The organism is Oceanimonas aquatica, assembly GCF_030732065.1.
GTDB lineage: Bacteria > Pseudomonadota > Gammaproteobacteria > Enterobacterales > Aeromonadaceae > Oceanimonas.
Genome location: NZ_JAVBHX010000005.1, coordinates 1 through 55,280, shown reverse-complemented (window position 1 = coordinate 55,280; position 55,280 = coordinate 1). Strand labels below are relative to the sequence as shown.

53 protein-coding genes and 3 tRNA genes are annotated in these 55,280 nt (G+C 60.7%); 30 read left to right on the top strand and 26 right to left on the bottom strand.

Annotated elements, in window-relative coordinates; all coding sequences use genetic code 11:
• Positions 1-97: 97 nt before the first annotated feature.
• The 3 genes from Q9290_RS08550 to Q9290_RS08540 form a co-directional block, all read right to left on the bottom strand.
• Positions 98-1,477 (bottom strand): DEAD/DEAH box helicase, encoded by a 1,380-nt coding sequence (locus tag Q9290_RS08550; protein ID WP_306079225.1) that lies wholly within the window; start codon positions 1,475-1,477, stop codon positions 98-100.
• A gap of 197 nt (positions 1,478-1,674) precedes the next feature.
• On the bottom strand, positions 1,675-2,394 hold the full coding sequence (locus Q9290_RS08545) for a glycerophosphoryl diester phosphodiesterase (RefSeq protein ID WP_306079224.1): 720 nt from the start codon (positions 2,392-2,394) through the stop codon (positions 1,675-1,677).
• 1 nt (position 2,395) lies between these two features.
• Complete coding sequence (locus Q9290_RS08540) at positions 2,396-2,728, bottom strand: DMT family transporter (protein WP_306079223.1); 333 nt, start codon at positions 2,726-2,728, stop codon at positions 2,396-2,398.
• Between the two features lie 151 nt (positions 2,729-2,879).
• Between Q9290_RS08540 and Q9290_RS08535 the strand changes: the two genes are divergently transcribed.
• Positions 2,880-4,241 carry a GGDEF domain-containing protein gene (locus Q9290_RS08535; protein ID WP_306079222.1) on the top strand — a complete coding sequence of 454 codons (1,362 nt, stop codon included), beginning with the start codon at positions 2,880-2,882 and terminating at the stop codon, positions 4,239-4,241.
• A 2-nt stretch (positions 4,242-4,243) separates the two neighbouring features.
• Here the strand turns inward: Q9290_RS08535 and Q9290_RS08530 are convergent, their stop codons facing one another.
• Positions 4,244-5,146 carry a ChaN family lipoprotein gene (locus tag Q9290_RS08530; RefSeq protein ID WP_306079221.1) on the bottom strand — a complete coding sequence of 301 codons (903 nt, stop codon included), beginning with the start codon at positions 5,144-5,146 and terminating at the stop codon, positions 4,244-4,246.
• 87 nt (positions 5,147-5,233) lie between these two features.
• Here Q9290_RS08530 and Q9290_RS08525 point away from each other — a divergent pair, with 87 nt between their 5' ends.
• Together Q9290_RS08525 and Q9290_RS08520 are read left to right on the top strand one after the other, a co-directional pair.
• Entirely contained in the window at positions 5,234-6,379 is a 1,146-nt protein-coding gene (locus Q9290_RS08525) for a 3-phenylpropionate MFS transporter (RefSeq protein ID WP_306079220.1), read from the top strand.
• Complete coding sequence (locus Q9290_RS08520; RefSeq protein WP_306079219.1) at positions 6,376-9,843, top strand: hybrid sensor histidine kinase/response regulator; 3,468 nt, start codon at positions 6,376-6,378, stop codon at positions 9,841-9,843. The genes Q9290_RS08525 and Q9290_RS08520 overlap by 4 nt, the downstream gene beginning before the upstream one ends.
• Positions 9,844-9,879: 36 nt before the next feature.
• On the opposite strand, the gene Q9290_RS08515 is transcribed toward Q9290_RS08520, so the two are convergent.
• Positions 9,880-10,518, bottom strand: a complete 639-nt coding sequence (locus Q9290_RS08515) for a response regulator transcription factor (protein WP_306079218.1) — start codon at positions 10,516-10,518, stop codon at positions 9,880-9,882.
• Positions 10,519-10,650: 132 nt separating this feature from the next.
• Between Q9290_RS08515 and Q9290_RS08510 the strand changes: the two genes are divergently transcribed.
• The 4 genes from Q9290_RS08510 (at position 10,651) to Q9290_RS08495 (ending at position 14,201) form a co-directional block, all read left to right on the top strand.
• Positions 10,651-11,970, top strand: a complete 1,320-nt coding sequence (locus Q9290_RS08510; protein ID WP_306079217.1) for an MFS transporter — start codon at positions 10,651-10,653, stop codon at positions 11,968-11,970.
• A gap of 14 nt (positions 11,971-11,984) precedes the next feature.
• Positions 11,985-12,686, top strand: coding sequence for a DUF3108 domain-containing protein (locus Q9290_RS08505; protein ID WP_306079216.1), 702 nt, complete (start codon positions 11,985-11,987; stop codon positions 12,684-12,686).
• Positions 12,687-12,697: 11 nt separating this feature from the next.
• Complete coding sequence (locus Q9290_RS08500) at positions 12,698-13,324, top strand: energy-coupling factor ABC transporter permease (protein ID WP_306079215.1); 627 nt, start codon at positions 12,698-12,700, stop codon at positions 13,322-13,324.
• A 142-nt stretch (positions 13,325-13,466) separates the two neighbouring features.
• Positions 13,467-14,201, top strand: coding sequence for a DsbA family protein (locus Q9290_RS08495; RefSeq protein ID WP_306079214.1), 735 nt, complete (start codon positions 13,467-13,469; stop codon positions 14,199-14,201).
• 234 nt (positions 14,202-14,435) lie between these two features.
• Here Q9290_RS08495 and ycaO read toward each other — a convergent pair whose 3' ends face one another.
• The 3 genes from ycaO to Q9290_RS08480 form a co-directional block, all read right to left on the bottom strand.
• The gene (ycaO, locus tag Q9290_RS08490; RefSeq protein WP_371930909.1) at positions 14,436-16,190 is read right to left on the bottom strand and encodes a 30S ribosomal protein S12 methylthiotransferase accessory factor YcaO; all 1,755 of its coding nucleotides are present in this window, start codon (positions 16,188-16,190) and stop codon (positions 14,436-14,438) included.
• Positions 16,191-16,310: 120 nt separating this feature from the next.
• Positions 16,311-17,414, bottom strand: a complete 1,104-nt coding sequence (gene asd, locus Q9290_RS08485; protein WP_306079421.1) for an aspartate-semialdehyde dehydrogenase — start codon at positions 17,412-17,414, stop codon at positions 16,311-16,313.
• A 158-nt stretch (positions 17,415-17,572) separates the two neighbouring features.
• Entirely contained in the window at positions 17,573-18,484 is a 912-nt protein-coding gene (locus Q9290_RS08480; protein WP_306079213.1) for a LysO family transporter, read from the bottom strand.
• A gap of 369 nt (positions 18,485-18,853) precedes the next feature.
• Between Q9290_RS08480 and Q9290_RS08475 the strand changes: the two genes are divergently transcribed.
• Genes Q9290_RS08475 through Q9290_RS08460 form a run of 4 tightly spaced genes read left to right on the top strand, consistent with a single transcriptional unit; the run spans position 18,854 to position 21,913 of the window.
• Positions 18,854-19,621 (top strand): ABC transporter ATP-binding protein, encoded by a 768-nt coding sequence (locus Q9290_RS08475; protein WP_306079212.1) that lies wholly within the window; start codon positions 18,854-18,856, stop codon positions 19,619-19,621.
• Between the two features lie 30 nt (positions 19,622-19,651).
• Positions 19,652-20,428, top strand: coding sequence for an ABC transporter substrate-binding protein (locus tag Q9290_RS08470; RefSeq protein WP_306079211.1), 777 nt, complete (start codon positions 19,652-19,654; stop codon positions 20,426-20,428).
• A 48-nt stretch (positions 20,429-20,476) separates the two neighbouring features.
• Positions 20,477-21,217, top strand: coding sequence for an ABC transporter permease (locus Q9290_RS08465; protein ID WP_306079210.1), 741 nt, complete (start codon positions 20,477-20,479; stop codon positions 21,215-21,217).
• Between the two features lie 3 nt (positions 21,218-21,220).
• Positions 21,221-21,913, top strand: a complete 693-nt coding sequence (locus Q9290_RS08460; RefSeq protein ID WP_306079209.1) for an ABC transporter permease — start codon at positions 21,221-21,223, stop codon at positions 21,911-21,913.
• A gap of 172 nt (positions 21,914-22,085) precedes the next feature.
• On the opposite strand, the gene xthA is transcribed toward Q9290_RS08460, so the two are convergent.
• Both xthA and Q9290_RS08450 read right to left on the bottom strand, forming a co-directional pair.
• Positions 22,086-22,895 (bottom strand): exodeoxyribonuclease III, encoded by an 810-nt coding sequence (gene xthA, locus Q9290_RS08455; protein WP_306079208.1) that lies wholly within the window; start codon positions 22,893-22,895, stop codon positions 22,086-22,088.
• A gap of 47 nt (positions 22,896-22,942) precedes the next feature.
• On the bottom strand, positions 22,943-23,707 hold the full coding sequence (locus Q9290_RS08450) for an SDR family oxidoreductase (RefSeq protein ID WP_306079207.1): 765 nt from the start codon (positions 23,705-23,707) through the stop codon (positions 22,943-22,945).
• 168 nt (positions 23,708-23,875) lie between these two features.
• Between Q9290_RS08450 and Q9290_RS08445 the strand changes: the two genes are divergently transcribed.
• Positions 23,876-24,895 (top strand): efflux RND transporter periplasmic adaptor subunit, encoded by a 1,020-nt coding sequence (locus Q9290_RS08445; RefSeq protein ID WP_306079206.1) that lies wholly within the window; start codon positions 23,876-23,878, stop codon positions 24,893-24,895.
• On the top strand, positions 24,882-27,971 hold the full coding sequence (locus Q9290_RS08440) for an efflux RND transporter permease subunit (protein WP_306079205.1): 3,090 nt from the start codon (positions 24,882-24,884) through the stop codon (positions 27,969-27,971). Before Q9290_RS08445 ends, Q9290_RS08440 begins: the two co-directional genes overlap by 14 nt.
• Before the next feature lie 3 nt (positions 27,972-27,974).
• On the opposite strand, the gene Q9290_RS08435 is transcribed toward Q9290_RS08440, so the two are convergent.
• The 3 genes from Q9290_RS08435 to Q9290_RS08425 all read right to left on the bottom strand — a co-directional run bounded on the left by Q9290_RS08435 (position 27,975) and on the right by Q9290_RS08425 (position 28,831).
• Positions 27,975-28,487: a DUF6515 family protein gene (locus Q9290_RS08435; RefSeq protein ID WP_306079204.1), complete on the bottom strand. Its 513-nt coding sequence runs from the start codon at positions 28,485-28,487 to the stop codon at positions 27,975-27,977.
• 120 nt (positions 28,488-28,607) lie between these two features.
• Positions 28,608-28,692: transfer RNA gene (locus tag Q9290_RS08430), tRNA-Tyr, on the bottom strand.
• A gap of 54 nt (positions 28,693-28,746) precedes the next feature.
• Positions 28,747-28,831, bottom strand: a tRNA-Tyr gene (locus Q9290_RS08425).
• A 130-nt stretch (positions 28,832-28,961) separates the two neighbouring features.
• Here Q9290_RS08425 and Q9290_RS08420 point away from each other — a divergent pair.
• Positions 28,962-29,441: a VC2046/SO_2500 family protein gene (locus tag Q9290_RS08420; protein ID WP_306079203.1), complete on the top strand. Its 480-nt coding sequence runs from the start codon at positions 28,962-28,964 to the stop codon at positions 29,439-29,441.
• A 49-nt stretch (positions 29,442-29,490) separates the two neighbouring features.
• Here the strand turns inward: Q9290_RS08420 and Q9290_RS08415 are convergent, their stop codons facing one another.
• The 9 genes from Q9290_RS08415 to Q9290_RS08375 all read right to left on the bottom strand — a co-directional run bounded on the left by Q9290_RS08415 (position 29,491) and on the right by Q9290_RS08375 (position 36,607).
• Positions 29,491-30,570 carry a ketoacyl-ACP synthase III gene (locus Q9290_RS08415; protein WP_306079202.1) on the bottom strand — a complete coding sequence of 360 codons (1,080 nt, stop codon included), beginning with the start codon at positions 30,568-30,570 and terminating at the stop codon, positions 29,491-29,493.
• Between the two features lie 97 nt (positions 30,571-30,667).
• Positions 30,668-31,045 carry a thiol-disulfide oxidoreductase DCC family protein gene (locus Q9290_RS08410; protein ID WP_306079201.1) on the bottom strand — a complete coding sequence of 126 codons (378 nt, stop codon included), beginning with the start codon at positions 31,043-31,045 and terminating at the stop codon, positions 30,668-30,670.
• 53 nt (positions 31,046-31,098) lie between these two features.
• Positions 31,099-32,574, bottom strand: a complete 1,476-nt coding sequence (locus Q9290_RS08405) for a carboxypeptidase M32 (RefSeq protein ID WP_306079200.1) — start codon at positions 32,572-32,574, stop codon at positions 31,099-31,101.
• A 23-nt stretch (positions 32,575-32,597) separates the two neighbouring features.
• Positions 32,598-33,179, bottom strand: a complete 582-nt coding sequence (gene smrA, locus Q9290_RS08400) for a DNA endonuclease SmrA (protein ID WP_306079199.1) — start codon at positions 33,177-33,179, stop codon at positions 32,598-32,600.
• 114 nt (positions 33,180-33,293) lie between these two features.
• The gene (locus tag Q9290_RS08395; RefSeq protein ID WP_306079198.1) at positions 33,294-33,446 is read right to left on the bottom strand and encodes a DUF3149 domain-containing protein; all 153 of its coding nucleotides are present in this window, start codon (positions 33,444-33,446) and stop codon (positions 33,294-33,296) included.
• A gap of 70 nt (positions 33,447-33,516) precedes the next feature.
• Positions 33,517-34,368, bottom strand: a complete 852-nt coding sequence (locus Q9290_RS08390; protein ID WP_306079197.1) for a TraB/GumN family protein — start codon at positions 34,366-34,368, stop codon at positions 33,517-33,519.
• A gap of 59 nt (positions 34,369-34,427) precedes the next feature.
• Positions 34,428-35,258, bottom strand: a complete 831-nt coding sequence (locus Q9290_RS08385; protein WP_306079196.1) for an SDR family oxidoreductase — start codon at positions 35,256-35,258, stop codon at positions 34,428-34,430.
• A gap of 63 nt (positions 35,259-35,321) precedes the next feature.
• Positions 35,322-35,396: transfer RNA gene (locus tag Q9290_RS08380), tRNA-Arg, on the bottom strand.
• A 77-nt stretch (positions 35,397-35,473) separates the two neighbouring features.
• Entirely contained in the window at positions 35,474-36,607 is a 1,134-nt protein-coding gene (locus Q9290_RS08375; RefSeq protein WP_306079195.1) for a flagellar assembly protein T N-terminal domain-containing protein, read from the bottom strand.
• A gap of 175 nt (positions 36,608-36,782) precedes the next feature.
• Here Q9290_RS08375 and Q9290_RS08370 point away from each other — a divergent pair, with 175 nt between their 5' ends.
• Positions 36,783-37,511, top strand: a complete 729-nt coding sequence (locus Q9290_RS08370) for a FlgO family outer membrane protein (RefSeq protein ID WP_306079193.1) — start codon at positions 36,783-36,785, stop codon at positions 37,509-37,511.
• Positions 37,501-37,902 carry an LPP20 family lipoprotein gene (locus Q9290_RS08365; protein WP_306079192.1) on the top strand — a complete coding sequence of 134 codons (402 nt, stop codon included), beginning with the start codon at positions 37,501-37,503 and terminating at the stop codon, positions 37,900-37,902. Before Q9290_RS08370 ends, Q9290_RS08365 begins: the two co-directional genes overlap by 11 nt.
• A gap of 14 nt (positions 37,903-37,916) precedes the next feature.
• Here Q9290_RS08365 and flgN read toward each other — a convergent pair whose 3' ends face one another.
• The 3 genes from flgN to flgA form a co-directional block, all read right to left on the bottom strand.
• Entirely contained in the window at positions 37,917-38,330 is a 414-nt protein-coding gene (flgN, locus tag Q9290_RS08360) for a flagellar export chaperone FlgN (RefSeq protein WP_306079191.1), read from the bottom strand.
• Complete coding sequence (gene flgM / locus Q9290_RS08355) at positions 38,330-38,653, bottom strand: flagellar biosynthesis anti-sigma factor FlgM (protein WP_306079190.1); 324 nt, start codon at positions 38,651-38,653, stop codon at positions 38,330-38,332. The genes flgN and flgM overlap by 1 nt, the downstream gene beginning before the upstream one ends.
• A 67-nt stretch (positions 38,654-38,720) precedes the next feature.
• A complete protein-coding gene (flgA, locus tag Q9290_RS08350) occupies positions 38,721-39,443 on the bottom strand; it encodes a flagellar basal body P-ring formation chaperone FlgA (RefSeq protein WP_306079189.1) in 723 nt (240 codons plus the stop codon).
• Between the two features lie 169 nt (positions 39,444-39,612).
• On the opposite strand from flgA, the gene Q9290_RS08345 reads away from it, so the two are divergent.
• The 13 genes from Q9290_RS08345 to flgL all read left to right on the top strand — a co-directional run bounded on the left by Q9290_RS08345 (position 39,613) and on the right by flgL (position 51,972).
• Positions 39,613-40,524, top strand: coding sequence for a chemotaxis protein CheV (locus tag Q9290_RS08345; RefSeq protein WP_306079188.1), 912 nt, complete (start codon positions 39,613-39,615; stop codon positions 40,522-40,524).
• A 20-nt stretch (positions 40,525-40,544) separates the two neighbouring features.
• Positions 40,545-41,366, top strand: coding sequence for a CheR family methyltransferase (locus Q9290_RS08340; protein ID WP_306079187.1), 822 nt, complete (start codon positions 40,545-40,547; stop codon positions 41,364-41,366).
• A gap of 63 nt (positions 41,367-41,429) precedes the next feature.
• Complete coding sequence (gene flgB / locus Q9290_RS08335; protein ID WP_306079186.1) at positions 41,430-41,831, top strand: flagellar basal body rod protein FlgB; 402 nt, start codon at positions 41,430-41,432, stop codon at positions 41,829-41,831.
• Positions 41,828-42,247 (top strand): flagellar basal body rod protein FlgC, encoded by a 420-nt coding sequence (gene flgC, locus Q9290_RS08330; RefSeq protein WP_306079185.1) that lies wholly within the window; start codon positions 41,828-41,830, stop codon positions 42,245-42,247. Before flgB ends, flgC begins: the two co-directional genes overlap by 4 nt.
• 6 nt (positions 42,248-42,253) lie before the next feature.
• Complete coding sequence (locus Q9290_RS08325) at positions 42,254-42,952, top strand: flagellar hook assembly protein FlgD (protein ID WP_306079184.1); 699 nt, start codon at positions 42,254-42,256, stop codon at positions 42,950-42,952.
• Positions 42,953-42,961: 9 nt separating this feature from the next.
• Complete coding sequence (flgE, locus tag Q9290_RS08320; RefSeq protein WP_306079183.1) at positions 42,962-44,263, top strand: flagellar hook protein FlgE; 1,302 nt, start codon at positions 42,962-42,964, stop codon at positions 44,261-44,263.
• Between the two features lie 164 nt (positions 44,264-44,427).
• Positions 44,428-45,174, top strand: coding sequence for a flagellar basal-body rod protein FlgF (flgF, locus tag Q9290_RS08315; protein WP_306079182.1), 747 nt, complete (start codon positions 44,428-44,430; stop codon positions 45,172-45,174).
• A gap of 11 nt (positions 45,175-45,185) precedes the next feature.
• Positions 45,186-45,974: a flagellar basal-body rod protein FlgG gene (gene flgG, locus Q9290_RS08310; RefSeq protein ID WP_306079181.1), complete on the top strand. Its 789-nt coding sequence runs from the start codon at positions 45,186-45,188 to the stop codon at positions 45,972-45,974.
• Positions 45,975-45,986: 12 nt separating this feature from the next.
• Complete coding sequence (gene flgH / locus Q9290_RS08305; RefSeq protein ID WP_306079180.1) at positions 45,987-46,661, top strand: flagellar basal body L-ring protein FlgH; 675 nt, start codon at positions 45,987-45,989, stop codon at positions 46,659-46,661.
• Between the two features lie 10 nt (positions 46,662-46,671).
• On the top strand, positions 46,672-47,763 hold the full coding sequence (locus Q9290_RS08300) for a flagellar basal body P-ring protein FlgI (protein ID WP_306079179.1): 1,092 nt from the start codon (positions 46,672-46,674) through the stop codon (positions 47,761-47,763).
• A gap of 27 nt (positions 47,764-47,790) precedes the next feature.
• Positions 47,791-48,762, top strand: coding sequence for a flagellar assembly peptidoglycan hydrolase FlgJ (gene flgJ / locus Q9290_RS08295; RefSeq protein WP_306079178.1), 972 nt, complete (start codon positions 47,791-47,793; stop codon positions 48,760-48,762).
• 9 nt (positions 48,763-48,771) lie between these two features.
• Positions 48,772-50,733 carry a flagellar hook-associated protein FlgK gene (gene flgK, locus Q9290_RS08290; RefSeq protein ID WP_306079177.1) on the top strand — a complete coding sequence of 654 codons (1,962 nt, stop codon included), beginning with the start codon at positions 48,772-48,774 and terminating at the stop codon, positions 50,731-50,733.
• Positions 50,734-50,742: 9 nt separating this feature from the next.
• Positions 50,743-51,972 carry a flagellar hook-associated protein FlgL gene (flgL, locus tag Q9290_RS08285; RefSeq protein ID WP_306079176.1) on the top strand — a complete coding sequence of 410 codons (1,230 nt, stop codon included), beginning with the start codon at positions 50,743-50,745 and terminating at the stop codon, positions 51,970-51,972.
• Between the two features lie 60 nt (positions 51,973-52,032).
• On the opposite strand, the gene Q9290_RS08280 is transcribed toward flgL, so the two are convergent.
• A complete protein-coding gene (locus tag Q9290_RS08280; protein WP_306079175.1) occupies positions 52,033-54,294 on the bottom strand; it encodes an arginine/lysine/ornithine decarboxylase in 2,262 nt (753 codons plus the stop codon).
• A 185-nt stretch (positions 54,295-54,479) separates the two neighbouring features.
• On the opposite strand from Q9290_RS08280, the gene Q9290_RS08275 reads away from it, so the two are divergent.
• Positions 54,480-55,079 (top strand): transglycosylase SLT domain-containing protein, encoded by a 600-nt coding sequence (locus Q9290_RS08275; protein WP_306079174.1) that lies wholly within the window; start codon positions 54,480-54,482, stop codon positions 55,077-55,079.
• Positions 55,080-55,280 lie beyond the last annotated feature (201 nt).

Sequence of the window (55,280 nt, the reverse complement as noted above, 5' to 3'; positions counted from 1 at the left end):
GCGAATGCACCGTGTGGATGGGACCCGGGCTGTGCCGAATATCTTTCAGGAGAAGGAAGACTCAATAAAAACCCCGGGGCCAGCCCGGGGTTCATTGTCAGCTGCTGTGTTCGGCCTGAGGCCGTGACCGGCGACGCGGTGCGCCGGTGCGCTGGCCGTCGCCATTGCCGCTGCGGTTGCCGGAACGTTGGCCGCCGGAACGCTGAGCGTTGCCACCACTGCGGTTGCCGCCGGTACGCTGACCAGAGCGCTGACCACCAGAACGCTGCTGGCCGCCACCATTGCGGCCCCGGTTACCACCGCGAGGCTCAAGAGGAGTCTTGGGCGCGTTGGGATCGGGTTCAAAGCCGGGCACCTGTTCGAGTTCGGCAGTCTGCTTGATGAGCTTTTCAATGGCCTTCAGCAGCGGTTTTTCCTCGGCGCTGACCAGCGACAGCGCTTCGCCGTCACTGCCGGCCCGGCCGGTACGGCCAATGCGGTGCACATAGTCTTCCGCCACGTGAGGCAGCTCGTAGTTGACCACATGGGGCAGCTCGCTGATGTCGATGCCACGGGCGGCAATGTCGGTGGCCACCAGCACGCGAATGCCGCCGTTCTTGAACTCGCTCAGGGCCTTGGTACGGGCACCCTGACTCTTGTTGCCGTGAATGGCCATGGCGGGCAGGCCGTCCTTGCCGAGTTGTTCGGCCAGGCGGTTGGCACCGTGCTTGGTGCGGGTAAACACCAGTACCTGACGCCAGTTGTGATGGCCGATATGGTAGCTGAGCAGGGCGCGCTTGCGACCCTTGTCCACTTCAAAGAAGCGCTGGGCAATGGTTTCGGCGGTGGCATTGCGGCGGGCCACTTCAATGTGTTCGGGCTGGTGCAGCAGGTCTTCCGCCAGGGTCTTGATTTCATCGGAGAAGGTGGCGGAAAACAGCAGGTTCTGGCGCTGTTTCGGCAGCAGCGCCAGCACGCGGCGAATGTCGCGAATAAAGCCCATGTCGAGCATGCGGTCGGCTTCGTCGAGCACCAGCATTTCAACCCGGGAGAGGTCAATAGAGCGCTGGGATACGTGATCCAGCAATCGACCCGGGGTGGCCACCACCACGTCGACCTTGCGGCCCAGGGCCTTCATTTGCGGGTTGATGCTGACGCCGCCGAACATCACCAGGGTACGCAGGCCGGTGTGTTTGGCATAGGCGCGCAGGTTTTCTTCCACCTGAGCGGCCAGCTCACGGGTGGGAGTAAGCACAAGGGCACGCACCGGCGCCCGGCCGTTGGCCAGGGGGCGGGCCTTGGTTTCACTCAGGCGCTGCAGCATGGGTAGGCCAAAGCCGGCGGTTTTGCCGGTGCCGGTCTGGGCGCCGGCGAGCAGATCACCACCTTTCAGTACCAGCGGAATGGCTTGCTGCTGAATGGGGGTCGGCTCCGTATAGCCACATTCGTTAATGGCTTGAACGAGGTTCTCGTTCAGGCCGAGGGAAGCAAATGACATGAGACTCCGAACTAACAAGGTCCTGGCGGACGATTGAGGGATTGCCGGTGGGCAAAGTAGCGGCATGATAACAGAAAAGCGGCAAAAGCCATAAAAAGCGCCAGACATTAGTCACTCCGGGTCTGACCCGAAGTCTGTGGCGGGGGCACTTTTGTCTGCAGAAAGATGCCGGCGCGGGGGCCGGCATGACGATTGGCTCAGGGCCGGCGTTGATACCCGCGCGGATCGTCGGTAAAAATCATGTCTACGCTCCACTGGGCCAGAGTGTGCATGCGGGCCACATCGTTAACCGTGTAGCAATGCAGCAAAAAGCCGGCGGCCTTGACGGCCTCGGTCTGGCGTTCGGTGAGGTAACGCTGGTTGCAGTGCAGGGCTACGCAGCCGAGTTGCAGCAAACGGGTGTGCCAGTCGTGAGGCAGGCGCTCCACCAGCAGGCCACGGGCAATGGTGGGGGGGAGCTGTTGCAGGTGCGCCAGGCAGGCCGGCTCAAAGCTCGAAAACAGCAGGTTTTCCGGTGGCAGGTTCTGTTGCGCAACCACCTCGCTCACTCGCCGGCTCAGGCGTGTTGGGTCATCGCCTGAATGAACCTTCAGCTCAATGTTCACGCTCATGCTCAGGGCATGAGCCAGGCCCAGGTAGTCCGCCAGCCGGGGAATTGACTCGCCGGCAAAGGCGGCATCAAACCAGCCGCCGGCGTCGAGCCGGGCCAGCTCGGGCCATTCCAGTTCACGCACGCGGCCCCGGCCATTGGTGCAGCGGTTGACGGTGGCATCGTGGATCACCACCACTTCATCGTCACGGCTGAGCTGTACGTCGATTTCCACCCAGGTCAGGCCCAGAGCGTGAGCGGCACGGAGCCCGGCATGAGTGTTCTCCGGGGCCAGTGCCGCCACGCCACGGTGTCCGCACAGCTTCATGTTAATGTCCGCCACTGTTGGACCAGAGCTGGATGACCGCCACGCCGGCAATGATCAGGCCCATGCCCAGCAGGGCCGGAAAGTCCGGGACTTGGCGGTAAAACAGCACCGCCAGCAGGGTCACCAGCACGATGCCGGCGCCGGACCAGATGGCGTAGGCCACCCCCACCGGCACGGTTTTCACCACCAGTCCCAGCAGCCAGAAGGCCAGACCGTAACCGGCCACCACCAGCAGGGATGGCCCCGGGCGCGTAAAGCCGGCGGAGGCCTTGAGGGCCGTGGTGGCCACCACTTCGGCGGCAATGGCCAGGGTCAGCAGCAGGTATGCGTTCATGGGGCTTTCCGTTGTGCAAAAAGGTCAATGTGCCCGAATTCTTATCGAATCAAAAGCGAAGAGCACCAGTTGGCTTCGACTTTGGTCGTTCTGGGGTTGAAAACCGTGTTGCGGTACAATTTATAAAAAAATCCTAAAGTAGTTTCTCCTTATGATTAATCCTCTCGAGTACGGCCAGTCCCAGTGGCAGCAAATTCTGCACGATTACGATGCGTCCCTGAGAAGCCGCATGGGCGAGCTGGTGCAGGCTCACAGCCGGGGACTGGCGGAAAATTTTTATCAGCAAATGATGGACCTGCCCGAGGCACGCCGCTTTCTGGAACATGAGCAGGTGAACCGCCAGCTGATGGCGTCCATGACCCGCTGGCTGGAGCAGGTGTTTTCGGTGCATGAAGTCACCCAGATCCCGGCGGCGGTGGAGCGTCAGTTCGAGGTGGGCAGAGTGCATGCGCGCATCAATCTGCCCATCAACCTGGTGTCGGCCGGAGCCCGGCTGCACAAGAAATGCCTGCTGGAGCATGTCACCCAGCGCTGGCCGGTGCCCGCCGACTGGCTGAAGGCGGCCACCTATCTGGTGGAAGTGATCGATCTGTCCCTGGAGCTGATGAGCCTGGCCTTTGTGTCCAAGTCCGAGCGCAAGAGCCGGGCGGCGGAAGCCTACCGGCTGCACAACCTGGGCATGAATCTGTCGGTGGAGCGGGAGCGGCAACGGGCCTCGTTGCTCGACTGGAGCCAGGAGCTGGTGTTTGCCCTGCACCAGCACGAGACGCCACCCACGGCCCTGCGTCATGCGGAATTTGGCCTCTGGTTTCATCATCAGGCGGTGTCTGTGTTTGAGGGGGCGCCGGAGCTGGAGCAAATCGAACATATGCTGCGCAACATCGATCTGCAGTTGTTGCCGGCCTTGTGGGAGGCCCGTGAGCACAGAACCGCCATGGCCGAGAGCATGGCCGCCCTGCAGCGGGAGCTGCGCGCCCTGTCTTACCTGCTGGCCACCCTGTTCGATCGTTTTATCGAGCTGGAGCACGGCCGCGATACCCTGACCCGGCTGCTGGACCGGCGCTTTTTGCCGGCGGTGCTGAACCGTGAGGTCAGGCTGGCCATGCGCGGTGGCGGCGAGTTTTCGGTCATTTTATTTGATGTGGACTGGTTCAAGCAGGTCAACGACAACCACGGACACGAGGGCGGTGACATGGTGCTGCAGCAGGTCGCCAGCCTGGTGGCGGGCTCGGTGCGCAGCAGCGATTTCTGTTTTCGTTATGGCGGCGAGGAGCTGCTGGTGGTGTTGGTGGAAGCCGGCGCCGACAACGCCCTGGCGGTGGCGGAAAAAGTGCGCGACAAGCTGATGAACAGCGAATTGTCGCTGCCGGACGGCAAACGCACTCAAGTGACCCTCAGCGGCGGGGTGGCCACCTTTGACGGCCATCCCGACTACGACCAGCTGATCAAGCGGGCCGACCGGGCCCTGTACCGGGCCAAGGCCGAGGGCCGCAACCGCTGCCTGCCGGGCTGAGCTCAGCAGTCGGGGGCGCTTGCGGAAATGGCGGGCAGGGGCTCGCCGGGCAGCCGGGAAGCGGGCAGGGCCTGCACGCGAAGCGACCAGATGGGCGCCGGTGGCGCCGCCTCGTCGGGCAGCACCGGGTAGATCAGCGCAATATTGAGCTTTGGGTTGCGCCGGGCCAGACGCTGGACCGTGCCCAGGCCGTCACTGATATGAAAGCGGCCCACGGTCAGCATCACCCGGTAGCCGGGATGGCGCGCCAGATAGCGCTGAATGCTTTCGGCCATGGTGTCGTCCCAGCTGGTCTGGGCGGCAAACTGGTTGTCGGTGGGAGCCTGGCCGTGAAAGCGGGTGGCCATAAAGCGGGCCTTGTAGGCATCGTCTTCAAGGGTCAGGCGTTCGGCCACCCAGCCCCGGTGGCTGTCCGGCAGCCGGCTGAGGTAATCCGGCCCTTCACGACCAATGCAGCGCACTATGGCCCGGGGCGCATTGGCGGCGAGCACATCAATGCCGGCGGCCTTGGCCAGCTCCACCAGCGGGCGATAGTCGCTGCGATACCCCGGCCAGGCATTGGCCTGCTCGATAAAGGCGTCTTCGCCCAGCTTGCCCGCCAGATAGGCGTTCAGCTCCGTCTGGCGATCGCGGCTGAACTGCTCCATGGCCAGTGCCATCGGTCGGGGCCGGGCCAGCAGCGCCGCCAGCAGCTCGGCCTGAAAGCGGTGCACGCCGGAATGGCCATGCAGCTCGCCCACCATGATCACATCGGCCTCGGCCAGACGGGGAATGGCCTCGGTCAGCGGCACCGGCTGACCGCCGGCATCGAGCAGCCGGTAGTCAAACAGGGTGCGGGGGGCGTCGGCCCGGGCCTGGCAGCCGGTGAGCACCAGAGCGAACAGCAGGGTTGTCAGCAAGCGCATGGTCACCTCGGTTGGCGTAAGGGATAACGGCAATTTGCCACCAAAGTGATTATCATAGCCGGCATTGCTTTTCATTCGAAACGGATCATGGCGCCCGCATACTGGCTTTCACTGTTTTTTGCCCTGTATTACTTCGGTTACGGCACCTTTCTGCCCTACTGGGCGCTGTGGCTGGGCCACGCCGGCGCCACGGCGGGGCTGATTGGTCTGCTGCTGGGGCTGGGCATGGCGGTGCGCTGTGTGGGCATTCTCGGGGTGATGAGCCGGGTGCGGGCGGCTCGCCACCTGCTGCCGGTGATGCAGGGGCTGAGCCTGCTCAGCCTGCTGGGGTTTGCCGCCTTTTACGGCTGGCAGTCGCATTCCGGCCTGCTGGTGCTGACGGTGCTGGTGAACCTGCTGTATCCGGCGCTGATCCCCCTGAGCGAGGCCATGGCCAGCCGTTATATCGTGCAAATTCAGCTGGATTACGGCAAAACCCGGCTGTGGGGCTCGGCGGCCTTTATCGTTGCCAACCTGGTGGTGGGCTCGCTTAACGAGCGGCTGGGCAGCCAGTGGATATTGCACAGCCTGGTGATGTCGCTGGGGCTGATGTTGCTGCTGACCCTGACTCAGCCCCGGCCGTTGCCGGCGGAGCAGCCGGCCAGCCGCGCCGGCGAGGGCATCGGGCGAGTGCTGCGCCGGCCCGGGGTGGGGCGGTTTTTGCTGATCACCGCCCTGTTGCAGGGCAGTCACGCTTTTTACTATGGCTTTAGCGCCCTGTACTGGCAACAGCAGGGCTACAGCACCAGTGTGATCGGTTACCTGTGGGGGCTGGGGGTACTGGCGGAGATCCTGGTGTTTGCCGGTGATCGCCGCTGGCTCAGCCATCTGGGCGCGCGGCCGCTGCTGCTGGCGGGCCTGGTCTGTGCTCTGTGCCGCTGGCTGATGCTGGGGGCCACCACCGAGCTGATGTGGCTGGTGCTGGCGCAACTGCTGCATGCAGGCAGTTTCGGGCTCAGTCACCTGGGGGCGGTGCGCTTTATCAGCCGGGAGTTGGACGAGGCCGCGGTTTTTGGCGCTCAGGCCTTGTATGCGTCCATTTCCCTCGGCATGGTGTCGGGAATACTGCTGATGGTGTCGGGCCAGCTCTTTGAGGGGCTGGGCGGGCATACTTTCTGGTTAATGGCGGCGCTGGTGCTGCCGGTGGCCTGGCTGCTGGCCGGGCCCTCGTTCAAGGAGCAAAAACGGACATGATGCAGGGCTGGACCGTTATCAACATTGCGCTGGCCTACCTGGGCGTACTGTTCCTGCTGGCCTGGCTGGGCGACCGGCCGCGCATGGGTAACCGCATTCGTCGGTTCAGGCCCATGCTCTACAGCCTGTCGCTGGCGGTGTACTGCACCTCCTGGAGCTTTTTCGGCACCGTGGGCCAGGCCAGTACCGACGGCTGGACCTTCTTTACCATCTATCTTGGCCCCATCATCATGTTTACCCTGGGGGGGCGCTTTATCGCCCGCCTGATCAACGTGGCCAAGCGTGAGCACATTACCTCCATTGCCGACTTTATCGCCGCCCGCTACGGCAAGTCCCAGCGGCTGGCGGTGTTTATCACCCTGATCGCCATTGTGGGCGTGCTGCCCTATATCGCCCTGCAGCTCAAGGCCATTGTCATGGGCCTGAACCTGATGGCGCCGGAGGTGGTGGCCGGCGCCGGCCGGGACGCCGGCGAAGTGGCGCTGATGGTCACCCTGCTGTTCACCCTGTTTATTCTGCTGTTTGGCACCCGTCATATCGACGCCACCGAGCATCAGCGCGGAGTCATGGTGGCCATTGCCGCCGAGTCGGTAGTCAAGCTGGTGGCCTTTATAGTGGTGGGTGGCTTTGCGCTCTGGCTGGTGCTGGCCTTTCCCAACCAGCAACGGGTAATGATCACCGAGGACTTTATCGCCTCGTTAAGCGTGGTCAGTGGCGGCCATCTGCTCGACATTGGCGTGTATACCCTGCTGTCGATGAGCGCCATTATCTGTCTGCCGCGCCAGTTTCATGTGGCGGTGGTGGAGCATCATGGCCAGGTGGATCTGCGCTGGGCCCGGCGCATTTTCCCTGTGTATCTGCTGCTGTTCGGGTTGCTGGTGCTGCCGCTGTCATTGGCGGGGCAGCAGTGGCTGTCGGCGGGTACCTCACCCGACACCTATGTCATCAGCCTGCCCCTGGACCTGGGGCACCCCAACCTGGCCATGCTGGCCTTTATCGGTGGCGCCTCGGCGGCCACCGGCATGATGATCATCTCTACCATCGCCCTGGCGATCATGATCAGCAACGATCTGGTGCTGCCCATGATATTGCGCCGGCGCCAGCTGCAGGGGGCCGGTTTTGAGGACGTGGCCCAGCTGCTGCTGAATGTGCGCCGCACCGCCATTATCGTGATCATGGCCACCGCCTGGCTGGTGTTTCTGTGGCTGGGCGACATCAGCAGCCTGTCGCGCATCGGTTATCTCAGTTTTGCCGCCATCGCCCAGTTCGCCCCGCCGCTGGTGCTGGGGCTGCTGTGGCGCGGCGGCAACCGGCGCGGTGCCTACTGGGGCCTGAGCCTGGGCATGCTGATGTGGCTGCTGAATCTGATGGCGGAAACCGGGCTGTTTGCCGGCGACGCCAGCACCAACGTGGTGCTCTGGCTGCTGACGCCGCCGGCCATGGGCTGGCTGGCGGACATGAGCCCGGTCACCTGGGGCATTCTGCTCAGCCTGCTGTGCAACCTGGCGGGGTACCTGGTGGGCTCCTGGCTGTCGGTGCCCTCGGTGAGCGAGCGGTTTCAGGCCGCCGCCTTTGTGGGGCGCCATCACAAGGACGACGACGACGTCTACCGGGCCAAGGTGACGGTGCGGGATCTGGAGCAGCTGGCGTCGCGCTTTGTGGGCGAGGCCAGGGTCAAGCGTGCCTTTGCCCGCTACGCCGGCGAGCAGGGCACCCTGGAAGGCAGCATGCAGGCACCGGCCAGCCTCATTCGCCACACCGAGCGGGTGCTGGCCGGGGTGTTTGGCACCTCGTCGGCCCGGCTGGTGCTGGCCTCGGCGGTACAGGGCCGCTCCATGGAGCTGGAAGAGCTGGCCACCATCGTTGACGAAGCCGGCGACGTATTCCGCTTTAACCGCGGCCTGTTGCAGGGCGCCATTGAGCACATCAGCCTGGGCATTTCGGTGGTGGACAAGGAGCTCAGGCTGGTGGCCTGGAACCGGCGTTACCTGGAACTGTTCCAGTATCCGCCGGGGCTGATCCGGGTGGGCCGGCCCATTGCCGACATTATTCGCCACAACGCCCGACAGGGGCTGTGCGGCCCCGGCAACGTGGACAAGCACGTGTCGCGACGGGTGGCCTTTATGACGGCGGGCAGCCGCCATGTGTCGTCGCGCACCCGCCCCGATGGCCGGGTGATCGAGGTGCAGGGCAATCCCATGCCCGGCGGCGGCTTTGTCATGACCTTCAGCGACATCACCACCTTTCGCCAGGCCGAGCAGGTGCTGAAGGACGCCAACGTCATGCTGGAGCAGCGGGTGGCCGAGCGTACTCGTGAGCTGTCGGCGGTGAACGAGCAGTTGCTGGCGGCCAACCGCCAGGCGGAGCTGGCCAACGAGTCCAAGAGCCGTTTTCTGGCGGCGGTCAGCCACGATCTGATGCAGCCGCTCAATGCCGCCAAGCTGTTTGCCTCCTCCTGGCTGGAAACCTCCGGCGATGACGAAAGCCGGCGGCTGGCCAATCATATCGACCGCTCGCTGACGGCGGCGGAAGAGCTGATTGGCGACTTGCTCGACATGTCCCGGCTGGAGTCGGGCAAGCTCACCGCCAAACCTCAGGATTTTGCCATTGAGGAACTGTTCGACACCCTCAAGGCCGAGTTCGGCGTGCTGGCGGAGCAGCAGGGCGGGGCCTTTTCGGTGGTCAGCAGCCGGCAGTGGGTGCACAGCGATCCCCGCTTGCTGCGGCGCATATTGCAGAACTTTCTCACTAATGCCCTGCGTTACGGTGGCGGCGGCCATATCGTGCTGGGACTGCGCCGGGCCGGCGAGCAGGTGCGCATAGAGGTGTGGGACAAGGGCCCCGGCATTCCCGCCGACAAGCTGGATGTGATCTTTGATGAATTCACCCGCCTGGAAGCGGGTCAGCGCCACCAGCAGGGACTGGGACTGGGCCTGGCCATCGCTCAGGGGCTGGCGGGCATTCTCGGCCACCGGCTCGGGGTCAGGTCAGAAGAGGGCAAGGGCTCGGTATTCAGCGTGACCCTGCCGCGTGCTCACCCGCAATCCGGGGCCAGCATGCCGGCACCGGTGGCGGTGACCGGAGGCAACCGGCTTGCGGGGCTGCGCATACTGTGTATCGACAATGAGGCTGATATTCTGATCGCCATGAAGAGCCTGCTGGGACGCTGGGACTGTGAAGTGGCCCTGGCCGGCAGCGGTGACGAGGCCCGGGCACGGTGCCATGACGGCTTTGAGCCTCAGGTGATCCTCTCGGACTATCATCTCGACGACGGTGAAACCGGGGTCTCGGCCATCAACATGCTGCGGCTGGAATTCGGCCGCATTCCGGCGGTGGTGATCAGCGCCGATCGCCAGCCCGAGCTGCAGCAGCAACTGCAGCAGCAGGATCTCGGTTACCTGAGCAAGCCGGTCAAGCCGCTGAAACTGCGGGCGCTGTTACAGCATCTGGTGAAGGTAACTTAAGGGATTGGGGATTAGGGATTCCCTATTCCCCGCAGTTCAGAACTCGCCGCCTTCCAGCTGGGACAGGGCGATCACCGCCTGAGTGCGGTTCTTGACCCCGAGCTTGCGGAAAATGGCGGTGACGTGGGCCTTGATAGTGGCTTCCGACACATCCAGCTCGTAGGCAATCTGCTTGTTGAGCTTGCCCTCCGACAGCATGGTAAGCACCTTGAACTGCTGAGGCGTGAGGCTCGACAGCCGCTCGGCCATATCGTCCTCGGGAGCATCGTCCAGGTTGATGCCTTCCGGAAACCAGCCGTCGCCTTCCAGCACGGTATTGAGGGCGCTTACCAGGGTCGGCATGGGTGAGGACTTGGGAATAAAGCCCACTGCGCCCAGACGCATGGCCTGCTGTACCACGCTGGCTTCCTCGCTGGCCGATACCACCACCACCGGCAGGGCCGGATACAGGGCGCGCAGCCGGGTCAGCCCGGAAAAGCCGCTGGCGCCGGGCATTTTCAGATCCAGCAGCAACAGGTCGACCTCGTCGGTGTTCGCCAGCAGTTGCAGCAGGTTGTCGATGCTGTCCACTTCCTGCAACCTGGCGCCTTTCACTGCCAGTTGCACGGCCTGATGCATGGCACTGCGAAACAGGGGGTGGTCATCGGCAATAATAATGCTGTAACCCATCTCCATGAGTGGTGAGTCCTTGTGTCGGTAAAGTATTCAATGGAAGCTGATTCCATTTTTAATTGTATGATAGGGCTTTGAAGCCCGGCTGAGAACTGCCGTGCGCTATTTTCGTGATCCGACAAAATGAGCTGAGTGATGTTTGGCAACCGTACAGAACCATCAGGAAAGCGGCGGGCCTGGCTGGCGGGCCTGCTGGATAACGACGAAGATGCCCGTATCTGCAAGGATATTCCCGATGACGCCTGCCGCCAGGTAGCCGGCAACCGGCGCTGGCTTATTCTGGCCGGGCTTGCCACGGCACTGGCCGAGCTGATGGTCAATGCCAAAACCGTACTGCCCTGGCTGTTTCAGGCAGTGGGGGCGCCGGTGTGGCTGATTGGCTGGCTGGTGCCTATACGTGAAAGTGGCTCCATGCTGCCGCAGCTGCTGCTGGGGGCCCGGGTGCGGCACCTGCCGGTGCGCAAGGGCGCCTGGCTGTGGGGTGCCGGGCTGCAGTCTGCCTGCCTGGTGCTGATGGCGCTGACGGCACTGCTGTTTTCCGGCTGGCTGGCCGGCCTGGTGCTGCTGGGGCTGCTGGCATTGATGAGCCTGTCCCGGGGGTTGTGCTCCATTGCCGCCAAGGACGTGCTGGGCAAAACCATTCCCAGGAACGAGCGGGGCAGGGTGACCGGCACCGGGGCCAGCCTGGCCGGTGGCGTGGGCCTGCTGTTTGGCCTGTTGCTGTGCGTGCTGGGCGACTTGCCTGTGTGGGGCTATGTGCTGATCCTGCTGGGGGCGGCTCTGGTGTGGGGACTGGGCATGCTCTGTTACCGGCAGATTCGGGAATATCCCGGCGCCACCGAAGGCGGGGTCAACGGCTGGCGTCATGCCCTGGCCAGTCTTCGGCTGGTGCGGGACGATGCTGCCTTTGGGCGCTTTTTGCTGGTGCGCACCCTGCTGATGTGCACCGCCCTGGTCACTCCCTATTACGTACTGCTGGCTCAGGATTATAACGGCGGCCTGCAGGTGCTGGGTGGTCTGGTCATAGCTCAGGGGCTGGCGCAGTTTGCCAGCAGCTGGATCTGGGGCCGGCTGGCGGATGTCTCCTCCCGGCGGGTGATGCAGCTGGCGGGCATGATTGCCGCCGGGCTGGGACTGGCGGTATGGCTGCATCTGAGCCTGGGCGGCACGGCGCCGGCCGGTTATTTTGCCGGCATTATCTTTGTGCTTAGCCTGGCTCACGCCGGTGTGCGGGTGGGGCGTAAAACCTTTCTGGTGGATCTGGCCGGTGGCGACAAACGCACCGATTACGTGGCAGTGAGCAATACGCTTATGGGCCTGCTGTTATTGGTGGCGGGCGCCCTGAGCATGCTGCTGGCGCTGTTGTCGGGGCTGGCGGTGATCCTGGTGTTTTCGCTGCTGACGCTTCTTGGTGTATGGTTGGCACAAGGCCTGCCTGATGTTCAGGCCCACTGACAAGAGGAACAATCATGTTGCAAAAATGCCTGCTGGCGCTGGCCGGCCTGATGATGGCAACCACCGCCGCAGCACGGGACATAGCGCAGCTGCGGGCCGAGTTTTCGGTCATTCTTAACGGCGACCCCACCCGGGGCGTCAATACCCTGACCATCGATCGCAACCGGGATCGGTACCATGTGCATTTCTCTTTGCGCCACTGGTTGCTGGATGTGGATCAAAAGGCGAGCTTCGGCTGGCAGGACTGTACCGCCCGGCCCGACAGCTTCAGCTACAAGGCCAAGGCCCTGGGCGTGACCCGTGAAGAGCGGCTGGTGTTCGATCAGAATACCGACATGGTGCTGTATCAGGACAAGGACGGCGACAAGCTGCTGTCGGCGGAAGGGGGCGTGTTCGATCCGGTCAGCTTCTTCTTTGAGGCCCGCTGTGATCTGATGGCCGGCAAAAATGCCTTTGACTACAAGGTTATCCGCGACGGGGAAGTCAAGGACACGCCCTTCAAGGTGGTGGGCACCGAGGCCCTGCGCACCGGCATTGGCACCCTGGATACCCTGATCGTGGAGCGGGACAGGGGCAGCAGCAAGCGCAAAACCCGTTTCTGGGTGGCGCCCGAGCTTGACTACATGCTGGTGCAGATCAGCCACGAGGAAAATCGCCAGCTGTCGGTGACCGCTACCCTCAGCAAGATGGACTATCAGCTGGCCCAGGCTCGCTGAGCGCCTTCATCATGATGTTGGTATTGGGCGCAGCGGTGATGCTGCTGGCGGCATGGCGGGTTAACTGGCATGCCCTGATAGCCGACAAAAGCCGGCAGCACCTTTGTTTTGGTGCCGGCATGGCGCTGGTGCCCCTGTGGATGCTGCAGGCGGGCATTCGCGAGGGCCTGGAGGTGCATTTTCTCGGGCTCACCACCCTGGCACTGATGCTGGGCTGGCGGCTGAGCCAGCTGATGGCGCTGCTGGCGCTGTTGCTGGTGACCGCCTTTGGCTTTGAAACCTGGCCCGAGTTCGGTGCCAACCTGGTGCTGGGGGTGATCCTGCCCATTGCGGTCAGCTACTTTGTGTTTCTGCTGACCTACAGTTATCTGTACCGCCACCTGTTTGTGTATATCTTTGTGGCCGGTTTTTTCAATGCGGCGCTGACCATGGCGGTGAAAAGCCTGGCCATGGCCGGTTACATGGTGTGGTCGGGGCAATACGGCTGGCAGATGGTGCAGAACGACTACCTCAGCATACTGCCGCTGTTGTTGTTTCCCGAGGCGCTGCTCAACGGCATGGCCATCACCCTGCTGGTGGTGTTCCGGCCCCAGTGGGTGTGCACTTTTTATGACAGGGACTACCTGATCAATAAATAACGGGGGCTTCTGGTGGCCTGTCGTTTCCGGTGGGTGTGTATTTTTTATGACAGGGGCTACCTGATCAACAAGTAACACGGCTTCTGGTGGCCGTCCGGCTCTGGTAGGCTGTGCCGACTCATTGCTTACAAGCGAGAACAACATGAAATATCGTGTACTGAACATTCTGGCTCCCGTGCTGGCGCTCAGCCTGGCGACACCGGCCCTGGCTCAGGCTGACTTGAGCCGAGAAGAATTTCAGCAACGGGTGCGGGAAGCCCTGATGGCCGAGCCGGAGATGCTGCGGGATGCCATCGTCAAGCTGGAAGAGAACGACCGTCTGGCCCAGCAGGCCGAGTTTGCCAAACAGCTTGAGAAGCAGTCGGCCCAGCTGTTTGCCAACCGCACCGACGGCATCATGGGTAACCCCAAGGGTGAGATTGAGATGGTGTATTTCACCGACTACAACTGCCCTTATTGCCACCGGCTGAACCAGACGCTGTTGGAAGTGATGAAGAGCGAGCCTGAGCTGAAGATTATCGTGAAGGACATCGGCATTCTGGGCCCGGATTCGGTCAAGGCGGCGCGGCTGGCGCTGGCGACGGCCCAGGAAGCGCCCAAACAGTATGAAGAGCTGCACCAGGCGCTGATGAGCCAGAAGCGGGTTCAGGCGGCAGCGCTGGCGACCATTGCCGACAAGGCCGGCCTGAACGCCAAGGCTCTGCAGGCCAGGGCCGACAGCGACGAGATTGCCGACAAGCTCAACCAGAACCTGACCCTGTTCCGCGCCCTGGGGCTGAACGGCACCCCGGCACTGGTGTTCCCCGACGGCACCCTGGTGCCCGGCGCCATCGACAAAGCCGGCCTGAAGGATATTCTGAAAAAGCAGAAGTCGTAATTAAAAGCGGGGATTAGGGTGCAGAAAAAAAAGACCCGGGCCAAGGCCCGGGTCTTTTTGTTGCAGATTCCGACTTATATCAATCGCCTTAAAGACGTGATCCAAACCCAACGGGTAAACATTGCACCGCGTTTAAAGGTTCGTCATACCGGGCTTGACCCGGTATCTTCCTGCGGCTAGATCCTGACTTTCGTCAGGATGACGGGTTGAACCATGCCGAAACCTGTTTGCACATCACCAGCTGGCGTCGCGCTTGGCCTTTTGCAGCTTTTCGTAGGTGGCCAGCAGCGCCTGGTGGGCGGCGAAGTCTTTCAGGCTTTCGTCGGCGGCGGTCAGGCCGTGGAAGCGGGCGCTGCCGGCAATCTGGGCCCAGGCCTCGGTCACCACGTCTTCGCCGAACATGCGGCCAAAGGCGGCACGGTACTGCTCCGGCTCGCGGTCGTCGGACAGGTGCAGCTCCAGCGAGGCCTTCAGGCAGCGGTAGTAGCGGGCGCGTTCCTCGATAAAGACGGAGGCGTTGAAGCTGAGGGTCCAGTCGGCGTAGTCGAGGGCGGTTTCCAGCTCGCCGGCGGCCAGGGCCAGCATGCATTTCAGCTCACCCACCCGCAGGGTATGCCAGGCGGTGCCCTTGTCGGGAGCGATGCCGATCAGCTCGCGCACCCGGGTAAAGTCGTCCAGGCCTTCCTCTTCCAGCCGGTCATAGAGGCCCATCAGCTGCTCGCCGTCGGCATCGCTGCCGGGCAGGCTCAGCAGGGTGGCGCGCAGGCCGGCGCCCATGTTGTTGTTGGCCAGCTCCAGATCTTCCACCGGGTAGATGTCGGACATGCCCGGTACCAGAATGCGGCAGGCATACACGCCCAGGTGTTCGTAGTCGGCGATGTACACCGGCTGCTCCAGCTCGTTGAAGATGGCCATCAGGTGGTTGAACTCTTCCTCGGAGCTGCCGCTGAAGTCCCAGTCGGCAAAGTCAAAGTCGGCCTGGTCCTGGAACAGATCCCAGCTGATCAGACCCGACGAGTCGATAAAGTGGGTTTCCAGGTTGTGGTGATCGGCGATTTCGTCGTCCTCGAACGAAGGCGGTACAAACACATCCAGATCCTTCAGGCTGCGGCCCTGCAGCAGCTCGGTCACGGTGCGCTCCAGCGCCACTTCAAAGCGCGGGTGGGCGCCGAATGAAGCAAAGCAGGTGCTGTTGGCCGGGTTGAACAGCACCACGCAGATCACCGGAAAGCGACCGCCAAGAGAGGCATCATAGGCAAAGATGGGGAAGCCTTCGGCTTCCAGTGCGGCAATGGACTCCTGAATGTGCGGGTAGCGGGCCATCACCTCGTCGGGAATGGCCGGCAGGCTGATGCGCTCACTGATGATGCGGTTCTTGATGGAGCGCTCAAACACCTCCGACAGGCCCTGAGTGCGGGCCTCGGTTTTGGTGTTGCCGGCGCTCATGCCGTTGGATACATACAGGTTGCCGACGATGTTCATGGGAATGTAGACGGTTTCCAGATCGCCCTGGCGTTCAAAAGGCAGGGCGCAGATGCCACGCTCCTCGTTGCCCGACTGCAGATCGACCAATTGTTCGGCGGTCAGTGCAGTTTCAGGATCGTAAAAGCCCCGGGTATAGTCGTCGAGCAGGCCGGCGGGCAGGCTGTTGTCGGCGGGCAGCGGGAACCACTTCTCGTTGGGGTAGTGCACGAACTCGCCCTCGGCGATATCCCGGCCCAGGTAGAAGTCGGCAAAGAAGTAGTTGGTGGCCAGACGCTCAAAGTATTCACCCAGGGCCGAGGCCAGGGCGGCTTTTTTGGTGGCGCCCTTGCCGTTGGTAAAGCACAGGCCGCATTCTTTATCGCGAATGTGCACCGACCAGACGTGAGGTACCGGGTTCAGCCAGGATGCTTCTTCAATGTTGAAGCCCAGGGCCTGCAGCTTGTCCTGGAAACGGCTGATGGAGTCTTCCAGCGCGGCATCCTTGCTGGGAATAAAGGTTTTCATGAGCACCTCGGGCATGATCGGCAAAAAAGGGGGCCGATCCTAACCCGAGGCGATAATTTGAACAAGCGGAAACCAAAACGCCCGCTTGAAGCGGGCGTTTTCAGCAGCGGTGCCGGTAGCTTACGGCAGCAGGTGCAGCATGCGGCGCAGGGGCTCGGCGGCACCCCACAGCAGCTGATCACCCACGGTAAAGGCGGACAGATATTCGGGGCCCATGTTCAGCTTGCGCAGACGACCTACCGGTACGCTCAGGGTGCCGGTGACGGCGGCCGGGGTCAGCTCGTCCATGGACAGCTGGCGATCGTTGGGGATCACCTTGACCCAGTCGTTGTGGCTGGCCAGCAGCTTTTCAATCTCGGGAATGGAGACGTCTTTCTTCAGCTTGATGGTAAAGGACTGGCTGTGGCAGCGCAGGGCGCCGACACGAACGCACAGGCCATCCACCGGAATCGCGGCACCGGACTGCAGGATTTTGTTGGTCTCGGCCTGGCCCTTCCATTCTTCGCGGCTCTGGCCGTTGTCCAGCTGGGAGTCGATCCAAGGGATCAGACTGCCGGCCAGGGGCACGCCGAAGTTGTCGACAGGCAGGTCGCCACTGCGGGTTTTTTCGGTGACCTTGCGCTCCAGCTCGAGAATGGCCGAGCCCGGGTCGGCCAGCTCTTCGGCCACTTCGTCGCGCAGCATGCCCATCTGGGTAACCAGCTCGCGCATGTGACGGGCGCCGCCACCGGACGCCGCCTGATAGGTGGACACGGACACCCACTCCACCAGATCCTGCTCAAACAGACCGCCCAGGGCCATCAGCATCAGGCTGACGGTACAGTTGCCGCCCACAAAGGTCTTGGCGCCGTTGGCCAGGGCCTCCTGGATCTGCTTGCCGTTAACCGGGTCCAGCACGATCAGGGCCTCGTCGTCCATGCGCAGGGCGGAGGCGGCATCAATCCAGTAGCCGTTCCAGCCGGCGGCACGGAGCTTGGGGTAAACGTCCTTGGTGTAGTCGCCGCCCTGGCAGGTCAGCACCACGTCCAGCGCCTTCAGGGCCTCGATGTCGTAGGCGTCCTGCAGGGTGCCGGCGTCTTTGCCAAAGTCGGGGGCAGGCTGACCGGCCTGGGAGGTGGTGAAAAAGACCGGATCGATACGGGCAAAGTCACCTTCTTCTACCATACGGCTCATCAGAACGGAGCCGACCATACCGCGCCAGCCGACCAGACCTACTTTTTTCATCATTCAGTGTCCTTTCTTTGAAAGAGAATCAAAAAACCTGCCTTCCACCATACTGATTGCGCGCAAAGGTGCAAGAAAAAGCATAAACATGCAGTCTGTTTTTTGACCAGTGCTACGGGGGCCATTCAGACGGAAATAGCCGCATGTAACCGGCATGCTCAGCCGGCGGTAAACGACAAAAAGCTCAGGATCAGCACAGGTCCCGCCAGGCTCAGCACAAAGCCCGAGACAATGGCCACCGGTACAATGGCCACGCCGCCGGAGCGCTGCAGCACCGGCAGGGTAAAGTCCATGGAGGTGGCTCCGCCGTAGCCAATGGCGCAGGAAGGATGGCGGCGCATCAGCGCCGGTATGATCAGTATGGCGATCAGCTCCCGGGCCAGATCGTTGAGAAAGGCGGCGCTGCCCATCACCGGGCCAAGCTGGTCACCGATCAGAATGCCCGACAGGGAATACCAGCCGTTGCCCGAGGCAAAGGCCAGCCCCTGGGTCAGCGGCATGTTCAGCAGCCAGGCGCCGGCCAGGCCGCCCAGCCAGGAGCTGACTACCACCATCAGCGCGATGGCCAGGCCCCAGCGGTTGAGCAAAATCTGGCGTAGTTTCATGCCCGAATTACGAAGCTGAATGCCGATCAACAACAGCAGCAGCATCAGTGCCCATTCGCTCAGGGTATCCACCGAGAACCAGTCGGGATCGAGAAACTGACCCACGCCCAGGCCGCCGAGGATTACCAGGCACAGCTTGACCGAGTCCAGCAGCAGCGCCCATTTGCTGATGGCGGGCGCGCCGCGTTCACCTTCCACCCGGCCCCGGCGCCTGTCCAGCAGCCAGAGCCCGGCCAGGTTGCACACCGTGATGCAGGCCAGAAAAACACCACACAGGGTAAATATTGTGCCCAGGTGAGTACTAAGATTATCCACGAAGGCCAGACTGATCCCCATCAGGAACAGGATCAGGTACACCATGCGTGCCACCGCCACGTTGATAAAGTGCACCAGTGACTGGGAACGACAGGGTATGCAATAGCCCAGGGCCAGAGGCAGTAATACGATAAGCATGCCGGAGTACATGGGAATCATCTTCCAATTAAGTGTTTGGGCGCAATTTTTGACCGCTAATGCTCGTTGCGACAGCATACGTGAGCAAATCGTTAAAAAAAAGCGTCCGTTCCCGGCTTTTGTCAATAATGGCGGGGTTGGCTGCACCAGGGCGGGAAAACCGCCGAAAGTGATATTTTATTCTGCTTTGGTGCATAATATTATACTGTGCAGCCTCTATTTTTAGTATAAAAAACCGACATTTCTGGCCTGTTCTGGCCGATTGTGTTGTTATTAAGCAAGGCTAGTGGTAACTTTTGCCGCAAAGGTTAACGGCTTGTTAATCACTCAAGTTGAAAGGACAGGGCCAACAGACTGGCCCGGTAACAAAAGGTCTAACGGATGAGCAAACCCGCCCTCGAAGTCACGGGCCTGCACAAGCGCTATGGCTCGCTGGAAGTACTTAAAGGCATCGATCTTACCGCCGACAAGGGAGACGTGATCTCCATTATCGGCTCCTCCGGCTCCGGCAAATCCACTTTTCTGCGTTGCATCAACCTGCTGGAAACCCCGTCAGCGGGTGAAGTGCGCCTGCACGGCGAGCTGATTGAAATGCGCACCAACCGCGCCGGTGAGCGCGAGCCGGTGAACATGCGTCAGGTGGAGCGCATTCGCTCCCGGCTGGCCATGGTGTTCCAGAGCTTCAACCTCTGGTCTCACATGACCATTTTGCAGAACATCATTGAAGTGCCGGTGCATGTGCTGGGGGTGCCCAAAAAGGAAGCCATTGAAAAAGGCGAGGCGCTGCTCCAGCGGGTGGGGCTGTATGAGCGGCGGGAGTATTACCCGGGGCATCTTTCCGGCGGCCAGCAGCAGCGCGCCGCTATTGCCCGGGCGCTGGCGGTGGAGCCGGAGGTCATGCTGTTTGACGAGCCCACCTCGGCGCTGGATCCGGAGCTGGTGGGCGAGGTGCTGGGGGTGATGCGCAGCCTGGCGGAAGAGGGGCGTACCATGCTGGTGGTCACCCACGAAATGAGTTTTGCCCGGGATGTGTCCAACAAGCTGATGTTTTTGCATCAGGGCGTGGTGGAAGAGCAGGGCGAGCCGAAGGAAGTATTTGCCCATCCTTCTTCCGAGCGGTTCCGGCAATTTATCTCCTCGGTTTATTGAACAAGTGAACATTACACAAGGAGCAAGGTTATGAAAAAACTGTGGGTTGCGGGTGCCATTATGGCCACCCTGGCGGCTGGTGCCGTGCAGGCAAAGGAATGGAAAACCGTGCGTTTTGGTATTGAAGGCGCGTATCCGCCGTTTTCCTGGACCGATGAGAACGGCGAGCTGCAGGGCTTTGATGTGGACATGGCCAACGCCCTGTGCGAGCAGATGCAGGTGAAATGCCAGCTGGTGGCTCAGGACTGGGACGGCATTATTCCCGCTCTGCTGGCGCGCAAGTACGATGCCATTATTGCCGCCATGTCGATCACCGAAGAGCGCAAGCGCACCGTCGACTTTACCGGCAAGTATGCCCTGGTGCCCAACAAGTTTGTGGCCCCCAAGGGGGCCGACTTTGAGTTGTCGAAGGAAGGCCTGGCCGGCAAAAAGGTGGGCGTGCAGATCGCCACCACTCACGACAAGTACCTGACCGACAACTTTGGCGGTGATGTCAAGCTGGTGCGTTACGGTAACGCCGACGACGCCTACCTGGACCTCAAGGCCGGCCGGGTGGACTATGTGTTCCTCGACGCCACCGCCATTGAGGAAGGCCTGCTCAACAAGGAAGGTGGCGATGCCTTTGAATTTGTGGGCCCCTCGGTGACCGATGAACAATGGTTCGGCGAAGGCTTTGGTATTGCCGTGCGCAAGCAGGACAAGGATCTCAGAGAAAAGCTGAACCAGGCCATTCTGGATCTGCGTGAAAACGGCAAGTACCAGGAAGTAAACAGCAAGTACTTCGATTACGACGTTTACGGCGAGTAACTTAGCGGTAGCCGGCTCTGGCTGTGGCCGGCATAACAGGAAGTCGTGATGTTTGATTTAAAAGGCTACGAAGGCGCCCTGCTGGAAGGGGCCTGGGTCACTCTGCAGGTGGCGCTGTTGTCGTTGCTGCTGGCGGTTGCGCTTGGACTGCTGGGGGCGCTGGCCAAGCTTTCCTCGGTGCGGCCGGCCCGCTGGCTGGCCACGGTTTATACCACATTGATCCGCGGCATACCGGATCTGGTGCTGATGATGCTGATCTTCTTCGGCGGCCAGGTATTGCTGAACAACTCTCTTTATTCCCTGAACGAATCCCTGAATGAATGGCTGGGCGGGGGCGATCCCAACCACGAATGGACCAGCTACGTACCCGATTACATCGAGATCAGCCCCTTTATCGCCGGTATTATCACTATTGGTTTTATTTTTGGCGCCTACATGGCGGAAACCTTTCGCGGTGCCATTCTGGCGGTGGACAAGGGCGAGCTGGAAGCGGCCCGGGCCTACGGTATGAGCCCGTTGCTGGTGTTTCGTCGCGTGCTGTTTCCACAAATGATGCGCCATGCTCTGCCGGGGCTGGGCAACAACTGGCTGGTGCTGCTCAAGACCACGGCGCTGGTGTCGATCATCGGCCTGGACGACATGGTGCGCAAGGCCTCGCTGGCGGCGGGCGCCACCCAGTTGCCCTTTACCTTTTACCTGGCGGTGGCGCTGATCTTTTTGCTGTTCACCACCCTGTCGACCTCCATGCTGCGCTGGGCCGAACGCCACTACGCCATTCCGGGAAGGTAAGCCATGGATTTTTCAATCATTCTCAACGAGTGGCCGGTTTACTGGCAGGGCCTGTATACCACCGTCTGGCTGGTATCCCTGGCGCTGGTGCTGGGGCTGGCCATTGCCGTGCCCATGGGCATATTGCGTAACAGCAGCAACTGGCTGCTGAAAGGGCCGGCCTGGGCCTACATTTACTTCTTTCGTGGCACGCCGCTGCTGGTGCAGCTGTTTCTGATTTACTATGGCGCCGGCCAGTGGCAGTGGCTGAAAGACTCGGCGGCCTGGGAGTGGTTCAGCCAGGCCTGGTTCTGTGCGGTGCTGGCCTTTACCCTGAATACCAGCGCCTATACCGCCGAGATCATTCGCGGTGCCATCAATGCCATGCCCAAAGGGGAGATAGAAGCGGCCTATGCCTTTGGCATGAGCCGGCTGACCACCCTGCGGCGCATTATATTGCCCAATTCCTTTCGCCGGGCGCTGCCGGCCTACAGCAATGAGGTGATCTTTATGCTGCACGGCTCGGCGGTGGCGGGGGTGATCACCATAGTGGACCTCACCGGGGCGGCCCGTATCGTCAACTCCCGCTATTACTCACCCTTTGAGGCGTTCCTGGCGGCGGGGCTGCTGTATATGTGTCTGACGTTTCTGCTGGTATGGGCGTTTCGCCGGCTGGAAAGCCGATGGTTCCGTCATTTACGGCTGCGCAAGGTATAACTGACCGTGGGACTGGGGAGTAGGAGGTTGGGACGAGTTCCACCTGGCGGGCAGTTCCGTAGTTTCCCGAAGCAACAGCAGGTGTTGCCAAGCGTCCCGTGGATGGGCTTGAAGCGTGTCGGCGGAATGCAAACCTGCTGCTGTTTCGCACTCCGCGTGCAAACAGACGAACTTAATCCCTGAAGCTGGCCCAGATGGGAGCGTGATCCGAGGGTTTTTCGATGCCCCGCAGTTCGTAGTCGATGCCGGTATCGGCCAGTTGGTCCAGCAGCGGCTGGGTGGCCAGGATCAGATCGATGCGCAGGCCGCGGTTGTCGTTAAAGCCCTTGCTGCGATAGTCAAACCAGGAATAGGTCTCGGCGTTGTCCGGGTTCTGTGAGCGCCAGGTGTCGTGCAGGCCCCAGCCCAGCAGGCGCTCCATCCACTCCCGCTCTTCCGGCAGGAAAGAGCACTTCCCGTCCCGCAGCCAGCGTTTGCGGTTGGGCTCACCGATACCGATGTCCAGGTCGGTGTGGGAGACATTCACGTCGCCGATCACCACCAGCGCCTCGTCGGGCCGGTGATATTCGTTCAGGTAATGCTGCAGATCCTGGTAAAAACGTTCCTTGGCCGGAAACTTGGTTTCATGCTTGCGGTTTTCCCCTTGGGGGAAATAACCGTTCAGCACGGTCACGGGGCTGCCGTCGGGACGGGTAAAGCGGCCGATGATCATTCGCCGCTGGGCGTCTTCATCGTCGGTAGGGAAGCCCTTCACAATGGCCTGGGCCGGCTCCTTGCTCAGCAGAGCCACGCCGTAATGGGCTTTCTGGCCGTGAAAATAGACGTGATAACCCATGGCCTGCACCGCCTCAAGGGGAAAGGCCTCGTCATGCACCTTGGTTTCCTGCAGGCCGATAATGTCAGGATCGTGCTTGTCGATAAGCGCCTGAAGTTGATGCAGGCGGGCGCGCAGGCCGTTGATATTGAAGGAAATGACTTTCATAGCGCAATGAGGTTGAAAAATTTGGCCTCATGCTAGCAGAAAGCGGCTCAGTCGGCAGCCGGAGTCTCGGTGTCGTGGTAGATCATGCACCGGCTCATGCCGCCGTCCACGATAAATTCCTGACCGGTGATAAACTCGCTTTCCGGTGATATCAAAAAGCGCGCCATGGCCGCCACGTCTTTCACTTCGCCCACCCGGCCGGCCGGGTGCTGAGCGTGATCGGCCGGCCCTGGTGCCGGCGCGTTACCGGGCTGCAGCGCCGAGACATCAATCCAGCCCGGGCTGATGGCGTTAACCCGAACTCGCGGCCCCAGACTGATGGCCAGGGCGTGGGTCAGGGCCACCAGGCCGCCCTTGGAGGCGGCATAGGCTTCGCTGTCGGGTTCGGACTGATGCGCCCGGGTCGAGCCGATATTGACGATGGCGCCTCCCTGCTCAAGTAGTGGCGACAAATGCTTGCAGATCAGCATGGGGCCGGTAAGGTTGACCGCCAGCACCCGCTGCCAGTGGCTGAGAGAGAGTTTGTCGATGGGTTCGTGGTAGGGCAGGCTGATGGCGGCGTTGTTGATAATGCCGCACAAGCGGCCAAAGCGACTTTCCACCAGCCGGGCCAGGTTTTGCACCGAGGCCTCTTCGGTCACGTCCAGGTGTACCAGCTGCAGCCCGGGTATTTGGGCCTCGTCCAGCCGGCCAAGGGCTTCCTTGTCGATATCCACCCCCAGCACCTGATAATTGTGCCCCAGAAAGTAGCGGGTCATGCCCAGACCCAGCCCCCGGGCCGCACCGGTAATCACGATATTGCCGCTGTTCATGACGCCTCCCTGCGTACCGCATCGTCCCAATAAGCGTAGCGGGATTTTTGCTCACTGCCGCCGGTCTGCTGCCCTTGCCACACTTTGTGACAACTTTGCGGGACATTGACATAGTCTGGCCGCGCCAAACAGGTACACTGAACGCAGTTTGTATTTGGAAGCAAGTGCATGAAAAAAAATCATTATTCCCTGATGGCGAGCATCTGCCTGCTGTTGTTTTCCAGCCTTGCTGCGGCTCAGCAGGGGCCGGTGGTCAGTGCGGTCACGGTAACCGAGCAACGTCTGCCGGCACGGCTGCAACTGGTGGGCACCCTCAAGGCCAATCAGCGGGTGGCCATTGCCCCTCAGGTGGGCGCCCGGGTCACCGAGGTGCACTTCGTACCCGGTCAGCAGGTGGAAAAAGATCAGTTGTTGCTGAGCCTGGACGACAGAGCGGCCAGGGCGGATGTGAATGAAGCCCGGGCCGCCCTGCGGGACGCCAGGCGTATTCTGGCCAACTACCAGGCGCTGTTTAAACGCAAGGCGGTCACTCAGACCGAGCTGGAAGGCCAGCAGGCGGCGGTGGCCGTGGCCGAGGCTCGCCTGCTGGCGGCCCGGGTGGAAGCGGACTACCTCAGCCTGAAAGCCCCCTTTGCCGGTGTGATGGGCCTGACCGACGTGGCCCCCGGCAGCCTGCTCGGCGCCAATGACGAAGTGGCGGAGCTGTTTGACTCAAGCCGGCTCAAGCTGGATCTGGCGGTACCGGAGAAGCATTTTCTTAAATTAAGGGTGGGCGATAATCTGCAGGCCACCACCGAGGCCTACGGCGACCGCCTGTTCACCGGCCGGCTGGCAGTGGTGGCGCCGGCGGTGGATCCCGATACCCTCAATGCACGGGTGCGGCTGGAATTCGATAACAGCGATGGTGCCCTGGTACCGGGCATGCTGATGCGGGTGCAGCTGACCCTGGACAACGGTGCCAGCCTGGCGGTGCCGGCCAGCAGTCTGCTCTATGCGGGCAATCAGCGCTATGTGTTTGTGGTGGATGAGAGCGGCATGGTCAGCCGCCGCAGCGTGACCGTGGGGCGTAACCTGGGCGACTGGATCCAGATAAGCCAGGGCCTGAGCGCCGGCGAACGGGTGGTGAGCGAAGGCGTGGTCAAGCTGCGCGACGGCATTCGCGTCGAGGTAGCCGATGAAGCTCTCTGACATAGCCATTGCCCGGCCGGTGCTGGCCACGGTGCTGAGCTTGATGCTGTGCGTATTTGGCCTGATTGCCTTTTTTGAGTTGCCGCTCAGGGAAATGCCCGACACCACCTCGCCCATTGTGACCGTTCGTACCGACTACACCGGCGCCAGCGCCAGCGTGATGGAAAGCCAGGTGACCAAGCGGCTGGAAGATGAGCTGTCGGGGATCAGCGGCGTCAAATTCATCAGCTCCAGCACCAGTGACGGCAGCTCCCGCATTACGGTGGAATTTAACCCGGAGCGGGATCTGGATAACGCCGCCAGTGACGTGCGCGAGGCGGTGTCCCGAGCTTCGCGGCGGCTGCCCGACGACGCCGATGCGCCCGTGGTAACCAAGGACACCGGCCGCAACGACGTGATCCTGTGGGTGACCTTGAGATCCACCGGCCTGTCGGCGCTGGAACTGGGGGACTATGCCGAGAACGTGCTGGCCGATCGCTTCAGTCTGCTCGACGGGGTCAGCTCGGTGTGGGTGGGCGGGCGCAAGGAGCGGGTGATGAACGTGCGCCTGAACGCCGCCGCCATGGCGGTGCGTGGCGTCACAGTGGCCGATATCGCCGCCGCCCTGCGCAGCCAGAACGTGGAGCTGCCGGCGGGTATTCTGGAAAACGATCAGCAAAACTTTGCCGCCCGCATTGCCCGTGGTTACAACAGTGCCGACGATTTCAACAATCTGGTCATTCGCCGCCTGGGGAGCAGTGAACGGGTTTACTTGCGGGACGTGGCCGATATTCGGGAAGGGGAGAAGCCGGAAGACACCCTGTTTCGTTCCAACGGCCAGAGCGTGGTGGGGCTTGGCATCGTCAAGCAGACCCAGGCCAACACCCTGGATGTGATCGACGGGGTCAAGCGCGCTGTGCTGGCTCAGCGGCCCTTTCTGCCCGACAACACCGAGCTCACCTGGACTTACGACAGCTCGGTGTTTATTGAAAGCGCCATCAGCGAGGTGTACCGCACCCTGATGATCACCATGGCGCTGGTGGTGCTGGTGATCTACATCTTTCTCGGCCAGGTGCGTGCCACCCTGATCCCGGCGGTCACGGTGCCGGTATCGCTGGTGAGTGCCTTTATCGTGGCGCTGATCATGGGCTTTTCGGTCAACCTGATCACCCTGATGGCGCTGATCATGGCCATTGGCCTGGTGGTGGACGACGCCATCGTGGTGCTGGAAAACATTCACCACCATCTGGAGCGGGGACGCTCGCCATTGGCGGCGGCCTGGCACGGTACTCGCGAGGTGGGTTTTGCGGTGATCGCAACCACCCTGACGCTGATTTCGGTATTCCTGCCCATCGTGTTCATGGGCGGTGTGATCGGCCGCATCTTTACCGAATTTGCGGTGCTGCTGGCGGCGGCGGTGGGCTTTTCTTCTCTGGTGGCCCTGACCCTGAGTCCGGTGATGGCCAGCAAGCTGCTGCAAGTGAATGCTTCCCAGGGCTGGCTGGCGCGTCATTTCGATGCTCTGTTTACGCGTCTGGAGCGCGGCTATCGACGCCTGCTGGAGCGGGAGCTCAGTCATGGCTGGTGGGCGCCGCTTGCCATGGTGGCCGCCCTTGGCGTGATTGTGCTGCTGTTTCGGGAAATTCCCCAGAGTCTGACACCCAAGGAAGACAGGGGCGTGGTGTTCGTGATGGTCAAGGGCGCCGAGGGCGCCAGCTTTGAGCGTATGAGCCGGGCCATGGGCGAAGTGGAAAGCCGGCTGATGCCGCTCAGGGAACAGGGCATTATCAGCAGCCTGACGGTACGCACCCCCGGCTTTGGTGGCGGCGTAAACAGCGGCATCATGTTTGCCAGCCTGTCCAGCTGGGACGAACGCAGTATGCCGGCGGGGGCCGTGGCCGGACGCATTCGTGCCCTTACCCGGGACGTCACCGATGTGCTGGTAATCCCCATATTGCCGTCCTCCATTCGCGGCGGCTCCAGCACCCCGGTGGAGTTTGTACTGGGCGGCGCCGACTACGACGAGCTGCTGGAGTGGGCCGAACAACTCAGGACCCTGGCCCGGAACAACCCGGGACTCGACGATCTGGAGCTCGACTTTGATCGCACCAAGCCCGAGTTATTGGTGCAGGTAGACCAGCGTCGGGCTGCCAGTCTGGGGATTTCGGTGACCGACGTGGCCGACAGCCTCAACGTCATGCTGGGCGGTCAGGCCATTACCACCTATTCCCGCCAGGGCGAAGAATATGACGTCTTTCTCAAGGGCAACGAGGAAGACTTCAGCCGGCTGGACGATTTGGCTTCGCTGTATCTGCGCACCGGCGGGGGCGAGCTGGTGTCTCTCGATAATCTGGTCAATCTTCGTGAACAGGGCGCGCCGGGCTCGCTCAATCACTACAACCGCAAGAAGGCGATCACCCTGAGTGCCAACCTGGAGGGCAGCTACAGCCTGGGCGAAGCCCTGGATTACCTCGACGGCCTGGTGCGGGACAATCTGCCCGACAGTGCCACCGTTGATTACAAGGGGGAGTCACTGGAGTACCGCTCCAACCAGGGTGATGTGGCCTTTGTGTTCGGGCTGGCACTGGTGGTGGTGTTTTTGATTTTGGCGGCCCAGTTCGAAAGCTTTGTACATCCCTTTATTGTGCTGCTGACGGTGCCATTGGGGCTGCTGGGCGGCCTGCTGGGGCTGTATCTCTCTGGCATTACCCTGAACGCCTACAGCCAGATTGCCATGGTGATGCTGATCGGTCTGGTGACCAAAAACGGCATTCTGATCGTGGAGTTCGCCAACCAGTTGCGGGACAAGGGCCAGGACTTTGACCAGGCCCTGACCGAAGCGGCGGTGCGCCGGTTAAGGCCCATTCTGATGACCGCCTTTACCACGGTGGCCGGTGCCGTGCCGCTGATCCTGGCCGGCGGTGCCGGGGCGGAAAGCCGTCAGGCGGTGGGCATGGTGGTGTTTGGCGGCGTGGCCCTGGCTACCCTGCTGACGTTGTTTATCGTGCCCGCCATGTACCGCATGCTGGCCCGGCGCACGACCTCGCCTGAGCACCAGCAGCGCCGGCTGGACGCCGAACTGCGGGAGCCCGATTAAGTCTTACCAGCGCTGGCGAGGCGATCGGCCGGGCGGTGCCACCACCCGGTAGCCTCGCTGGTGAGGACGGTAGTAATTGCCGCCGTGGTAGTAGTAGGGGGTGCCGTTAAAATGCAGGCTGACGGAGCCGCCGGGCAACTCCCTGATCAGGCTGCCCAGGGGCAGGATCACCGAAATGCCGACACCTGTTGAACGGCGGCTTCGGTACTGCACATAGGGCGGGGAGTAGTAATACGGCTCCACTACCCGCAACCGGCGTTGATTGGGGCGGTAATGCTTGTGCTTGCGATAATGACGGTAGGCCTTGTGCTGCCGGTGAGAGCGAAACACCTTGTGGCGGCGTTCAAGACGATGGCGAAAACCCTGATGCCGGTACTGGCCGTAAGATTGATCATAACCCTGCAGCCGGTGATCGTGCCGGCGGTGATCCCGGTCCGCCTGGGCCGGTAAAGCAAGCACCAGCGCCGCCAGCAGGGGCAGCAGCCGAAGTCCGGTGTGAACCAGTGAATATGTCATGACACATCTCCTTTACTGCTCGGCCAGGGCCCATTGCCGTGGCACGCGGAGATACTCTAAGTATGGTTCATTCACACAGACATAAAAAAAGCCGGTGCGATGCACCGGCTTTTTCAATGATGGTGGAGGGAGCTGGATTCGAACCAGCGAAGGCTGAGCCGTCAGATTTACAGTCTGATCCCTTTGGCCACTCGGGAACCCCTCCACGAGTAAACTTGCAAATTGTGTGCTTCAATGCGATGCATTAAAACTGAATAGGTGGTGGAGGGAGCTGGATTCGAACCAGCGAAGGCTGAGCCGTCAGATTTACAGTCTGATCCCTTTGGCCACTCGGGAACCCCTCCACATCAGTGGGGCGCATACTATCAAAACGAACGGCAATGTGAACCCCTGAAAAGCAATTAATTTACTAAAATTCGGGGATTTCCGGCCGATAAGGGTTTAAACGCCTAACTTTTAAACTTTTCGTCCTTTATGCCAGCACCCGTACACGCCAATCTGCTGATTAACGACAGCCAACTGGGAGACAGCCTTAACCAGGCGGTCCACCAGGGCCGTCGTGGCGATTTTGGCTTGCTGCTGGCCATGCTGTCGGATGATGCGCGGGATCTGCCGCGCATTGAGGAGCCGGCAGCCGAGACGGGCGAGCCGGACTGGCGGGCTCATTTCGCCCTGCCCGAGCCCACGCCGCCGCTGTTTGCCGATGGCGTTGATCACATTCGGGCCGCCGGCCTGAGCCGGCTGGCGGGCGAGCTGCAACAGGACAGCCTGCGGCTGCTGCTTGCCATGCGTGGCGAGCCGCTTAAACCGTCTCGTAATGAACTGCCGGCGGAAGTGGCTTCCAACCTGGCCCCCCGCACCCTGGCGCGCATGCAGGGCCAGCTGAATGCCTATTTGCCCCAGCAGCCCGAACGCATGCTGGACGTGCTGGAAGCAGTACACGCCACAGCCTGATTTGCCTCAGACGTGAGACGTAAGAGTTAAGACGTCTCCCGTTTTACGTCTAACGATTAGCCTGCCGGCAGCCTTCAATGGCCGGGGCCAGCAACTGCAGGGCACTGTGCTCGCAGGGGGGCAGGGCGGCATCGCTGTGACCAAGAGGGGTGACCCGTTCGCCCCAGCGGATCACGCCGGCACCCCAGGTGAGGCCGGCACCAAAGGCGGCCGTCAGCAGCAGGGCCCCCGGACGTACCCGGCCCTGTTCCAGTGCCTCGCACAGGGCGATGGGCACGGTGGCTGCCGAGGTATTGCCGTAGTCGGCGATATTGATCATCACCTTTTCCGGCGGCAGCGCCATTTTTTTGGCCAGGGTCTCGATAATGCGGACATTGGCCTGATGGGGCAGCAGCAGATCGATGTGCTTCGGGCTCACGCCGGCCTGCTCCAGTACAAAGGCTGCGGCCTCGCCCATGCCGCGTACCGCCCGCTTGAAGATCTCCTGACCCTCGAAATTCACCTCAAACAGGCCGTCCACATGGGCAAAGCGGGTGCGGCAGGTGCCTGAGTCGGGTACCGCCAGAATATCCCTGGCGTCGGCATCACAACCCAGCTTGTCGGCCAGCAGGCCCACCGGAGCGTCACTGGCCTCCAGCACCACGGCGCCGGCACCATCGCCAAACAGTACGGCGGTATCGCGGCGGGTCCAGTCCAGATAGTGGGTCAGGCGTTCGGCGCCGATCACCAGCACCCGGTTCAGGCTGCCAGCCCGGATCAGTGCCGAGCCCACGCTCAGGCCATAGAGAAAACCGGTACAGGCGGCGTTAAGGTCAAAGACGGCGGCGCTGGCAATGCCCAGATTGCGCTGCACTGCCGAAGCGGCGCTGGGCACCAGGCTGTCGGGGCTGGCCGTTGCCTGAATAATGCCGTCGATATCGCCGGGCTCAAGGCCGGCGGCGGCCAGCGCGTGCCGTGCTGCCACCGTCGCCATGTCCGAGGTGTTGACGTGAGCGATGCGCCGGGTGCGAATGCCGGTGCGGCTTTGAATCCAGTCGTCGGAGGTGTCGAGAAAGGTACTGAGATCGTCGTTGCTGAGCTCGGCCGGGGGCAGGCACTTGCCCCAGCCGGAGATATTGGCATAACGCATGGCATTCCCGCTGGTTGATAAGTACTCAATCGATTATGCCCAAGGCCGGGTAAGCTGTCATGGGCTAATCACCAGTAAACCAGGGCCGCAGCCGGCGTCAGAGCCGGCCTTCCCGTTCCAGCCGGCTGCGCACCCAGTAGCGGTAAAGCCGGGACAGCGCCGGCCGTATCAGCGGCAGGCCAATCAGCATGGCCAGCAGCTTCAGGCGTGGCACCCGCTTCATCAGCAGAATATAGGCATCGAGCTCCGAGTAAATGTCACCCTCGGCGGTTTGCACATGCAGCTCCTGCAAGGCCTGCTGAGGACTGATCCCCAGGCTCAGCAGTACCTCTTCCCTACCGGTGATATCAAACCAGCAGATCTCGTTGCCCTTGTCGCCGGCCCAGCGTTCATAACGGGCCCGGTCTTTGATGCAGCCCTCGCAGGAGCCGTCGTAAAACACCACCAGCCGGTGGCGCGGCTTTTTTTCATCCAATGTTCGCCCTCCCTGGCCGCTTCCCTGAGGCCTGTATTTCAGCATAGTCCGAATCAGCCGAGGTAGCGTTGCTCCAGGTGGCGGCGAAAGGGCGCGGCGCTCAGGGCGTGGCCGGTGGCCTGAGCCATCAGCTCCCCGGTAGAGCACAGGCTGGCATGACGCCAGACGTTGTTTTCCAGCCAGTCAAACACGGCGGGCAGATCCTCGCTGATCAGCCGTTCAAAGGGGCCCAGTTGTTGCTGCATGGCCTCGGCCTGCTGGGCGGCGTAGATGGCACCCAGGGTATAGCTGGGAAAATAGCCGAAACTGCCGTCGGTCCAGTGAATGTCCTGCAGGCAGCCGTTTTGATAATCCCCTTCGGTATTCAGCCCCAGATAGTGCTGCATCAGCTGGTTCCAGCGTTCGGGCAGGTGGCGGGCTTCCAGTTTGCCCTCGATCAGATCCCGTTCAATGCGATAGCGCAGCATCACATGGGCGGGATAGGTGACCTCGTCGGCATCCACGCGGATCAGCCCCGGTTGCACGCGGGTGTAAAGGCGGGCCAGGTTGCCGGGGTCAAAGGCCGGCTGGACGCCAAAGTGTTGTGACAGCAGGGGGGACAGCCGGGCAATAAAGGCCGGATGGCGGGCCAGCTGCATTTCAAAGAACAGGCTCTGGGATTCATGTACGCCCATGGATCTGGCCTGGCCCACCGGCAGACGGCGCCAGGCCGCGGGCAGGCCCTGCTCATAGCGGGCATGGCCGGTTTCGTGAATAATCCCCATCAGCGCCTGCGCCACGTCGGCCTCGTCGTAGCGGGTGGTCAGGCGCACATCGTCACTGACACCGCCGCAAAAGGGGTGGGCGCTCACATCCAGCCGGCCGTGGTTAAAATCAAAGCCGAGCCAGTCCATCACCTCGAGTCCCAGGGCTTTTTGTTTGTCGGTGGCAAAGGGGCCCTGCAGCGGCAGCAGGATTTCATGTCGCTGCTTTTCCTGCACCTCGGCAATCAGCCCTGGAAGCCAGTCACTCAGCTTGCCAAACAGGGTGTCGAGAGTCTGGCTGCGCATGCCCGGCTCGTATTGCTCCAGCAGGCTGTCGTAGCGGGACAGCTCCAGGGCCTCGGCCCGGGCATCGGCGGCTTCCCGGGACAGGGCCACCACTTCTTCAAACAGCGGCAAAAAGCCGGCCCAGTCGTTGGCCGGGCGCAGGCTGCGCCAGGCGTGCTCGCAGCGGGAGCCGGCCAGGGAACGGGCACGCACCAGGTCGGCGGGCAACAGGGTGGCATCGCGCCAGGCCCGGCGCATCTCGGCCAGGCTTTGTTGTTGCTCGTGTGACAGAGATGCATTGTCGGCATCAGCGAACCAGTCACCCAGACGCTCGTCCTGCAGTTGCCGATGGCACAGCACCGCCAGGGTGCCCAGCGCCTCGGCCCGGGCTTCGTTGCCGCCGGCGGGCATCATGGTGGCCTGATCCCAGCCGCAAATGGCGCCCAGGTGCTGCAGATGATGCAACTGTTCAAAATGCTGTTCCAGTGCGGAATAAGACATGAGGTGATCCTTGCGGTAAAAAATCAGCCCTGGCGGCTTTGCAGCCGCTCGCGGGTGTGTTGTTTGGCCTGCTCGCTCTTGCGCAGCAAAACGTACAGGCAGCCGCTGCCGCCATGCTGGCGCAGGGCGCTGTGGCAGGCCAGTACCTCCGGCAACTGCGGCAGCCAGCCGGAGACATAGCTCTTGAGCAGGGCCGGCGGCTGGCAGCGCTCGCCCTTGCCGTGGACGATGACCACGGAGCGCAGGTCCTGGCGCAGGCAGGCGCGGATAAAATTCAGCAGGGCGTCACGGGCACGCTCCACGCTGTGATGGTGCAGATCGAGCCGGGCCTCGCAGGGATATTTGCCCAGGCGCAGCTTTTTAAACACGCCGTCCTGCACGCCGGGCTTCTTGTAGCTGACCATGTCATCGGGGCGCAGCAGCACTACATTGTCCAGAGACAGGCCGGGTTCGGCGGCGTCGGCTTCGGTTTCGGCGGCACGGCGGCGTTCGGCCAGCACGGCAGCATCCCGCTCGTCGCGGTGGCCGGTGGGCAGGGTGTCCTGCTTGATGGGGGTGAGTCCGTCCAGTTCACCAAGAAAGGACGACCAGTCGGAATGGCTCATGGTGCGGCTCCTTTAATTTAGGGTTAGCCGCAGTATAAGCAAATGACGTAAAAGGGGGAACGACGGAACCCGGGGGAGGAGGAAATCGGGTTCCGCCGTTATTTAACCTTGAGATTATTTACCGGCTTCGTGGCCGGGATCGGACTTCATCACCTTGTAGATGAAGTAGCCGGCGTAAAAACTGATCAACAGGGTAGTGGCGATGATAACCAGCATGGACATCAAGCCCACATCGCTGCCAAACATTAAATCGAGCCAGAATGCCATGAGTTGTCTCCTTTCGCGCTCTCCGTTGAAGCCATCCTAACGGGACCACATTGGCACATGCTGATCCTGATCAATAAAGCGGCTTGTCCCCAACTTCGTTAAGGGTATATCCCGCCTGTTGCAGCAGGGAAATGAGACCCTGATCACCATAAAGATGCAGCGCGCCTACTACCATCAGCGCCCGTTGCGGGGCCAGTTGCTCCAGTTGTGTCAGCCACATGTGATTGCGCCGGATCAGCAGCTCGTTTTCAATAAAGCCGGTCAGTGCCGGGCTTTGCTGTTCCTGCAATAACGCCTGCAGCGCCTGTTCGTCCCCGCTCAGCCAGGCGGTCAGCAGGTGATCGAGGTGATCCTGCAATTGCTCCAGCTCCTCCAGGCTGTGGGCCACAAAATCACGCTCAAGGCCGCGTTCATGCAGTGACGCCAGCAGCCCCATCACCAGTGCCGGTTGCTCCAGCCCGCTCACCGGCAACTGTTGATCTTGAGCCAGCAGCCGCAGTTGCATGTCGACGCCCTGGCGATTATGAAAGCCCAGCTTGGCCGCCTTGAGCTGAGTGAGTTGCAGCGCCGCAAACCAGGGCGGCAACTGACGCAGGGCCGGGCGACCGCTGCGCGCCACGGCCTGCTCCAGATCCTGGGCAAGCCGCTCGCCCAGCCTGGCCGGCCAGTCGGTATTGCGTTCAATCAGGTGCATAAAGTTGTCGGGGCGAAGGGTAAGCGGGTCCACTTCCAGCAGCAGCAGTTCGCTGTGCTCAAACGCCTCGAGCAAGGGCGGCGGCAGGGTGGCGAGGCGCTCGTCGGCAATATGGACCGAGCCAAACAGCCACAGCTGCTGATTATCCCTGGTGGCCTGCCACAGGGCGGGGGCCGCCAGGGTCTGGCCACACCAGAGCCACAGTAAAAGATGCAAAATCCGTTTCATGATACTTCCTGGGTTGCCATGCCAGCCTTGATTATGACGTTTCATGTGAAAAACGTACGTCAGCCGCCGGCCTTCAGCATCAGCCGGTCCAGGGCCCGGTCGCTCAGCAGCCGGCGCAGCCAGCCCAGCATCACGGTGGGGCGGGTCACCGGGTAGCGGGTTTTGGGGCGGGCACTGGTCAGGGCATGCAGCACCGGCGGCAGGCAGGCTTGTGGCTCCAGGCTGTAACGGGAGCTGGGGCCGGGGTTGTCCAGCCGCGCCAGAGTTTGCTCGTAGCCCGCCCGGTGCCGGCTTTGCTGCATATTGATATGGCGCAGAAAGGCGGCTTTGGCATTGGCACGAAAACGGGTTTCAATGGGGCCGGGCTCCAGCAGGCTGACGTGTACATTAGTGCCGGCCAGCTCCAGGCGCAGGGTGTCGGTATAGCCTTCCAGGGCGAATTTGGTGGCATTGTAGGCACCGCGATATTGCATGGCCACCAGCCCCAGTACCGAGCTGTTCTGAATAATGCGGCCTTCGCCGGCCTTGAGCATGTGTGGCAGTACCAGCCGGGTGAGGTGATGCGTGCCAAACAGGTTGGTGTTGAACTGTTCGCGCAGGGCGGCAGTGGGCAGGTCTTCCAGTGCGCCGGGCTGACCATAGGCGCCGTTGTTAAAGAGGCCATAGAGTTCGCCGCCGGTGAGTTCGAGGGCCTGTTCCAGTCCCTGCTCGATGCTGGCGTCATCGGCCAGATCCAGCCGCACCGCCTTGAGCCCTTGCTGTTGCAGCTGGATCACGTCCTGCTCACGGCGGGCCGAGGCGATAACCTTAAATCCTTTTTCCTGCAGGTAATGGGCCGCGGCCTGGCCTATGCCGGTAGAGCAACCGGTAATAAGAACGGATCTGGTCATGAATGGCTCCCGTTGTGAAGATGGGGCCAATGTAGCAGAAAAGGGGGGGCATATTCGATGGCGTGGCATCCCCGGCAGGAATCGAACCTGCATCTAACCCTTAGGAGGGGCTTGTTTTATCCATTAAACTACGGGGACGAAGCCGGGCACAATATTGCAAATTTCTTATTAAGGCGCAATCTTGTGCCGAGCGTTTGGCGGTTATTCGAACAGGATTACAGCTGAATCAGGCGATCCCCGGGCATCACTGTCATGCGTTTGGCCTCGGCGCCGGCCGGCACCAGCAGGCTGTAATCGGCATGGCTTTGCTGCACTACAAAGGCTGCCTTTGATGCCGTTTCGCTGTAATAGCCCGGGGTAAGCTGGCGGCGATGAGTGAGGGTAAATCTGTCTCCTGGCTGAATGCCTTCCCGCCGGCCCAGATCCATCAGTATGCCCTCTTCCGACTGCTGTACTATGTTGCCCACCGCCTTGAGGCAGGCCTGGGCCTTGATCACGTCCTGGCTGATGTTGGCCAGTAACTGCTCCACCGCCTGGCCGTAACCGGACTGCCAGAACCCCTGCTCATGCACGTTGACCTTGTCGTGCCGGCCGTAGTCCCAGCTTGCGCGGGTCTGGTAATGGCGTTGCAGCAGCACATCGCCGGTAAGTCCGTCTTCCAGAGTGATGCCAAGGCTGAAGGCGCGGGGAATATCGCCAAAGGTCCACCTGGTCCAGTGACCATCCTCGATGCTGATGTCGTCTATGATGCCGCTCAGCAACAGCCGGGACTGTTGCCGGCCGGCCAGGACATCGCCGCCCCGGCGCAGCCCGGCTTCACGGGGCAGGGCGGGATCCGTGTCCAGACCATGGGCCAGGGTAGACGTAATATTGACGCTGTGCTCCAGCTGGCTTGCCAGCCGGGTGGTGAGCGCCGTACCCAGTTCGTAGATCTGGCCGGCGGCGCCCTGCTGCGGGTGCTTAAGGGTAATGGGCGCCAGGGTCATGCCCGGACGGTAACGGCCGGCACATTGCTCCTGACGGCGCTCGCCGGGCCAGATATCGGCCCGCACCGTCAGCCACAGCCGGCCCTGGTGACGGCGCTCGTTGAGGATCAGGTAGTCCATCAGCTCCCCCTGGGCGGAAATATCCAGCTGCTGGCCGGCAAAGGCACCATTGGTGACCGACTGCACCGTACTGAGGGAAGCGCCCGATTGCAGTAAAGCATCGCTCAGGGCCTGCTCCAGCGCCTGCTGGCGGGCGGTGTCGGTGCCCAGACTGAGGGGCGCCGAGCCTTCGGCCTGATACCAGTCGGCCTTGGCCAGCAGCGGAAACAACAGCAACAGCGAAGCAAGGGTCTTTGTGATCACGGACGCATCCTGTCAAACGGTGGCCGCCAATGAAAAGTCGCGGTCCCAGTGAGAATATGGCAAGGTTTATGCAAAATTCTTGCCGGGCATTTGCCCGCCATCACCGGCGAAAGGGTAAAGTTGACGCCCTGGTGGCCGATACAGAGTCAGTTTCTTAAGCAACGGGAGCCTGTTGATGACACGAGCCCTTATTCTGGCCGCCGTGCTGGGCTTGACCGCCTGCGCCGGTCAGCCCCGGTTTGACGGCCAAAACCACTATTTGCCTCACGATCATGCGGCTCATTACGTCAGTCACCAGCCGCTGGGCAAGCCCCCGGCGCCGGCCCGCTCGCCCCGCCACAGCCAGGATGGGGTGCCCATGCGCATGAGCGCCGGCACTCGCAGTGCCTATCTTCCTGAGGCTGGCCCCTCATTGGTGGGCGGTCAGACTCAGCTGCAGCAGCACATGTCGGCCCTGGCTCACCGGCTGGTGTCGTCGGCCCATGACATGAACCGGCAGGCGGCCATTGCCGTCAGTGGTTTTGTCAGCCAGGAGGATTACACCAGTCAGGACGAGTTCGGCCGGCTGCTTTCGGAAACCATGATGTTTCAGCTCAATCAGCACGGCCTCAAGGTGGTGGACTTCAAGGCGCTGCCCTTTATTCGGATTACCCCCGAAGGCGATGTCAGCACCAGCCGGGACTACCGTCAGCTGAGCGGACGTATCAATGCCCAGTATCTGCTGCATGGCACCATCAGCCAAACCCAGGGAGGGAGGCTTATCAATGCCCGGCTGATCTCCATGGCGGATCACGGTGTTGTCAGCAGTGCTCAGCAGTTTGTACCCGATTACCTGGTGGCGGCCATGCTGAACACGCGCGGTCCCGAGATCCCCGACCACATCAGGAGACGTTATGAAAAATAAGCTGATGACACTGCTGGCGCTGGCGTCGCTTGTCGGCTGTGCCGGGCAGGGCTCGGCCGGTGCGCCAGCCGAGGATTACCTTTATGCGGTGGGGTATGCCCCCATCAGCCTGCAGCGGCCGGTGGATTACCAGCAAAAATTGCTGCACGCCATGCGCGCCTCACGCATGGATGCCTACCGGGAGCTGACCGAGCAACTGGGTGGGGTGGTGGTGTCGAGCTCCAGTCAGCTCGACAGTCATATTTTGCAGGACGGCACCGTCAGCAGTTCCAGCCGGGGCGTGGTGCGGGGTGCCCGGGTGGTGAACAGCTATCCCGATGGTGATATGTACGTGACCGAACTGGAGCTGGATCTGGCATTGTATCAGCAACTGCGCCGGGGTGGGCTGTAACGGCGCAAGCCGGCTTATACCTTGAAGCCGGCGCCCTTGTTGATGCCTTTGGTATGGCCTTTCTGGTCATAGGTCATGCTCTGGCGCTCGTGCAGCCGGCTTAAAATATTGGCCAGCTGGCGGGTACCGGCAAGGGACTGCTCCAGCACCTGCTCGGCCACCTGGTTACGCTCCTGGCACTGCGCCATCAGGGTGCGCAGGGCGTCGACCCGAGGCTGATAAGTGGTGGTGAGTTCGGCTACATTCGGATGCGCGCACAGCTGATTGTCGGTGGCCTGAATGTCGAGCAGCAGTTGTTGTTTTTGCTCGGTGAGGGGAGGCAGCTCCAGCGCCTTGCGTTGAACGATCAACGCCAGTTCCTGCTCGGTAAGGTCGAGCAGGCGCTCAAGTTGTTCCTGTTGTTGTTGCAGCAGCGTATCAAGGCTCATTAATACAGGGACTCTATGTCTTGTTCCAGATTGATGATGTTGCCGGCCAGTCTGTCGGCATCTATCTTGTAGCTGCCTTCATTGACCGCTTTTTTAATGGCATCCAGACGGGTGCTGTTGTCGGTGCCGGCACCGGCCTGCAGGCTCTGCTGCATGCGGTTGAGCTGTTTGGCTTCCGGGGTCAGGGTCACTTCGTCCCGGCCGCTGGCGGCCTGAGGGCGGTTGTCTGACCGGGCTTCGGCAGTATCGCTTTTTTGCGGATACTTGTTGCCGCTGACCGACGGACTGTTATGCAATCCGGGGGGGAGCTTGTCGATGGCCATAAGATTCAATCCTGATTTGCTGCTGTCATCCGGTTATCGACCGGCCTGTTGGCAACTTTAGCAGAATTTACAGTCCGACCCGTACCACGCCCGCCTCGCTTATCCTGCCCTGAATTTGGCGTCCGGAGCGGCTGTTGCGAATGCGAATGCGCTCGTTAAAGGTGCCATCCTCTTCGGCCATGCCGTCGGTACGAATCGACAGCCCGCCGGTCTCGGCCACTATGGTGACCTTGTCGCCCTTGCACACCACACACAGCTGGCTGGCAAGCACGGGGCGGCCCGGGCGCAGATCCCGCTTGCTGCGGGTGCCGAGCAGCGCCTGAATATCGTCAAACACATCACCGCGCAGCAGCACTTCATCCTGGTAGCTCATCTGCAGCTGCGCCGGTTGCAGCAGGGTGTTACGGGCGATGGGGGTTGCGGCGGTGACCACGGGTTTGAGAATACGTACCCGCACCGGTACAAACAGGCTCCAGCCCGGTGTTTCATGGCATTGCACATGCACATGGGTATTGCGCCGCACCTCACCGGAGCCACGAATATCGGCGGTGAGCATGCCCGGGCACTCGGTGAGTTGCAGCCGGGTATCGACACTGGCGGCTTCAATTTCCACTTTGTCCCGAGGGCCGGCCACCACAAAATCGCGCACATAGTCTTCGGCGTACTGGCGAATGCTTTCGTGTACGCTGGCCAGGGCCACCGGCGGCATCCAGACCGCCAGCCAGGCCAGGCTCAGCCAGGTCCACAGGTGAAGGCGGCGGGGCCGCCGGTGAAAAAAACCGTTAAGCATCTTTACTCCATCGCCGATAACGCTCTATGTCGCCGGTCTTATTCTGGCAGGGCTCAAGTAGCGCTGACTTATTGCCGGTGTTAAGCTAGTTGACAGCATTTTGCTGATTATGCATAAAACATGCCATGCAAATGAAGCATGCCATCATACTCATTCCGGAGGCACAAGAATGGCGGGAGTACTTGACTCGGTAAACCAGAGAACCCAGCTGGTGGGCCAGAACCGACTGGAATTGTTGTTGTTCAGGCTCAACGGCCGCCAAAGATTTGGCATCAATGTGTTCAAGGTCAAGGAAGTGCTGCAGTGCCCCCGGCTCAGCAGCCTGCCGCAGCGCCATCCGGTGATTCGGGGCGTGGCCAATATTCGTGGCCAGACCATTTCCATCATCGATCTGAGCAAGGCCATGGGCGGCCGCCCCATTGAACAGACCGAAAACAGCTTCGCCATTATCTCCGAGTACAACCGCTCGGTGCAGGGCTTTCTGGTGCATTCGGTGGAGCGCATTATCAACGTAAACTGGGAATCCATTCTGCCGCCGCCCAAGGGCGCCGGCCGCTTTAACTACATGACAGCCGTTACCGAGATCGACGGCGAGCTGGTGGAAATTCTCGATGTGGAAAAAATCCTCGACGAAATTTCTCCGGCCAGTACCGAAGTGGACGCGGCCATTATTGAGCAGTCCCACCAGCAAGGTACTCAGCACAAACCGGTGCTGATTGCCGACGACTCCTCGGTGGCCCGTCGCCAGGTGCAAAAGGCGGTGGAGTCTCTGGGGCTGGAATGCATCGTTACCGAAAACGGCCGTCAGGCGCTGAACAAGCTGGTGGAGCTGGCCGGACAGGGGCCCATTCACGAGCAGCTGTCGCTGGTGATCTCCGATGTGGAAATGCCCGAAATGGACGGCTATACCCTGACCGCCGAAATTCGCAATAACCCGGCGCTCAAGAATTTGCACGTGATCCTGCATACCTCCCTGAGTGGCGTGTTCAACAAGGCGCTGGTGGAAAAGGTCGGTGCCGACAATTTTATTGCCAAGTTCCAGCCCGACGAGCTGGCCACGGCCGTTAACAACGCGCTCTGAGCAAGGTGTAACTTACACGGATGAAAAACTTCACCGACGAGCAGTACTCGGCGTTTTGCCGGTTTCTGGAAAGCAATACCGGCATTGTGCTGGGCAACAGCAAGCAGTACCTGGTCAAGAGCCGGCTGGCGCCGTTGATGGCGCGGTTTGGCATCGACACCATGGGGCAGTTACTGGAGCGTTCCATGCAGCTGCGCGAGCGGGAGCTGAAAACCGCAGTCATCGATGCCATGACCACCAACGAAACCCTGTGGTTTCGGGATACCTACCCGTTCGTGCAGCTCGGCGAGCGGCTGTTTCCGGAGCTGGCCAAACCCGGCAAGTCGTTGCGCATCTGGTCGGCGGCCTGCTCTTCCGGTCAGGAGCCCTATTCCATTGCCATGACCGCTCAGGAGTATTTGGCCCGGCGGCCGGGCGCCTTGCCGGGGCTGCAAATTCTTGCCACCGACATTTCCGCCACCATGCTGGAGCACTGCAAGACCGGCATTTACGATAGTCTGTCGCTGGCCCGGGGCCTGTCGCCGGAGCGGCGCACCCGCTTTTTTACTCCCCAGAGCGACGGCCGCATGCAACTGCAGGCCGGTGTGCGCAACATGGTCAGCTTTCGCCCCTACAACCTGCTCGACAGCTATGCCCCCCTGGGCAAGTTCGACATTATTTTCTGTCGTAACGTGCTGATTTATTTCTCTCCCGAGAACAAGTCCAAGATCCTCAATCAGTTTGCCGGCGCCCTTAACCCCGGTGGCTACCTGTTGCTGGGCGCTTCCGAATCCCTCACCGGTCTGTCGGACCGGTTTGAAATGATCCGCTGCACGCCAGGGATCATCTACCGCCTCAAGTAAACCTGGCACACCTTTTGCTTTGTTATGGCTCCGTATTGGGTCACGACAAAGCAGGAGGTGGCGGTGACGATTTCTTTCGACAAGGCCTTTGGTATTCACCAGCATGCGCTGATGGCACGCTCCGAGCGGGCCGAGCTGCTGGCCGGCAACCTGGCCAATGCCGACACGCCGGGCTACAAGGCGAAAGACATGGACTTTCAGGCCGCCCTCAGTCAGGCCCAGAGCAACCAGAGCTTTTCCCTCAACCGCACCAACACCCGCCACTTTGCCGTTGAACTGACGCCCCCCGGTACCGTGCAGTACCGGGTGCCCACCCAGCCCGACACCGGCGATGGCAACACGGTCGACGTGCAGGCCGAACGTACCAGTTACATGGAAAACGCCCTGCAGTACCAGGCCTCGCTGGAGTTTCTCAACAGCAAGATTTCCGGCCTGCTGAAAGCGATAAAAGGAGACTCGATGTGAGCCTTTTTAAAGTCTTTGATATTTCCGGCAGCGCCATGAGCGCCCAGTCGGTCCGCCTGAACACCACCGCCAGTAACCTGGCCAACGCCGACAGCGTCAGCTCCAGCATTGATGAGACCTACCGCGCCCGCAAGCCGGTGTTTGCCGCTGATCTCGACCAGGCGCTGTCTGATCGTCAGGAAAGTGTCGGCGTCAAAATCATGGGCATTGTCGAGACCGACAAGCCGCTGCAAAAGGAATTCAACCCGGATCATCCCCTGGCCGACGCCGAAGGCTTTATCTACAAGCCCAACGTCAACGTGGTGGAAGAGATGACCGACATGCTGAGCGCCTCGCGCAACTACCAGACCAATGTGCAGGTGGCCGACGCCGCCAAGCAGATGCTGCAGCAGACCCTGCGGCTGGGCAAGGGGTAATAAACCATGCAGGTGAATAACGATTACCTCAACGGCTTAAAGTGGCCGGGAGAACAAAGCCCGGCAGAAAAGGCTGCCGACAACAGCCGGGCCCAGCTGGAGCAGGAAGACTTCTTTGCCCTGCTGACCCAGCAGCTGGCCTATCAGGATCCGTTCAAGCCGGCGGACAACTCCCAGATGATCGCCCAGATGACCTCCTTTACCACCGCCGACGGCATCAGCAACATGAGCCAGCAGCTCTCGGGCCTGAGCGAGGTGATGACCTCCAGCCAGGCGCTGCAGGCCTCCAGTCTGGTGGGACAGAAGGTACTGGTGCCGAGCTCCATGACCTACTGGGACAACAGCGAGCCGGTGGACGGCGTGGTGGTGGCCGGGTCCGGTGCCTCCAATGTCATGGTTCGTATCGAGAACGAGCAGGGCGAGCTGGTGCGTACCATTCCGCTGGAAGGGGATCAGCGCGGCAACGTCAACTTTACCTGGGACGGCCTGAACGACGCCGGGGAGCCGGCGGCCACCGGCAAGTACAACATCAAGGTCAGTGGCCTGATTGACGGTCAGCGGGAAGAGCTCAGCGCTCTGGCCTTTGCCCGGGTCAACAGCGTGACCCTGGGTAGTGCCGACAGTCCGACCCTTGTCAACCTGGCGGGCCTGGGCGGCCTGCCGCTTAATCAAATTCTGGAAATAGCCAGCCGCAAGGCGGCGTAAGGAGTACTTATGTCTTTTAATATCGCACTCAGCGGCGTTAATGCGGCCCAGAAAGATCTGGACGTCACCGCCAACAACATCGCCAACGTCAACACTCTCGGCTTTAAGGAGTCCCGGGCCGAGTTTGCCGATGTGTATGCCAACTCCATTTTCGCCAACGGCAAGACCCAGTCCGGCAGTGGCGTGCAGACCGCCGCCGTGTCCCAGCAGTTTCACCAGGGCGCGTTGCAGTTCACCAACAACTCCCTGGATATGGCCATTAACGGCAGCGGTTTTTTCGTGATGTCCAATGAAGTGGGCTCCCTGGACCGGACCTTTACCCGGGCCGGCGCCTTTCGCCTGAACGACGAGGGCTATGTCACCAACTCCCAGGGCCATTACCTGCAGACCTATAAAGCCAACCAGGACGGCACCCCGGCGGGCCTGGGCCTGAACACCACTCAGCCGCTGCAGATTCCGGACAAGGCGGGCGAGCCCCAGGCGACGACCGAAGTGAGAACCGGTGTTAACCTGCCGGCCAAGGCGGAGGCAAAGGATTTAGCCTCGAACCCCTTTGACCCGACTGATTCATCTACCTATACCTCGTCTACCTCAATGACGGTGTATGATTCGCTGGGCGACACCCATACGGTTACTCAGTATTTTGTAAAAGATAAAACGGGCGAAACAGCGGTTCCGCCTGTGAACCGCTGGCAAATGTTTGTGTTTGTTGATGGTAAGGATGCTTTTAATGATCCACCTGTGTCAGCAATGCCGGTTGGTGGTTTTAACAGCAAGACGCTTGAATTCGACAGCGCTGGTGATTTGACAACAGCCACTACTGATTTTGATACCGAGGAGCTAGGTTTTACCAATGGCTCCGATGGCACTCAGACAATTAATATAAATATCACCTCAGCCACCATGAATGCCGGTGCCTTTGAAGTGACCTCCAACAGTCAGGACGGCAATACAGTAGGCCGGCTGACCAAGGTGGATGTGGGCCCCGATGGCCTGGTGCAGGCCACCTACAGTAACGGCAGCACTCAAAACCTGGGGATTGTGGCCATGGCACGCTTCCCCAACGAGCAGGGCCTGACCCAGATTGGTGATACCCAGTGGCGGGAGTCCCTGCTGTCGGGCGAGGCGGTCAGTGGTCAGCCCAACACCGGTATTTTCGGCAAGGTCAGCGTGGCCGCGCTGGAGCAGTCCAACACCAACCTGACCACAGAGCTGGTGGACTTGATCACCGCTCAGCGTAACTTCCAGGCCAACTCCCGGGCGCTGGAAGTAAACAGCACCCTGCAGCAGACCATACTGCAAATCCGTTAATACAAGCTGAAAGCCGGAAGCTGGAAGCTGGAAGAAAAACCCGGGGCACAAATCCCGGGTTTTTATGTTTTTACTTCAAGCTGATAGCTTCTTATTTCTAACTATAGTGGCATTGATTTTGCATTAATCCTGCCATTACTCACTCGGCCAACTGCGGAGCTGAAATGGATCACCTGCTTTATATCGCCATGTCGGGCGCCAAGGAAAACATGCACAGCGTGGCCCTGCGCGCCAACAACCTGGCCAACGCCAATACCACCGGCTTTCGTGCCGATCTGGAGCAGGCCCGGGCTATGCAGGCCTTTGGTGAAGGCCTGCCTTCCCGAGTGTTTGCCATGACCGAGCGACCGGGGCAAAACTTTGCCTCCGGCCCTATTCAGACCACGGGACGGGAACTTGACGTGGCGGTGGCCGGTGACGGCTGGCTGGCGGTGGAAGCGGCTGACGGAGCCGAGGCCTACACCCGTTTCGGCAACCTGCAGGTATCGGTGGAAGGTCTGCTGCAGACCAGTACCGGTCAGAATGTGCTGGATGACGGCGGCAACCCCATTGTGCTGCCGTTGCCGCTGGAAAAAGTGGAAATCAACAAGGACGGCACTATCTTTGCCCGGCTGGAAGGCGAGCCTGCCGATGGCGGTGCCGAGCTGCAGCGTATCAAGACGGTGCTGCCGGCCCATGATCAGATTGAAAAGGGCAATGACGGCCTGTTTCGCCGCAAGGACGGCGAAGTCGAGCCGGCGTCGGCTCAGGTACAGCTGATTGCCGGTGCGCTGGAAGGCAGCAACGTTAATCCCATTTCCGAAATGACCCACCTGATCGACTTGCAACGGCGCTTTGAGACCCAGCTGAAAATGATGAGTCACGCCGAAGAGAACGACAAGGCCCATGCCCAGTTGCTGCGTATTGGCTAAAGGAGAGCAGAATGAACCCCGCATTGTGGATTAGCAAAACCGGGCTCGATGCCCAGCAGACCAATATTTCGGTGACCTCCAACAACCTGGCCAACGCCAGCACAGTGGGCTTTAAAAAAGGCCGGGCCATCTTTGAAGATCTGCTCTACCAGAATGTGCACCAGCCCGGTGGCCGGGCCACCGCCGACAGCAATCTGCCGTCGGGCCTGATGCTGGGGGCGGGCAGCAAGGTGGTGGCCACGCAGAAGACCTTTACGCAGGGCAGCGTGCAGACCACCGACAACGCCCTGGACGTGATGATCGACGGGCGCGGCTTTTTTGAGGTGCTGCTGCCCGACGGCACCACCGGCTATACCCGTAACGGCCAGTTTGCCCTTAACGAAGAAGGCGTTATTGTCACCCCCGGCAACGGCTATCCCCTGCAGCCGGAAATGCAGATCCCGGAAAACGCCCAGAGTATCAGCGTGGGCACCAACGGTGAGGTGTCGGTGCAGCTGGCTGGCCAGGCCGAGGGGCAGGTGATCGGCCAGATCATCGTGACCGACTTTGCCAACCCCGCCGGCCTGCAGCCCAAGGGCGAGAACCTTTACCTGGCCACCCAGTCCAGCGGCGCGCCGCTGCAAGGCATTGCCGGTGCCGATGGCTTCGGCACCCTCAAGCAGGGCATGTTGGAGTCCTCCAACGTCAACGTCACCGAAGAGCTGGTTAACCTTATTCAGGCCCAGCGGGTATACGAGATGAACTCCAAGGTGATCTCTGCCGTGGATGACATGCTGGCCTACGTTAACCAGCAGCTGTAACCGGAGGCCGCCATGCGACTCGCTTTTATCCTGAGCGCGGCCGCCCTGCTGGCGGCCTGTACTTCAACGCCCTATACCCCCAAGCCGGACGATCCCGACTATGCCCCTGTGATGCCCGGCCCCGGCCACGAGCAGCTGGAGCCCAACGGCGCCATTTTTCAGGATAACTACGCCAATAGCCTGTATTCCGACATCAAGGCGCATCGGGTAGGGGACATCATTACCGTGGATCTGGCCGAGTCGACCCGGGCCCAGAAGCGGGCCACCACCCAGCAGGGCAAGGACAGCAGCCTGAACATCAACCCGCTCAACATTGGTGGTCAGGCCATCAACGTGGGTGGTTACCCGGTTACCGCCAGCATGTCGAGCAATAACGCGTTCGACGGCCAGGCCAACACCAACCAGAGCAACAGCCTGCAGGGCAGCATTACCGTGAGCGTGGCGCAAGTGCTGCCCAACGGTAACCTGATGGTGCAGGGCGAGAAGTGGCTGATGCTGAACACCGGCGAGGAATATGTGCGCATTACCGGCATGATCCGGCCCCAGGACATCAGCTCCGACAACCGGGTGGAGTCCACCCGGGTGGCCAATGCCCGCATTTATTACGGCGGTACCGGCGATTTTGCCAACACTCAGAACCGCGGCTGGCTGGCCAAGTTCTTTAACAGTCCCTGGTTCCCTTTCTAGGAGTAATGGCATGAAACTCTTTTGCGGCCTGTTACTGGCCGGCCTGCTGGCATTGCCGGCCCAGGCAGCCCGCATCAAGGACATCAGTTCGGTGGCCGGCGTGCGAGCCAACCAGCTGGTGGGCTACGGTCTGGTGGTGGGCCTGCCCGGCACCGGCGAGCGCAACAACGCCTTTGCCCAGCAGACCTTTCGCACCATGCTCACCAATTTCGGCATTACCGTGCCCGATAACCTGCGGCCCAAGATGAACGACGTGGCGCCGGTGGCGGTGCATGCCGAGCTGCCGCCGTTTTCCAAGCCGGGTCAGACCATCGACATTACCGTGTCGGCCATTGGCGAGGCCAAAAGCCTGCGCGGTGGCACCCTGCTGCAGACCTTTCTGAAAGGGGTGGATGGCCGGGTTTACGCCCTGGCCCAGGGCAGCCTGGTGGTGGGTGGCCTGGGTGCCGAAGGGGCCGATGGCTCTTCCATCATGATCAATACCCCCACGGTAGGACGCATTCCCGGTGGTGCCATGGTGGAGCGGGAAGTGCCCAGCTCCTTTGCCCGGGGCGACACCATCACCTTTAACCTGCACCGGCCGGATTTCACTACTGCCAAACGCATGGCGGACACCATCAACGACCTGCTCGGCCCTGCCAGCGCCCAGGCCCTGGATGCCACCTCGGTCACCGTGTATGCGCCCCGGGACACCGGCCAGCGTGTCAGTTTTTTGTCGACCCTGGAAAACCTGACCGTGGATGTGGCCGACGAGGCGGCAAAAATTATCGTTAACTCCCGCACCGGCACGGTAGTGATCGGCCAGCAGGTACAGCTGAAGCCGGCAGCCATTACCCATGGCGGGCTCATTATCACCATTAACGAAAATCCTCAGGTGTCTCAGCCCAATGCCCTGGCCGGTGGCGACACCGTGGTGGTGCCCAACTCCAATATCAATGTGGAGCAGCAGGACGGGCGCATGTTCAAGCTGGACACCGGCACTACCCTGGACGATCTGGTGCGGGCGGTAAACCAGGTAGGCGTGGCCCCCGGGGATCTGGTGGCCATACTGGAGGCATTGCGCCAGGCGGGCGCCATTCAGGGCGAACTGGTGATTATTTAACAGGCACAGGGTGAGCGGAGGCAAGGCATGAAAAATATTGATACCGTGCAGAACAGCCTGCTGGCCAACGACATTCAGGGGCTGGACAAGCTGCGCCAGCAGGGCTTTGCCCAGGACAGGGGCAAGGCGCTGGACGAAGCCGCGCGCCAGTTCGAAAGTCTGTTTACTCAACAGCTGTTCAAGTCGATGCGCGATGCCAACAAGGTGTTTCAGGCCGACAGCCCCATGAACAGTCGCTACACCCAGTTTTACCAGGATATGCACGATCAGCAGATGAGCAGCGAGCTCAGTCGCCAGGGCAGCCTGGGGCTGTCGGATCTGATCGTGCGCCAGCTTGGTGGCGGTGAAGATCCTAATGCCGCCACCGAAGTACGCCATTTCAGCCTGGATAACGTACGCCGCATTCACGGCAAGGTGGTGCGCCCGCCGGAAGACAGCGCCCCCGAAAGTGACAAGCCCAAACCACCGTTAAAGGCGGCACAGAATACCCCCGAAGACGCCGTCACCCTGGCGGCGGGGCAGAAATTTGACTCGCCGGAAGACTTTGTGCGCCGGCTGCTCCCTGCGGCTACGGCGGCGGGAGAGAAGCTGGGCCTGGACCCAAAAGCCATGCTGGCCCAGGCGGCCCTGGAGACCGGCTGGGGCAAAAAAATCATCGGCAGAAAAAATGGCGAGTCCAGCCATAATCTTTTTGGCATCAAGGCCGATAAAAGCTGGAAAGAACAGAAAACCTGGGTCAGCACCCTGGAATACGAGCAGGGCATTGCCGTCAAGGTACAGGCGCCGTTCAGATCTTACGCCTCCTTTAACGACAGCTTTAACGATTATGTCGAGTTTTTGAACGACAACCCCCGTTATGGCCAGGCGTTGCAGCAAACCGGCTCGCCCCGGCAGTATTTTCAGGCCCTGCAGCAGGCGGGCTACGCCACCGACCCGAACTATGCCAGCAAGCTCTCGGCGGTGCTCGACACCGTTAACCGGCTGGCCTCACAAGCATAAGGACACACCATGGCTGTTGATATGTATCAAACCGGGGTAAGCGGTCTGCTGGCGGCGCAAGCCCAGCTGGCCACCACCGGCCATAACATTGCCAACGTGAACACCGAAGGCTACAGCCGCCAGCGGGCCGAGCAGATCACTACCATGCACATGTTCTCGGGCGGCAGCTTTTACGGCACCGGCACCCGGGTAAATGACGTGACCCGCATGTATCAGGAATACGCCTTTCGCGATGTACTGGTGAACAACACCGAAAAGGCCGGTGCCGAGGCGCTCTATAACCACCTCAGTTACCTCGACAAGACCATGACCAGCGTGAACGGGGGCCTGGCCAGCAGCCTGGACGATCTCTACGGCGCCATTAACGCCGTGGCCGATAACCCGGGCAACCTGGGCAACCGGGAGCTGATGCTGGCCAACGCCCAGGACATTGTTGACCACTTCAACGAGTTTTACAGCTCTGTCGAGCAGGAGCGCATGATCAAGAACCGGGATATCGAATCCCGGGCCGAACACATCAGCTCGCTCACCGCCGGCATTGCCGATCTTAACCAGCAAATTCTGAACGCCGGCCAGAACGGCACTCCCAATGATCTGCTGGATCAGCGGGACCGGCTGATTCAGGATCTTGGCCAGCAGGTGCAGATCACCACTCTAAAAGACGACAACGGCATGATTTCCGTCATGCTGGGCGGGCGCGAGCCCCTGGTGTCCGGCAATCAGGCCTACCAAATGGAAGTGCGCCCTGGCTCGCCGGATCAGCAACAAACCGAGCTCTACCTGGTGGCACCCAACAGCAACGGTCAGGCCACCCGCATCAAGGGCAGTGGCGAGCTGGGTGGCGAGATGGGCGCCCTGTTTCACTACCGGGATCAGGTGCTGGGCCCCAACCTCAGCGACATGGGCAAAACCGCCATCGCCATTGCCGACGCCTTTAACGAAATTCAGACTCAGGGCGTGGATCTTAACGGCATTGCCGGTATCAACATGTTTAACGACATTAACGACCCGGAGGACATGGCCAAGCGCTTTGTGGGCAATAACCCCAATGTCACCGGCGAGGTGGAGATTACCGATACCGGCAAGCTGACGGGGGGGGAGTACAGTCTGAAGTTTCAGGGGGGGGAAGATTATCTGCTGACTGATGTCACTACCGGAGAGCAGTATCCCATTCAGGCACAAGAAGATCTGGCTAACCCTCCGGCCAGGATCTTGGATGTAAGTGATAAATTGGGTTTCAGTTTAACTCTTAGTGACATTCCTAATACTAACGACGAAATGCTGGTGCAGCCTACCCGTCAGGGTGCCATCGATCTGGAACTGCAACTGAACACCGGCGATCAGATTGCCGCTTCCGGCTCCCTGATGGTGAGTCCAAATGGGGATAATACAGGTACCGCCAAGCCATCTATTGGCTATGCCGATCCGCCGCCTCCACTTACTGATTTTATTAATGAGTCGGTGTATCCGCTGACGGTGAAAGTGACGGATGATGGTTCGGGAGACCTGCAATATGAGGTGTTTGATAAAGATGATGCTCCTATCACCCCCGTTTCCTATGCTGACGGAAAATTGAGTGTTGGTGAGTTGGAGCTAAGTCTCAATGGCGATCCCAAAGCCTTCGATCAATTCGAAATCCGCCAGGCCGGTGGCTCGGGCAATAACGAAAACGCTCTGGCTTTTGCCGAGCTGCAAAACAAAAAGTGGCTCAACAACGGCAAGTCGACGGTCACCGACAGCCTGAACCAGACCGCCGTGGGCATTGGCAGCATGACCCGTAACCAGGGCGTCAAGGCCGAGGCGGCGGGCGCGGCCTATCAGCAGTCTTACGATCGCATGCTGTCCACCTCCGGCGTGAACCTGGACGAAGAAGCCGCCAACCTGCTGCGTTTTCAGCAGTCCTATATGGCGGCGGCCCGGGTGGTGTCCACCGCCAGCGAAACCATGAACACCCTGTTGCAGATCCGCTAAGGAGTCATAATGCGCGTTGCCAGTTTTCAGTTTATTCAGCGCAACCTGAACAACATCAGTGGCCGTACCTCCGAGGCCAATCAGCAACTGGGGCAGATGTCGTCCGGTAAACGGGTAGAGCACGCCAGTGACGATCCGGTGGCGGCCAACGGCATCCTTAACTATAAGCAGGAGCTGCGCAAGCTCGACCAGTACCAGAACAACATCAACCTGGCGGAAAACCGCCTGCGCCGGGAAGAATGGGCGTTAAGCTCTGCCGAGACCCTGACTCAACAGGTTAAAGAGATTATGCTGGGCGCCAACAATGGCTCTATTACTCAGCTGGAGCGGGACGCCTACAAGGAAGAATTGCAAAGCCGCATTGATGAAATGCTCGATCTGGCCAATACCCAGGACGAATTTGGCCAGTATATTTTTGGTGGTTTTCAGACCGACAGCTCCCCTTTTGTGCGACAGCCTGATGGCACCGTGACCTATGGCGGAGACGGTGGTGAGCGTAACATGGTGGTGGGGGACAAGGTCAGGGTAGGCATTAACCATAGTGGTGAGATGGTGTTTGGCAGTGTGCCTAATCCCAAGGGTGACTTCACGGTTGAATATGACGTGGACAACCAAGGTACCTTGACTGTTGAGCATGCCAATATCAAGACAAAAGGTGACTTTCATGATGGTCATCCCTACGAATTAGCTTTTACTGATAATGCCGGTTCCATTGAAGTCAGTGCTACCTACAAGGATGAAAACGGTCTTACTCAGACGATGCCAGCACAGCCTTATGTGCCTGGTCAGCCGATAGAATTTGATGGTGTTGAGATTGTTATTAAAGGTGAAGCTAAAGCAGGTGATGAAATCACTCTTCGCTCTGACGTAAAAGATGGTACTGGTGAAGACAAGCTGAATGTTTTTGATGTGCTGAACCGGGCCAAGGACTGGCTGGAAGATGACGGTCATAATTCGGCCGGCCAGAGCGAGATGACAGATATTTTGGGTGAGCTGGACGCCGTGGCAAATCATCTTACCCGAGTACGGGCCGATACCGGTAACCGCATGCAACGCATCGAAAATCAGCAGCTCACCCATGAAGACATGGGCCTGACCCTGAACAAGCTGCGCAGCGGCATGGAAGATCTCGACTACGCCAAGGCCACCGGCGAATTCAGCCAGACCATGGTGGCCCTGCAGGCCACTCAAAGCATGTTCGGCAAGGTACAGAACATGAGTTTGTTTAATTACATTTAACGGTACCCCCTCCCAGCCTCCCCCTTGGCAGGGGGAGAGCCAGGGTGGGGTTTTACCCGCTTACTCGATCACGCAATCCACAAAGTAGCGGGTTTCGCCCTGCTGCTCTTCTGCCACCAGGCCGTGAATGTAGGTTTCAAAGCCGGGGAAGCGCTGGTTGAACTCGCGGGCAAAACGCAGATAGCTGATGATGGTGTCATTAAACACCTCACCGGGGATCAGCAGCGGAATGCCGGGTGGGTAGGGGGCCACCATCACCGCCGTGGTACGGCCGGCCAATTCGTCCAGAGGTACCCGCTCAATGTCCTTGTGGGCCATTTTGGCAAAGGCGTCCGCCGGCTTCATGGCCGGTACCAGATCCGACAAATACATCTCCGTGGTCAGCCGGGCCACGTCGTTTTCCTTGTAGACTTCGTGAATTTGATCGCACAGATCCCGCAGGCCCACCCGCTCGTAGCTGGGCTGGCTCTGCACGAACTGGGGCAAAATCTTCCACAGCGGCACGTTCTTGTCGTAATCGTCCTTGAACTGTTGCAGTTCGGTCACCATGGTATTCCAGCGGCCCTTGGTAATGCCGATGGTGAACATGATAAAGAAGGAATAGAGCCCGGTTTTTTCGATCACAATGCCGTGCTCGGCCAGGTACTTGGTCACCACCACCGCCGGAATGCCCGACTCGGCGAACTGGCCTTTCATGTTCAGGCCCGGGGTCAGAATGGTGGCCTTGATGGGATCCAGCAGGTTAAAGCCGGGCTCGATGTCACCAAAACCGTGCCAGCTGTCTTCCGAGCGCAGCATCCAGGCGTCGCGCTCGTCCAGGCCGTGATCGGTGAGATCATCCGGGCCCCACACCTTGAACCACCAGTCGATGCCGTATTCGTCGTCCACCTTGCGCATGGCCCGGCGAAACTCCAGCGCCTCGGCCAGGGACTCTTCCACCAATGCGGTGCCGCCCGGCTCTTCCATCATGGCCGCCGCCACGTCGCACGACGCGATAATGGCGTACTGCGGGCTGGTGGAGGTGTGCATCAGGTAGGCTTCATTGAACACATGGCGGTCGAGCCGGGTCTTTTCGCCGTCCTGAATAAGGATTTGTGACGCCTGGGACAGGCCCGCCAGCAGCTTGTGAGTGGACTGGGTGGCGAACACCATGGAGTCTTCACAGCGCGGCCGGCCCTCGCCAATGGCGTGATAATCACCGTAAAAGTCGTGAAAGGCGGCGTGGGGCAGCCAGGCCTCGTCAAAGTGCAGAGTCTCAATTTCGCCGTCGAGCAGCTCCTTGATCTCCTCCACGTTATAGAGAATGCCGTCATAGGTGGACTGGGTTATGGTCAGCACTCTGGGTTTGACGTTCGGTTTTTTTGCCAGAATTTCCCGGCAGAAGGGGTTGGCTTCCATCTTTTCGCGAATGCGCTCGGGCTCAAATTCGCTGCGGGGAATGGGGCCGATAATGCCGTAGTGATTGCGGGTGGGCATCAGGAACACCGGCACGGCACCGGTCATCATGATGGCGTGCAGAATCGACTTGTGGCAGTTGCGGTCCACCACCACGATATCGCCGGGGGCTACCGTGGAGTTCCACACGATTTTGTTGGAGGTGGAGGTGCCATTGGTGACGAAAAACAGGTGATCGGCGTTGAAAATACGGGCGGCATTGCGCTCCGAGGCCGCCACCGGACCGGTGTGATCCAGCAGCTGACCCAGCTCGTCCACCGAGTTGCATACGTCGGCGCGCAGCATGTTCTCGCCGAAAAACTGGTGGAACATGCGCCCCACCGGGGACTTGAGAAAAGCCACGCCGCCGGAGTGCCCGGGGCAGTGCCAGGAATAGGAGCCGTCCTGGGCGTAGTGGGTCAGGGCGCGGAAAAACGGTGGAGCCAGGGAGTCGAGATAGCTTTTGGCTTCGCGAATAATGTGCCGGGCCACGAAGTCGGGGGTGTCTTCGTGCATGTGAATAAAGCCGTGCAGCTCCCGCAATATGGCATTGGGAATATGGCGGGCGGTGCGGGTTTCGCCGTAGAGATAAATGGGAATGTCGGGGTTGCGGTGGCGAATCTGCTCCACAAAGCGACGCAGTTGCTCCAGCACCGAATGCGCTTCTTCCCGGCTGCCGGCCAGCTCTTCGTCGTCGATGGACAGCACAAAGCCGGCGGCCCGGCTCTGTTGCTGGGCAAAGGAGGTCAGATCGCCGTAGCTGGTGTAGCCGACCACGTCCATGCCGGCCTTTTCAATGGCCGAGGCCAGCTCGCGAATACCCGAGCCACTGGTGTTTTCGGAGCGAAAATCTTCGTCGATGATGACGATGGGAAAGTAAAAGCGCATCAAGTGTCCCTTAATTGCCAAGGCAAATGCCAAAATCATAGCCGATCCGCATTCTACTGCCTGACCGAAAGCCTGACAAAAGATAGTTATGCACTATCAGTGATTAAATAATGCCGCGTAAGGAGTGTGGAAAAATGCCGGCACGAAAGGCACTATTTGAGACTGACTTATAACAGGACAAGACCATGTTTTACGCCCGGCAATTTGTGTTGCTTACCCTGACGGCCCTGCTGCTGGCCGGCTGCGCCACGGCCCCGCCAAAGAACCCCGCCAATATCTGCGAGATTTTTGAGCAGTATCCCGACTGGCACGAGGCGGCCCAGGATACCCGGGAAAAATGGGGCGCGCCGGTGCACGTGACTATGGCCATGATGTTCCAGGAAAGCAGCTTTCAGCACGATGCCCGGCCGCCCATGCGCTGGTTTTTGTTTATTCCCTACGGGCGGGCATCCAGCGCCTACGGTTACGCTCAGGCCAAGGATGAAACCTGGGCCGATTACCAGCGTGAAACCGGCAGCGGCTGGGCCGACCGCGACGATTTTGACGATGCCATGGACTTTATGGGCTGGTACATGAGCAAGACCAGCCGGCTGAACGGGGTATCGAAGTGGGACGCCTACGACCAGTATCTGAATTACCACGAAGGTTGGGGCGGTTACCGCCGTGGCAGTCATTTGCGCAAGCGCTGGCTGCTGGGCGTGTCGCGCAAGGTGGAACACCGCGCCAAGCGCTATTCCGAGCAGTATTGGGGCTGCAAGGATGATCTCGACGACGGCTGGTTTTGAGGCGAGATCTGACGTAGGTTGCGAATGAGCGCAGCGAATTCCAACACGCAGGCGGCTGTGAAATGTTGTGGTTCGCTTGGCGCTGTTGATCAAATCAGAGCCGGAGCAGGCTGTCCCTACTGGGCTTGGCGCCCTTAACTGACCGGCTGGCGAACAGGCATACCGAGCCCGATGACCTTGTTCATGACCTTCACGCCGGCC

What these genes read in the sequence shown, in the direction of transcription:
- Q9290_RS08550 (WP_306079225.1), bottom strand. Translation starts at nt 1,477, where the DNA reads ATGTCATTTGCTTCCCTCGGCCTGAACGAGAACCTCGTTCAAGCCATT.
- Q9290_RS08545 (WP_306079224.1), bottom strand. Translation starts at nt 2,394, where the DNA reads ATGAAGCTGTGCGGACACCGTGGCGTGGCGGCACTGGCCCCGGAGAAC.
- Q9290_RS08540 (WP_306079223.1), bottom strand. Translation starts at nt 2,728, where the DNA reads ATGAACGCATACCTGCTGCTGACCCTGGCCATTGCCGCCGAAGTGGTG.
- Q9290_RS08535 (WP_306079222.1), top strand. Translation starts at nt 2,880, where the DNA reads ATGATTAATCCTCTCGAGTACGGCCAGTCCCAGTGGCAGCAAATTCTG.
- Q9290_RS08530 (WP_306079221.1), bottom strand. Translation starts at nt 5,146, where the DNA reads ATGCGCTTGCTGACAACCCTGCTGTTCGCTCTGGTGCTCACCGGCTGC.
- Q9290_RS08525 (WP_306079220.1), top strand. Translation starts at nt 5,234, where the DNA reads ATGGCGCCCGCATACTGGCTTTCACTGTTTTTTGCCCTGTATTACTTC.
- Q9290_RS08520 (WP_306079219.1), top strand. Translation starts at nt 6,376, where the DNA reads ATGATGCAGGGCTGGACCGTTATCAACATTGCGCTGGCCTACCTGGGC.
- Q9290_RS08515 (WP_306079218.1), bottom strand. Translation starts at nt 10,518, where the DNA reads ATGGAGATGGGTTACAGCATTATTATTGCCGATGACCACCCCCTGTTT.
- Q9290_RS08510 (WP_306079217.1), top strand. Translation starts at nt 10,651, where the DNA reads ATGTTTGGCAACCGTACAGAACCATCAGGAAAGCGGCGGGCCTGGCTG.
- Q9290_RS08505 (WP_306079216.1), top strand. Translation starts at nt 11,985, where the DNA reads ATGTTGCAAAAATGCCTGCTGGCGCTGGCCGGCCTGATGATGGCAACC.
- Q9290_RS08500 (WP_306079215.1), top strand. Translation starts at nt 12,698, where the DNA reads ATGATGTTGGTATTGGGCGCAGCGGTGATGCTGCTGGCGGCATGGCGG.
- Q9290_RS08495 (WP_306079214.1), top strand. Translation starts at nt 13,467, where the DNA reads ATGAAATATCGTGTACTGAACATTCTGGCTCCCGTGCTGGCGCTCAGC.
- ycaO (WP_371930909.1), bottom strand. Translation starts at nt 16,190, where the DNA reads ATGAAAACCTTTATTCCCAGCAAGGATGCCGCGCTGGAAGACTCCATC.
- asd (WP_306079421.1), bottom strand. Translation starts at nt 17,414, where the DNA reads ATGAAAAAAGTAGGTCTGGTCGGCTGGCGCGGTATGGTCGGCTCCGTT.
- Q9290_RS08480 (WP_306079213.1), bottom strand. Translation starts at nt 18,484, where the DNA reads ATGTACTCCGGCATGCTTATCGTATTACTGCCTCTGGCCCTGGGCTAT.
- Q9290_RS08475 (WP_306079212.1), top strand. Translation starts at nt 18,854, where the DNA reads ATGAGCAAACCCGCCCTCGAAGTCACGGGCCTGCACAAGCGCTATGGC.
- Q9290_RS08470 (WP_306079211.1), top strand. Translation starts at nt 19,652, where the DNA reads ATGAAAAAACTGTGGGTTGCGGGTGCCATTATGGCCACCCTGGCGGCT.
- Q9290_RS08465 (WP_306079210.1), top strand. Translation starts at nt 20,477, where the DNA reads ATGTTTGATTTAAAAGGCTACGAAGGCGCCCTGCTGGAAGGGGCCTGG.
- Q9290_RS08460 (WP_306079209.1), top strand. Translation starts at nt 21,221, where the DNA reads ATGGATTTTTCAATCATTCTCAACGAGTGGCCGGTTTACTGGCAGGGC.
- xthA (WP_306079208.1), bottom strand. Translation starts at nt 22,895, where the DNA reads ATGAAAGTCATTTCCTTCAATATCAACGGCCTGCGCGCCCGCCTGCAT.
- Q9290_RS08450 (WP_306079207.1), bottom strand. Translation starts at nt 23,707, where the DNA reads ATGAACAGCGGCAATATCGTGATTACCGGTGCGGCCCGGGGGCTGGGT.
- Q9290_RS08445 (WP_306079206.1), top strand. Translation starts at nt 23,876, where the DNA reads ATGAAAAAAAATCATTATTCCCTGATGGCGAGCATCTGCCTGCTGTTG.
- Q9290_RS08440 (WP_306079205.1), top strand. Translation starts at nt 24,882, where the DNA reads ATGAAGCTCTCTGACATAGCCATTGCCCGGCCGGTGCTGGCCACGGTG.
- Q9290_RS08435 (WP_306079204.1), bottom strand. Translation starts at nt 28,487, where the DNA reads ATGACATATTCACTGGTTCACACCGGACTTCGGCTGCTGCCCCTGCTG.
- Q9290_RS08420 (WP_306079203.1), top strand. Translation starts at nt 28,962, where the DNA reads ATGCCAGCACCCGTACACGCCAATCTGCTGATTAACGACAGCCAACTG.
- Q9290_RS08415 (WP_306079202.1), bottom strand. Translation starts at nt 30,570, where the DNA reads ATGCGTTATGCCAATATCTCCGGCTGGGGCAAGTGCCTGCCCCCGGCC.
- Q9290_RS08405 (WP_306079200.1), bottom strand. Translation starts at nt 32,574, where the DNA reads ATGTCTTATTCCGCACTGGAACAGCATTTTGAACAGTTGCATCATCTG.
- smrA (WP_306079199.1), bottom strand. Translation starts at nt 33,179, where the DNA reads ATGAGCCATTCCGACTGGTCGTCCTTTCTTGGTGAACTGGACGGACTC.
- Q9290_RS08395 (WP_306079198.1), bottom strand. Translation starts at nt 33,446, where the DNA reads ATGGCATTCTGGCTCGATTTAATGTTTGGCAGCGATGTGGGCTTGATG.
- Q9290_RS08390 (WP_306079197.1), bottom strand. Translation starts at nt 34,368, where the DNA reads ATGAAACGGATTTTGCATCTTTTACTGTGGCTCTGGTGTGGCCAGACC.
- Q9290_RS08385 (WP_306079196.1), bottom strand. Translation starts at nt 35,258, where the DNA reads ATGACCAGATCCGTTCTTATTACCGGTTGCTCTACCGGCATAGGCCAG.
- Q9290_RS08370 (WP_306079193.1), top strand. Translation starts at nt 36,783, where the DNA reads ATGACACGAGCCCTTATTCTGGCCGCCGTGCTGGGCTTGACCGCCTGC.
- Q9290_RS08365 (WP_306079192.1), top strand. Translation starts at nt 37,501, where the DNA reads ATGAAAAATAAGCTGATGACACTGCTGGCGCTGGCGTCGCTTGTCGGC.
- flgN (WP_306079191.1), bottom strand. Translation starts at nt 38,330, where the DNA reads ATGAGCCTTGATACGCTGCTGCAACAACAACAGGAACAACTTGAGCGC.
- flgM (WP_306079190.1), bottom strand. Translation starts at nt 38,653, where the DNA reads ATGGCCATCGACAAGCTCCCCCCCGGATTGCATAACAGTCCGTCGGTC.
- flgA (WP_306079189.1), bottom strand. Translation starts at nt 39,443, where the DNA reads ATGCTTAACGGTTTTTTTCACCGGCGGCCCCGCCGCCTTCACCTGTGG.
- Q9290_RS08345 (WP_306079188.1), top strand. Translation starts at nt 39,613, where the DNA reads ATGGCGGGAGTACTTGACTCGGTAAACCAGAGAACCCAGCTGGTGGGC.
- Q9290_RS08340 (WP_306079187.1), top strand. Translation starts at nt 40,545, where the DNA reads ATGAAAAACTTCACCGACGAGCAGTACTCGGCGTTTTGCCGGTTTCTG.
- Q9290_RS08325 (WP_306079184.1), top strand. Translation starts at nt 42,254, where the DNA reads ATGCAGGTGAATAACGATTACCTCAACGGCTTAAAGTGGCCGGGAGAA.
- flgE (WP_306079183.1), top strand. Translation starts at nt 42,962, where the DNA reads ATGTCTTTTAATATCGCACTCAGCGGCGTTAATGCGGCCCAGAAAGAT.
- flgF (WP_306079182.1), top strand. Translation starts at nt 44,428, where the DNA reads ATGGATCACCTGCTTTATATCGCCATGTCGGGCGCCAAGGAAAACATG.
- flgG (WP_306079181.1), top strand. Translation starts at nt 45,186, where the DNA reads ATGAACCCCGCATTGTGGATTAGCAAAACCGGGCTCGATGCCCAGCAG.
- flgH (WP_306079180.1), top strand. Translation starts at nt 45,987, where the DNA reads ATGCGACTCGCTTTTATCCTGAGCGCGGCCGCCCTGCTGGCGGCCTGT.
- Q9290_RS08300 (WP_306079179.1), top strand. Translation starts at nt 46,672, where the DNA reads ATGAAACTCTTTTGCGGCCTGTTACTGGCCGGCCTGCTGGCATTGCCG.
- flgJ (WP_306079178.1), top strand. Translation starts at nt 47,791, where the DNA reads ATGAAAAATATTGATACCGTGCAGAACAGCCTGCTGGCCAACGACATT.
- flgK (WP_306079177.1), top strand. Translation starts at nt 48,772, where the DNA reads ATGGCTGTTGATATGTATCAAACCGGGGTAAGCGGTCTGCTGGCGGCG.
- flgL (WP_306079176.1), top strand. Translation starts at nt 50,743, where the DNA reads ATGCGCGTTGCCAGTTTTCAGTTTATTCAGCGCAACCTGAACAACATC.
- Q9290_RS08280 (WP_306079175.1), bottom strand. Translation starts at nt 54,294, where the DNA reads ATGCGCTTTTACTTTCCCATCGTCATCATCGACGAAGATTTTCGCTCC.
- Q9290_RS08275 (WP_306079174.1), top strand. Translation starts at nt 54,480, where the DNA reads ATGTTTTACGCCCGGCAATTTGTGTTGCTTACCCTGACGGCCCTGCTG.